The sequence below is a fragment of the Pseudomonas sp. efr-133-TYG-103a genome (genome assembly GCF_030209235.1).
Taxonomy (GTDB): Bacteria; Pseudomonadota; Gammaproteobacteria; order Pseudomonadales; family Pseudomonadaceae; genus Aquipseudomonas.
Window position 1 is genome coordinate 1 of sequence record NZ_JARVSK010000035.1, and the last position, 57,671, is coordinate 57,671.

Here is a 57,671-nt window from a genome sequence, read left to right on the forward strand (position 1 = left end):
ATTGGTTCCTCCTGAGGAAAGGTCAGAAGGTGTAAACCTTATTCAGGACGGGACATTGAACACAAAAAAGGCGCCTCGATGGGCGCCTTTTTTGTTTATGCGGTCAGTCTTCAGACCGGCATGTTGCGGCCGTAGAAAATCTCCAGCATTTCGTGCTTCACGCGGCCAGTGACCTGTTCGCGCTGCTCCGGCGAAAGGTTGCTGGTCGCATCGCCGAACAGGTAGTTATCCAGTTCGAACTGCTTGAGCAGCATCTTGGTGTGGAACAGGTTTTCCTGATACACATTCACGTCAGTCATCTGGTAGCTGTCGCGGGTGTCTTCGGAGAGGTAGTTCTGAATCGAGTTGATCTCGTGATCGATGAAGTGCTTCTTGCCTTCTACGTCACGGGTGAAGCCGCGCACGCGATAGTCGACGGTGACGATGTCGGACTCGAACTTGTGAATCAGGTAGTTCAGCGCCTTGAGCGGGGAAATCACGCCGCAGGTCGATACGTCGATGTCCACACGGAACGTCGCAATGCCGTCGACCGGGTGAATCTCGGGATAGGTGTGAACCGTGATGTGGCTCTTGTCCAGGTGCGCAAGGATAGTCTCCGGCAACGGACCTGGGGATTCTTCGATCTGGCTGTCGGTTGGCGTAACCGGTTGCTCGGAGATCAAGATCGTGACACTGGCGCCTTGTGGGTCGTAGTCCTGACGGGCGATGTTCAGGATGTTCGCGCCAATGATATCGACAACATCAGTGAGAATCCGCGTCAGGCGCTCAGCGTCGTACACGCTGTTGATGTACTCGACGTAGGCCTGCTGATCCTGCGGGGTTTCCGCATAGCAGATGTCATAGATGTTGAAGCTCAAGGTCTTAGTCAGGTTATTGAACCCGTGGAGCTTGAGTTTGCTTTTCACCGTTAAAAACTCTCTATATGGGTGCGGCCCAGGCCGCGTGATCAAGCATGCCCGTCAACTGAGCCCGGCTCAGCTGCGTAGGACGGTTAACACCTCTTCGCGTTGGCGATTTTGGTTGTCTGGTCGGAGGCGAGCCAGGAAGGTCCCGGCAGTCGCGCCCTGAAAAAGGGGCGCATTATGCAGACGTCAGAAGTCGCATGCCATAGCCTGCGCCGCTTTTATGAAAATTGGGCGTTGATCAGCCCAGCTCGATGATTTCGTAATCGTGGGTAATTTCCACGCCTGCGTTACCGAGCATGATCGACGCGGAACAGTATTTCTCGGCCGACAGTTCGATGGCCCGCTTGACCTGAGTCTCTTTCAGACCGCGGCCTTTGACGACGAAATGCAGGTGGATCTTCGTGAACACTTTCGGATCCTCGGTCGCGCGCTCGGCTTCAAGGAACGCTTCGCAGCTTTCGATCGGCTGGCGTGCTTTCTTCAGGATGCTGACCACGTCGAAGTTGCTGCAGCCACCCAGACCGATCAGCACCATCTCCATAGGGCGCACGCCCAGATTGCGACCGCCGCTTTCCGGCGGACCATCCATGACAACCACGTGACCGCTGCCGGACTCGCCAAGGAACATGGCCTCACCCGCCCATTGAATACGCGCCTTCATCGCCAGGACTCCCATGCTAGAAAAAAGGCGGCCAGCTTAGCACAGGGCCGCGATGTCGCAGCGTCGACCGGAAATGCCGATCCGCGACAGAAACGTAGGAAATTTCGGAAAAAATGGCAATTTGCCGCTGTGGAACTGTGTCAAATCGGAAATACTGCCGATACCTATAAGAATGCCTCCGGGCGCAGTTTTTTACGGGATACAGCCATGGTCGCCATGACCCCTCCGAACAAGTTGAAAATCGCCGACAAGCTTCTCCCCTACGCACAACGGAGGCGATGCCCAGCCAAAAGCAACATCATCTGTGCCGGAGAGCAGTCGGAGTCGCTGTACCTGATTATCAAGGGTTCGGTGACGATCCTGATCGAGGATAACGAAGGCCGGGAGATGATCGTTGCCTACCTCAATAGCGGCGATTTCTTCGGCGAACTGGGACTTTTCCAGCAAGCGCCGAGCGGCTCACAGCGAAGCGCATGGGTGCGCGCCAAAACGGAATGCGAAGTGGCCGAGATCAGCTACGCCAAATTCCGCGAGCTGAGTCAGCACGATCCCCAATTGATGTACGCCATAGGCGGACAAATGGCGGAGCGTTTGCGCAATACCACGCGCAAAGTGGGCGACCTGGCGTTTCTGGACGTGACCGGTCGCGTTGCGCGCAGCCTGCTGGACCTGTGCAAGCAACCGGACGCGATGACTCACCCCGACGGCATGCAAATCAAAATCACCCGTCAGGAAATCGGCCGGATCGTCGGGTGCTCGCGGGAAATGGTCGGGCGGGTGCTCAAGTCACTGGAAGAACAGAATCTGGTGCATGTGCGCGGCAAGACGATGGTGGTGTTTGGCACGCGTTGAATTCGCGAGCTGCAGAGGCAAGTTTCAGAGCTGAGCGAATATGCGTGCGTACCGGTCGCTCAAACGAGAGACGAAATCCGGCGCGGCGAACAGCTCGTGCAACGCTATATGACTGTCCGCTCGGCATCGCTGCTCCAGATCACACATCTGGTTGAAGCGGTTGACGGCATTCACCATCTCCAGCCGCTCGTTGTCGAGCAGCATTGCACCATGAGCCAAAACCACGGGCCGCTGACCGCCCTGGCTCTGGCGCCAGCGCTGAGCCGTACCGACCATTTTGCGACCGCTCAGGTTAACGTTGAATCGACCGTCGCAGAACGCACCATCTACCTCGCCGAGAGACGCCTCGCCGCCCAGTTCCGTCAACACATCGAGCATCGGCTGACACAAGCGCATGTAAGCTTTTTCAATGCGGTCGCGATCCAGGTCGGATTTGGGCTGAACGTAGACGAGCGCCACGTTTACCGTGGCCGGAGACTGCGGAACCGGTTCGCCGCCGCTTTCGCGCAGCAAAATGGGCCAGCCGATATCAGACAGGGTTTCGCTGGCTTCCGTGAAACCGCCTGATCGACTGAGGCGGCGCGGCATCACCAAGGCGTGATCGGAAGGCCGCCAGAACAACAACCCGTAATCGGCATCTCCCGCGCAGACCGAAGCCAGCAAGTCCTGCTCGGCCTTGAGCCCTTCTTCTACGCCGATGTCGATCACTTGAGCGGTCATGTTGCCTCCAACCTGAATGAGCCAATGCCTCTGCAGGAACGGGCGGGCATTCGACGAGGCCATTTCCGTCAACCTCGTCAGCACCTGAAGCTCAGGCGGGTGCCGGCACGATTTTTCCTGCAGATATAGCGGTATGGATCGTGTTCAATCCAGGGAGATGGATTTGATCGCAGTGCCTTTTTCAGGGAAGAACAGACGCTGCAACTCCACACCCGGTTTTTCAGCGCGCATGAATGCCTCGCCGACCAGGAACGAATACACCTCGTTGATTTCCATCAACTCGACATCGGCGCGGTTGAGAATCCCGCTTTCGGTGACCACCAGGCGATCGCGCGGAATACGCGGCAACAGATCGAGCGTGGTTTCCAGGCTGACCTCGAACGTGTGCAGGTTGCGGTTGTTGATGCCGACAAGCGGCGTGTCCAGGGTTTTCAGCGCACGCTCCAGCTCATCGCCATCGTGAACTTCGACCAGGACGTCGAGCTTGTTGGCTTTGGCGACCGCTGCCAGTTCGGCCATCTTCACGTCATCCAGCGCCGACACGATCAGCAGGATGCAGTCGGCGCCCAGAGCTCGAGCTTCGACGATCTGATAAGGATCGATCATGAAATCCTTGCGGATCACCGGCAGCTTGCAGGCACCGCGTGCTTCTTTCAGATAGGCATCGGCGCCCTGAAAGAAGTCGATATCCGTCAGCACCGAAAGGCAGGTTGCGCCGCCGGCTTCATAACTTCTGGCGATTTCGGCCGGCTGGAAGTTTTCCCGGATCACGCCTTTGCTCGGCGAAGCTTTTTTGATCTCGGCAATCACGGCCGGTTGCTTTCGCTTGGCCTGCTCGATCAACGCCGTGGCGAACCCCCGCGGCGCATCGGCAGTGGCGACCAGCGTCTCCAGCTCGGAAAGACTGACGCTGGCACGTCGTGCGGCCACTTCCTCGGCCTTGCGGGCGAGAATCTTTTCCAACACCGTCGGCACGCTCATCCTTCGTTCTCCTGCTTGAATACCGCGGTAAAAGCACCCAACTCTTCCAGCTTTTCGCGGGCAAGGCCCGTGTGCAGTGCGTCATGTGCAAGTGCCACGCCTTCTTTCAACGAAGAGGCATGATCTGCAGCATAGAGCGCGGCGCCTGCATTGAGCACAATCATTTCAGCGGCTTTCTGCCCGTGCTCGGTCTTGCGGCGCCCCAACGCGTCGCGGATCAGTTCCAGCGACTGCGCCGGGCTGTCGACCACCAACCCGAACAAACTCTGGCTTTTCATGCCCAGATCTTCGGGTTGCACAGAATATTCGGTCACTTCACCGTTCTTCAGTTCCGCGACGAACGTCGGCGCGGCAAGGCTGAACTCGTCCAGACCATCCTGAGAGTGCACGACCAGCACATGTTTGCTGCCCAGCCGCAGCATGACTTCGGCCAGAGGCCGGCACAGCGCCTGGCTGAACACGCCGATCACCTGATGCTTCACGCCTGCGGGGTTGGTCATCGGGCCGAGCATGTTGAACAGTGTGCGCAGGCCCAGCTCTTTGCGCGGGCCGGCGGCATGCTTCATCGCGCCGTGATGCGTCTGCGCGAACATGAAACCAATGCCCACGCTGTCGATGCAGCGCGCGACCTGTACCGGCGTCAGGTTGAGGTAGACACCGGCCGCTTCGAGCAGATCGGCACTGCCGCTCTTGCCCGATACCGCCCGGTTGCCGTGCTTGGCAACGGTGCAACCCGCCGCCGCGATGACGAACGACGCGGCTGTCGAGACGTTGAAGATGTTCGCCCCGTCGCCGCCGGTGCCGACGATGTCGACCACGCCATCCAGTGTGCCGAGCTGGACCTTGTCCGCCAGCTCGCGCATGACCGAAACCGCACCGACGATTTCATCGATGCTTTCGCTCTTCATGCGCATGCCCATCAGAAAAGCGCCGATCTGCGCCTGCGTGCACTGCCCGGTCATGATTTCGCGCATGACGTCGCGCATTTCATCGGTGCTCAGGTCCAGGTGGTTAACGACACGGCCCAGCGCCGTTTTTATATCCATAGCCATTTCGAAGTGTCCTTAACCCTGACGAGTGCCGCCGGTCTGCTTGAGGAAGTTGGCGAACAGCTCATGACCCTGCTCGGAGAGGATCGACTCGGGGTGGAACTGCACCCCCTCGACGTTCAACGTTTTGTGGCGCAAGCCCATGATTTCGTCGACCGAGCCGTCTTCCAGCTGAGTCCAGGCCGTCACTTCCAGGCAGTCGGGCAGCGTCTCGCGCTTGACCACCAGCGAGTGGTAACGCGTCACGGTCAATGGATGTTTCAGGCCCTCGAACACGCCTTTGTCTTCGTGGATCAGATCGCTGGTCTTGCCGTGTATCACCTGACGGGCGCGCACCACGTCGCCGCCAAACGCCTGGCCGATGGACTGATGCCCCAGGCAGACGCCCAGGACAGGCAATTTGCCGGCAAAATGTTTGATGACATCAAGGGAAACGCCCGCTTCATTCGGCGTGCAAGGGCCCGGCGAGACGACGATGCGCTCCGGGTTGAGGGCTTCGATTTCGGCAACGGTCAACTCGTCGTTGCGGATCACTTTAACGTCGGCACCCAGTTCACCGAGGTACTGCACGACGTTATAAGTGAAGGAGTCGTAGTTATCGATCATCAGCAGCATGGTGCTTAACCTTTTGAATTACTGACTTCTAACGTGGCCTTCGATTCTCGGTCCACGGTTGTGCACGGTGGGTCGCGGGACGTGGTCCGGCGAGGCAGTGCTGACCGAGGTTTCAGAAGGCATATCAATACAGGTCCGGCATGGCCGGCAGGGGAATAGTCAGGCGCGCCAACGCCAACGGGCGTGAGCCTTGATAACGCGCATCAAGAGTTTGCTGACAATCGACACAGGAAAGGTCTCGTTCATACGTTGCCGCACAGTAGCGTACCGACGCATAGGGCGCAATATCACCGTGCCCCGGTGGCGCGGGCCGAGCGCTATTTGGCTGGATTTGGACGTACTGTTCAAGAATCAGATCCGGGATATTGGGCAGGCGCAGAAACCGCACATGAAAAGCGGGCACACGGCCCGCTTTCACCGATCAGAACATCACGCCTCGGGCGTTTGTTCTGCCAACGCCACGGCGCGGAACATCGCGCGGCGTTTGTTCAGGGTTTCTTCCCACTCAAGCGCGGGCACCGAATCAGCGACAATACCGCCACCGGCCTGCACGTGCAGTTCGCCGTTCTTGATCACGGCAGTACGGATGGCAATCGCCGTGTCCATGTTGCCGTTCCAGGCGAAGTACCCCACCGCGCCGCCGTACACGCCACGTTTGACCGGTTCCAGCTCGTCGATGATTTCCATCGCGCGAATCTTCGGCGCGCCGGACAGCGTGCCCGCCGGCAGAATGGCGCGCAGTGCATCCATCGCCGTCAGCCCGCTTTTCAGCTGGCCGGTCACGTTGGAAACGATGTGCATGACGTTGGAATAACGCTCGATGACCATCTTCTCGGTGAGTTTCACCGAGCCGACTTCCGAGACGCGCCCGGTGTCGTTGCGGCCCAGGTCGATCAGCATCAGGTGTTCGGCGATCTCTTTATCGTCGGACAACAGGTCGACTTCCAGCGCGTGGTCGGCTTCCTCGGTCGCGCCGCGGGGACGCGTACCGGCGATCGGACGCACGGTGATCAGGTTGTCTTCGACGCGCACCAGCACTTCCGGCGAACTGCCGACGACATGGAAGTCGCCGAAGTTGAAGAAGTACATGTACGGCGTCGGGTTGAAGCAACGCAGCGCGCGGTAGAGGTCGATCGGTGCAGCCTTGAAATCGATGGACATGCGCTGGGAGGGCACGACCTGCATGCAGTCGCCCGCCAGGATGTATTCCTTGATGGTGTCGACGGCTTTTTCGTAATCCGCTTGAGTGAAGCTCGACCGGAATACCGGATCTGCCGCTTGCGGACGGGTCAGGTCCAGGCCGCGCCGCGGGGTGATGGGCTGACGGAGTTTCTCCATCAGTTGCTCAAGCCGTGCCAGACCGCTCTCATAGGCCTGCGGCTGCGCCGGATCGACCAGCACGATGGCGTGCATCTTGCCGGCCAGGTTGTCGAACACCACGACCGCATCGGACACCATCAGCAGGATATCCGGGACACCGAGTGGGTCCGGGTTCGGACATTTACCCAGGCGTGGTTCGACATAACGTACGCAGTCGTAGCCGAAGTAACCCACCAGACCGCCATTGAAACGAGGCAGGCCGGGAATGGTCGGGACGTTGTAACGGGCCTTGAAGGTTTCGACGAACGCCAGCGGGTCTTCGGTTTCGAGGGTTTCGATTTCGACGCCGTCGTGGGTGACGCTGATCCTGTGATCGTATGCGCGCATCACGGTGCGGCATGGCAGCCCGATGATCGAGTAACGGCCCCACTTCTCGCCGCCCTGCACCGACTCCAGCAGATAGGAGTTCGGCTCGTCGGCGAGTTTGAGGTAGATCGACAGCGGCGTGTCGAAGTCGGCCAGGGTTTCGTGGGCAAGCGGAATGCGGTTGTAGCCGTCAGCGGCCAAACGCAGGAATTCTTCGCGGGTCATGTCAGCCTCGTGGTCTGAGGGTAAAACGGTCAGGTGTGCAAACGCGCCGGAGGGTCCGGCCAGATTCCAGTCAGGCGCGCCAACGCCAGCGGGCCAGGGCCTTGATGACTTTCATCCAGAGTTTGCGAGTGACCACCACGATGGATTCTCTAAAGGAGGGGGGTTGAACGTCGGGCAACGTTATCTCAGCCCCAAGATCTAAGCAACCGGGAATCAGTTTGCGCAAATCGTCGATCACCAGCGCCGGTGATTCCTCGGCAATCGGGCGACCGTGGTTGTAGCCATAGCTCATTGCAACACAGGCCACACCGGCCGCTTTCGCCGCCAGAACATCGTTACGCGAGTCACCGACAAACAGCGATTGCGAGCCCGGAACACCGGCCATTTTCATGACGAAGAACAACGCGGCGGGATCGGGCTTCTGCTGTGGCAGCGTATCGCCGCCGACGATCCAGCGGAAAAAACGTCCCAGCTTCATGTCATCGAGCAGCGGCGCCACGAAGCGCTCGGGCTTATTGGTGATCAGGGCCATTTCGACGCCCTTCTTCTGCAACCACTTGAGGGTCTCGCGCACGCCGGGGTAAACCTTGGTCAAGGCATGGTTCTCGCCGTAGGCTTCCATGAAGATGGCCAGTGCCGCTTCAGTGGATGCCTCGTCGACGCCTGAGTGGTCCATGTCGTTGGCCAGCGCGCGTCGTACCAGCACGCGTACGCCGTTACCGATCCAGTTGCGAACACGTTCGATGCCCGCCGGGGCATGCCCGAGCTGAATCAGAGTCTTGTCCACGGCTGCGGCCAGATCCGGCACCGAGTCGACGAGTGTGCCGTCCAGATCGAACATGATCAGCTTGGGCAGACGACCCGGGAACAGCTGCTCGAAGCCGCTCATCAACGAGCCAGCGCCAGTTCTGCACGCATTTTCTCAATGACTTCCCGGTAGTCGGGCGCATTGAAGATGGCGGAGCCGGCAACAAACGTATCGGCGCCGGCAGCGGCGATTTCACGGATGTTGTTGACGTTGACGCCGCCGTCGATCTCAAGGCGGATGTCACGACCGGAGGCATCGATCAGCGCGCGGGCTTCGCGCAGCTTGTTGAGCGTGCCGGGAATGAATTTCTGACCGCCGAAACCCGGGTTGACGCTCATGAGCAGGATCATGTCGACCTTGTCCATGACGTATTCGAGCAGGTTCAGCGGAGTCGCCGGATTGAACACCAGGCCGGACTTGCAGCCGCCTTCGCGGATCAGTTGCAAGGAGCGGTCGATGTGCTGGGTCGCTTCCGGGTGGAAGGTGATGTAGGTGGCGCCCGCTTCGACGAAGTCGCCGATGATACGGTCAACCGGGCTGACCATCAGGTGCACGTCGATGGGCGCGGTGATGCCGTACTTGCGCAGCGCCGCACACACCATCGGGCCGATGGTCAGGTTAGGGACGTAGTGGTTGTCCATGACATCGAAGTGGACGATGTCGGCACCGGCGGCCAGGACATTGTCGACTTCCTCACCCAGACGGGCGAAATCGGCGGACAGAATCGACGGAGCAATTGCGAAGGGCTGCATGACGCACCTTTTATGAGCGAAATCACGGTGGCGCGCATTGTACTCCAAGAGTTTGAAACGTGCGTCGCGTGGCGGATGAATGCGGTGTCAGGTGCAAGCAATCCGCCCCGATACACGGAACCTGTGGGGGTGAGCTCGCTCACGAACGCTGAGCGCCAACCACTGCATCTCGGCAGCATGCACTTGCCTCTTCCCGGCTGAAGCCGGTCCAACAGACACTGCATATCTTCCGTAGGACCGGCTTCAGCCGGGAAGGCGTCGGGGATTACGCCATTGACAGGAGGGGCTTTAAAGACAGTTGGCTCACGCCTACAGTGGATCAGCGTCGAGCCATTGCTGCATGCCCGACGCCGTCACGTTATGGAATCAGTCGACCAGCGCTTCTTCCTTCATGCGCACAGGCTTGGTGGCGGGTTTAGGCTCAGCCCCTTTGAGGTCTTTGCTGAACGTCCCGTCCACCTCGCCTTTGAAGAAGTTCTTGCCGTAGATCAGCAGGCAGAGCACGACGCCAATGCCGAACGCCCAGCTCGCCCCTTTGATCGCCAGCACCGCGCCGATTACCCCGGCAATGCCCAGGTCGCGCTGGCTGCGGGCTTCGAGAATGCCCAGGCGCACGCTCACATAACCCTGAATCAGCAGGGTCAGCGACAGTGCGACACCGAGGATCGGCTGGACCAGCGTCACCACTGGCAGCAACAGCAGACCGGTATTGGTGCCCCAACGGAAAGACCCCACGCCACCGATGATCGATTGCATGGCCTTGGGGCCGCCTTTGAAACGCTCGATGACGACAACCAGCATCGCTGCCCATTTCGGGCCACACATGGCGACATCCGGCCCGAAGATGCTCATGAAGGCGTTTCGAGCACCGAAAATCAGGTGCGCGCGATCCGGGTTGTAGTCCACCACCTCATCGGTGCGAACGGTTTCTGCCTCATCGAGCAGCGATTTGGCACTCAGCACATCACCAAAAACGATGATGTAAACCGCCAGCATGGTCGGCAGTGCGGAAATGAACATCGACAGCGGCGGCATGCCCAGACCGAACACGGTGTAGTCATGCCACAGTCCGGCGAAGTCTGGCTTGCTGATGCCCCACTGAATCGTCGGCCAGGGCGCTTCGCCAAAGAGCGGCGCGATCACCACGGCCAGCAGGATGATCGGCAGAATCCCGAGCTTGGCGAAATTCCACCAGAAGCGGTTGCGCTGTTTGAGGTCGTTGAAATGCTGGGAGAAGATCAGATAGAAGGCGATGCCCACCGCGATCGAGATCGTCCAGGGCAGGACATTGAATTTGCCGCCCACCTGAAACACCGCGATCACTGCGCTCAGGCCAGCACCCACGATGATCCCGGACTTGATCGCGGACGGCACGTATTCAACCACCTTCTTCGCCATACCCGTCGCACCGAGCGCAATCGAAAAAACGCCCAGCATCAACTGAAACGCGATCAGCGCATGGACACGCTCCGGGCCCATCGGGAACTGCGCGCAGTAGGCCATCAGCAAAGGCACGGCAGGCGTGATCCATCCCGGCACCGTCGGATCGCCGAGCAAATGATGCGTGAGATAAAGCAGCCCGTTGAGCATGACCACCGCCAGCGCGACCTCGAAGGGCATGCCCAGCAGCTCGGTCATCAGCGGGATGGCCGCCAGGTCCACGGCGCACATCAGCAGGCCCTGGAGGTAGTCCGGCATCTCGAATTTGTAGTGAATGAACGGCAACCGCACCTTGAAAGGGCCGAGCGGGATGTACGGGCTTTCGCTCCGTGCCTGGGGAGTGTTGGACATATGTGCACCTGTCTTATTGGTCTTATTTGTGGGTCTTGTAGCGACGACGCCCGGACATTCGCTCGGGCATCGCAGTTCGCGTCGATCAATAGGCGGCGCGGTAGATTTTTTCGATATCGCCAGCGGTGAGCTTGCGCGGGTTATTGCGCATCAGACGGTCGATCTTGCTGGCCTCTTCGGCCATTGCAGGAATCGCGTCTTCGGGCACATTGAAGCTGCGCATGCCGGACGGAATGTCCACTGCGGCGCACAGATCGGCCATGGCTTTGACGGCCTGATCCGCTGCCTCTTTATCGCTCAGATGGGCGACGCGCACGCCCATGGCCTCAGCGATATCGCGGAATCGCTCCACGCAAGCCATCTTGTTCCACTCCATGACGTAAGGCAGCAGCAACGCGTTGCTGACGCCGTGGGCAATATTGAAACGCCCGCCCAGCGGATACGCCAACGCATGCACCGCGCCGACGCCCGCATTACCGAACGCCATGCCCGCCATCAGACTCGCGGTTGCCATGTCTTCGCGCGCCTGGAGACTGGCGGGATTGGCGTAGGCCTTGGGCAACGCCTTGGCGATCAGCTTGATAGCGCCCAGCGCGATCGCGTCAGTGATCGGCGACGCATTCACCGACAGATAGGACTCGATGGCATGCACCAGCGCATCGACACCGCTGGCGGCTGTGACGCTGCGCGGGCAAGTCAGGGTCATCACCGGGCTGACCAGCGCGACGTCGGGCAACAGATAATCGCTGACGATGCCTTTTTTCAACTGCGCCTGTTTGTCCGAGAAGATCGCCACGTTCGTGACTTCCGAACCGGTGCCCGCTGTTGTCGGAATGGCAATGAGCGGCGGGCCTTTGCGCTTGACCAGGTCGACGCCAAACAGCTCGGTCAACGGACCTTCATGGCCGGCGAAAGCGGCCACCCCTTTGGCGATGTCGATGGCGCTGCCGCCCCCAAGGCCGATCAGGCCGTCGTGAGCACCGTCTCGATACGCGCGGGTGCAGTCTTCGACGATGGAGATTTCCGGCTCGGGTTTGACCTGATCGAAAATGCCATGACGACGGCCGCCCAACTGCGCGAGGGCAAGATCGACAGTGCCGGACTTGACCAGAATGGCATCGGTCACGATCAGTGGATTATTGACATTGAGGCGAGTCAGCTCGGCGGCGAGTTGCTCGATCGCGGCAGGGCCGGTGATCAGTTTGTTGGCGATTTTGAAGGCGCTGATAGCGGAGGCAGAAATGCTCATCGGGCTCGTCCTGTGTGCGTTGTTTTATTGGAAGACGTGCGGGATGAGATAGCGAAAGCTGTGCCAATCGGCGCAAAGCCCCGTGACAGAAGGCTTGGCGCGAATCACGCGCCGTTCGAAGGGAGATTTGGGGGTCGGTTGCGATCAGTTTTCTGATCGGTTCGGGCGGGCTTGATTGAAATTCTAATCAGAACGCTCCCAGCGCTTCATCTTCTGCACCACGGTCGCCTGGCTGACACCCAGCGCCTTGGCCGCCAATCGGGTGGTCTTGTGCAACTGCAGAGCGGCACGAATGGCAGAACGCTCGGCATTTTCCAGCACTTTGCGCAGCGGCAGACGGCTGTCGTCGGTGTTTTGCGGGTCGAGATTGAGGATCTCTTCGGGCAAATCCAGCGCCTCGATGACAGGGCTCTGGCTGGTCACCACAAGGCGCTCGACGATATTGATCAGCTCGCGGATGTTGCCCGGCCAGGTGTACTCGCACATCAGGTCCAGCGCTTCGAGGCTGAACTGCACCTGCCGTTGATAGCGGCCGTTGAACGTCTCGAGGTAGTAATGCAGCAGCGGAGCAATCTCCTCGCTGCGCTCGCGTAACGCCGGAATTTGAATGGGCACGACGTTCAGCCGGTAGTACAGGTCCGCACGAAAGCGCCCTTGCGCCACCAACTGCTTGAGGTCGTGATGGGTGGCGCTGATGATGCGCACGTCCACTTCCTTGAGCTCGAGGCCGCCGACCGGAATGAAACGGTTTTCTTCAATGACCTTGAGCAGCTTGACCTGAACCGGCAGCGGCAAGTCTCCGATTTCGTCGAGAAACAAGGTGCCGTGATGTGCCAGCTCCAGAAGACCCCGCTTGCCTTTCGGCCCCGCGCCGGTAAATGCGCCCGGCGCGTAGCCGAACAGTTCGGCTTCGATCAGGTTCTCTGGCAACGCGCCGCAGTTCAGCGCCAGAAAAGGCTCGCTCGACCGTGCGCAGGTGTTGTGAATGAACTGGGCGACGAGGGTTTTGCCGACACCGGTTTCGCCTTGCAGCAGGACTTTCACGTCGCTGCTGGCCACCTGACGCGCCAGCGCAAAAACCCGGCCGGAGACTTCCTGATCCGCCATGAGCGGTGAGTGCAAGAGATTGTCGCGCTGACCGGCGTGCAGCTTGGCGGTACTGTTGCGCAATTGCTTGAGCTGCTGGAGTTCGTCGCGCTCATGCTTCATGCGCAGCAGCTCGGTCATGTCGCGGACGGTGCTGACGACGTAGGAAATCCGGTGGTCGTTGTCGAGAATCGGCGTGGCGCTGACCAGGAGTTTTTTACCTTGGCTCAGGCTCTGCATCACCGACACCGGGCGGCCTTCCTGCAAAACGCGCAATGACGCGGACTGCGAAATCACGCCCTCCTTGACCAACTCCTGCATGGGCCGTCCGATCAGAGCCGCGCCGCTCAGCCCGGTCAGGCGCTCATACGCCTGATTGACCTTGAGCGTCTTGCCGTCGCCGTCGGTGATGTAAACGCCGTCGTGCAAAGCGTTGAGCAGTTCTTCGAAACTGGCGTCGTTGACGTTCACCGACAGGGCTCCATACGTGTGTGGGAGCGGTGAAGTTTAAACGGTGTGGCGGGAGTTGTTGATTGTTCCCACGCTCCGCGTGGGAATCCATCTCGTGACGCCCTTCATGCCCACGCAGAGCGTGGGCACGATCATCGCGATACGGCGGACGCCGTTATTCCACCACCGCCGTGCGCAATTTCTCGCTGCGTCCGCGCAGCCACTCCAGCACCAGCAGCAATATGACGGAGAAGCCGATCAGCAAGGTGGCGGCCGCTGCGATAGTCGGGCTGAGGTTTTCGCGAATGCCGCTGAACATCTGCCGCGGCAGCGTTGCCTGCTCGGGCCCGGCCAGAAACAGCGTCACCACGACCTCATCGAACGACGTCGCGAAGGCAAACAGTGCGCCTGAAATAACGCCAGGCGCGATCAACGGCAGCGTCACGCAACGGAACGCCGTCACGGGCGATGCGCCGAGACTGGCGGCAGCGCGCACCAGGTTGTAATTGAAGCCTTGCAGCGTGGCCGACACCGTGATGATCACGAACGGGACACCCAATACCGCATGCACCAGAATCAGCGAGGTGTAGCTGTTGCCCAGGCCCAGCGGCGCGAAGAACAGGTAGCTTGCGACACCCACGATCACCACCGGGACCACCATCGGCGAGATCACCAGCGCCATGACCAGCGATTTGCCGGGGAAGTTGCTGCGGGTCAGGCCAATCGCCGCCAAGGTGCCGAAACCCATGGCCAGCAGCGTGGCGGCCGGCGCGACGATCAGGCTGTTCTTCAACGAGCGCATCCACTCCGCCGAGCCGAAGAAATCCTGATACCAGTGCAGCGAAAAGCCCTGCAGTGGGTAGACCAGAAAGCTGCCGGAGTTGAACGAAAGCGGCACGATTACCAGCACTGGCAGGACCAGAAACAGCAGAATCAGCCCGCACAGGATGCGCAGCGTGTAAAACCAGACCCGCTCGATGGGCGAGGAATAAGGGCTCAACATGTCAGTCTCCTCAGCTCAGACGCAGGCGGCTGGCGCCGACCAGCCAGCTATAGATCAGGTACAGCACCACGGTTGCCAGCAGCAGCAAGCCGCCCAGCGCAGTCGCCATGCCCCAGTTGATGCTGGTGTTGGTGTAGAACGCGACGAAGTAGCTGACCATCTGATCGTTCGGGCTGCCCAGCAGCGCCGGCGTGATGTAGTAGCCAATCGACAGAATGAACACCAGCAGGCATCCCGCACCCACACCGGCGTAGGTCTGCGGGAAGTACACGCGCCAGAAGCTTGCAAACGGGTTGCAACCCAGTGAAATCGCGGCCCGCATGTACGTGGGCGAAATGCCCTTCATAACGCTGTAGATCGGCAGGATCATGAACGGCAGCATGATGTGCACCATCGAGATGTAGACACCGACCCGGTTGAACACCAGCTCGAGCGGCTTGTCGATGATGCCCATCGCCATGAGCGCGCCGTTGATCAGGCCGCTGGATTGCAACAAGACGATCCAGGCCGCGACACGGACCAGAATCGACGTCCAGAACGGCAACAGCACAAGAATCATCAGCAGGTTGCTCTGGCGTGCAGGCAGGTTGGCGAGCAGATAGGCCAGTGGATACGCGAGGAACAGGCAGATCACGGTGATGACCAGGCCCATCCAGAAGGTGCGGGCGAAGACGTCGATGTAGATGGCCTGATCCGGGGTCGCGGGCGCCACTTCACCGAGGTCATCGATGCGATGGTCGACAGCGGCCAGCAAGTAATAGGGGGTGAAGCTCGAGGTATTGCGACGCACGGCCTGCCAGTACGCGGGGTCGCCCCAACGTTCATCGATGGCTTCCAGCGCCTCTTTGTAGGAAACAGGTTCTTCCTTGAAGGGCAGCGCGCGGGCGGTTTTCGCCAGCAGACTGCGATAACCGGCCAGCTCCTGGTTCAGGCGCTTGGACAGGTCACCCAATGTCTGATTCTTGCGGGCATCGGCCAGGTCCTGGCTGGCAGCCTTGTACACCGCTTCCGATGGCAGGCCCTTGCCATCCCACTTTTCGACTTCGACAACCGTGAGCGGCATGCCGCCGACCACTTCAGGGTTGCTCACGCTTTTGTAGAGCAGCGCCGCAATCGGCACCAGAAACACCAGCAGCAGGAAAATCGCCAATGGCGCGATCAACGCCTGAGCCTTCCAGCGGTTGACGCGCTCGGCACGGGCCAGGCGTTGCTTCAAGGTCGGGCTGGCGCCTTCAGTCAGGGGCACGGCGGTGGCCATAGCGAACTCCGAAATCTTTCAACGATGGTCGACACAAGGGCGACCGTATCTGACGTACAACAAACATCACTCAAACGCTGACCGTCCGTAGCCGCCCGGTCGGACGGCTACGGCTTGTTCTATTATTTGGCAGCCCAGGAGTTGAATCGCTGCTCCAGGTTTTCGCCATTGTCGGTCCAGAAGCTCACGCTCAATTGCACCTGATCCTTGATGTTCTCAGGGGTGGTCGGGATGTTTTTCTGGTTGTCGGCGGTCAGCAGGCTTACTGCCTGGGAGTTGGCCGGACCGTAAGCGATGTTCTCGGAGTACGTCTTCTGCTGTTCAGGCTTGAGGGTGTACGCCAGGAACTTCTTGGCTTCTTCGATGTTTTTCGCGCCCTTCGGAATGGCCCAGGAGTCGAAGTCGTAGACGCCGCCGGTCCAGACGATTTTCAGGTTGCTTTCTTTCTGCACCGCAGCGATACGGCCGTTGTAGGCCGAGCTCATCACAACGTCACCCGACTGCAGGAATTGCGGTGGCTGGGCACCGGCTTCCCACCACTGGATGTTCGGCTTGAGCTCATCGAGTTTCTTGAACGCGCGGTCCTGACCGTCTTTGCTGGCCAGCACTTTGTAGACGTCTTTTGGCGCAACGCCGTCAGCCATCAGCGCGAATTCCAGGGTGTACTTGGCGCCTTTGCGCAGGCCACGCTTGCCTGGGAATTTCTTGGTGTCCCAGAAATCGACCCAGCTGGTCGGTGCGGTTTTCAGCTTGTCGGCGTTGTAGGCCAGCACGGTCGACCACACGAAGAAGCCCACACCGCAGGTCTGGATCGCGCCCGGCACGTAGTCTTCTTTTTTGCCCAGAATGGCCGGGTCGATCTCTTCGAACATGTCCTCGTCGCAACCGCGAGCCAGTTCAGGGGATTCGACCTCCACCAGGTCATAAGTCACGCTCTTGGTGTCGACCATGGCTTTGACCTTGGCCATCTCACCGTTGTATTCGCCGGCAATGATCTTGCCGTTGCCTGCCTTCTCCCAGGGTGCGTAGAAGGCCTTTTCCTGAGCAGCCTTGTTCGCGCCGCCGAAGGAAATCACAGTCAGATCGGCGGCCATGGCTTGCGCCGCACACATCATGCCGACCGATAAAGCGGTGAGCTTCAATGTCTTGAGCATTTGTTTTTCTCTCCACGAACAATGTTGGTTAAGCAATGGGGGGCGATGGGTTCGCCTCTGGGTGCATCGGGTTACGCGTGCTGCGATGAATCAATGCGCATCCTGCAGAGGGTCCAGCGCGCGAGCGTGCTCGACCTGCCATCCAATGGGCACAACGTCGCCAACGCTTAACGCCGGATCGAGCTCGGCGATGGGCTGTTTGACGAAGAAATCGGTTTTGCCGGCCACTTCCAGGCGCACGCGCACGTGATCGCCCAGGTAAATGAACTCGGCCACACGGCCCGAGAAGCGGTTGACGCAACTCTCGCTGCGGCCGTTGAGGTTCACGCGCTCCGGGCGAATCGACAGGGTGACGGCGCTGCCGGTCGCGCCCACGTTGACGGCAAGCGCTTCGACCTTTTCGCCACGCGCCAGGCCGACCACGCAGCGGTCGCCCGTCTGGCTGAGCAACGTGCCGTTGATGCGGTTGTTTTCACCGATGAAGTTGGCGACGAACGTGTTTTTCGGTTCTTCATACAGCGCGCGAGGTGGCGCGATCTGCTGGATTTCGCCTTGATGGAAGACGGCAACGCGGTCGGACATGGTCAGCGCTTCGCCCTGATCGTGGGTCACGTAGACCACCGTGACGCCCAGACGCTGATGCAGGTGCTTGATTTCCATCTGCATGTGTTCGCGCAGTTGCTTATCCAGCGCCCCAAGAGGTTCGTCCATCAGCACCAGTTGCGGCTCGAACACCAGCGCACGCGCCAGCGCCACGCGCTGCTGCTGGCCACCGGACAACTGCGCCGGGTAACGATGGGCAAAGGTGCCGAGTTGAACCATGTCCAAGGCGCGTTTGACCTTTTCGGCAACGTCCGTCTTGCTCATGCCCCGCACCGACAGCGGAAACGCGAGGTTTTCGGCCACGGTCATGTGCGGAAACAAGGCGTAGTTCTGAAACACCATGCCGATGTCGCGCTTGTGCGGCGGCACGTTGTTGATCGAACGACCGCCCAGCAGGATCTCGCCGGCAGTCGGCGTCTCGAAACCGGCGAGCATCATCAGGCTGGTGGTTTTGCCGGAGCCCGACGGGCCGAGCAAAGTGAGGAACTCGCCCTTGCGAATGTCCAGGTTGAGGTCTTTGACGATCAGGGCTTCGCCGTCGTAGCTCTTTTGCACACCACGAAAGCTGACCAGAACATCATTTGCCCCAGCGCTTGAATCGACGTTGCTCATTACCCACACCTTTGTTTAATCAACCGTGGCAACAAGCCTAGATGAGGCTGCAGGCCGCGCAAATCGGGGCGTAGGAGAGATTGGCCTAGGTGCGATGGAAGGTTTGGGGTAGGGATTGCCCTACACGGATGGCGGGGATAGGTATGCGGTTTCGAAGGAATTTATCGCCTGTGCCGACGCATTCGCGAGCAAGCTCACTCCTACAAGGGATCGCGGTCAACTGTAGGAGTGAGCTTGCTCGCGATGGCTATTTAGCAGGATCTGCAAAAGGGTCGGTTTTAGGCATGGCCGAAAGTCAGACCAGCTTGTGCTCCATCGCATACTTCACCAGCTCGGCAAGGGAGGTGATGTTGAGCTTTTGCATCAACCGCGCTTTGTGCGTGCTGATGGTCTTGCTGCTCAACGCCAGTTGTTGAGCGATGTCATTGACGTTGGCGCCTTGCGCCAGTCGCTCGAACACCGAGAATTCGCGCTCGGACAACAGCGAGTGCAGCGGTCGGCTGTCGGTGAGCCCGACTTCGAACACCATGCGGTCGGCAAGATCGGGGTCGATATAGCGACCGCCCGCGGCCACCCGGCGAATGGCCGTCAGCAGCAATGCAGGGTCGCTGTCTTTGGTGGCATAACCCGCGGCCCCGACTTTCAATGCACGCGCCGCCATCTGGGCTTCATCGTGCATCGACAGCACGAGGATCGCGGGCGGATTGCTCATTGCGCGGATGCGTGGAATGGCTTCCAGCCCGTTCACGCCGGGCATGGAAATATCGAGCAGCACGACTTCGCACTCGATGTGGCGCAAGGCTTCCAGCAGCTGTTCGCCATTACTGGCCTCGCCTGCCACTTGCAGGTCTTTGGCCAGACCGATCAGTTGCTTGATGCCCTCGCGGACGATGGTGTGGTCTTCGGCGACCAATACGCGGATCACTGCACTTGCTCCTGCGGAACCTGTTCGAGCGGAATCTGGATACGCAAGGTTGTGCCTTCTCCCAGCGTGCTGTCCAGATGCAACCGTCCGCCCATGATCAAAACCCGCTCCCGCATTCCCACCAGGCCGAACGAGGCCGGCCGCTCGGCGGTCTGATCGAAGCCTCTGCCGTCGTCAGCGATCGTCATGCACAGCACGCCGTCGCTCAGGCTCAGCGTCAGCTCGACGGTGTGCGCCTGGGCATGGCGCATGACGTTGGTGAGCGACTCCTGAAGGATGCGAAACAGCCCGATCGCCGTCGAATCCGGCAGCACCGGCAGATTGTCCGGTACCTCCACCAGACAGGGAATCTGGGTGCGCGCCTCGAAGCGTCTGGCCTGCCATTCAATGGCCGAGGCGATGCCCGCGTCGAGAATCGGCGGGCGCAGCGCAGTCGCGACATCACGGACCAGCTGAAACAATTGGGCGATCAGGCGCTTCATGCTGTTCAACCGATCACGCAAGCCAGGATCGAGATCGGCGTAGGCCAGTTCGCACATGGACGTTTCCAGCTTGAGCACCGTCAGCATCTGACCCAGCTCGTCGTGGACTTCCCTGGCAATGCGCGCCTTTTCCTCTTCACGCACGGTCTCAAGGTGAGCCGACAATTCCCGCAGTTGCTCGGCCAAGACCTGCAACCGGGCCTCACTCTCTTGCAGCGCGGCCAACGAACGGCGCCGCTCGGTGACGTCGGTGATAAACACCACCAGATACTCGGCTTCACGAAAGCGCAAAAAACTCAGAGAGACATCGGCGGGCAACACGCTACCGTCGGCACGCAGGCAATTGCTTTCGAAGTTCTGCGGCCCTTCTTCGCTGGATCGGGCGTTCTTCCACAGGTTGAGCCAGCGATCCATATTCAGACCAGGCTCGAAATCGATCAGGGGTCTGTCGACCACACCGCCCGGCGCGTAACCCAGCATGTTTTCAGCGGCCTGATTCGCGTACCGCACGTGGCTGTCCCAATTGACCCAGAGAATGCCGACCGTACTCTGGTCGATCGAAAACTGCGCCAGCCTCAGGGCTTCCTCACCTGCGCGGCGCCGGGTGATGTCTTCGCGAGCAGCGAGAAGGTCGCCTTCAAGCACCTGTTGCTGACGGCGCTGCCAGAAAATGATCGCTGCGCAGGCCAGAAACAGCACCAGGAACAGCAGCGCGATGTTCTGCCACAGCCCCGGTGACTCGCTCACGCGCGGGTATTTGGGCTGCAACCATTGGGCATGCAATTGCTCAAGGTCCTTGGGCGCAATGGCGTTCAGCGCCTGGCTGATGATGTCGGCGAGCTCCGGCGTGTCGCGCCGGGAGGCCACGCGCAACAGCTGCGGGAACCCGATATCGCCGACCACTGCCAGCCCGGCGAACTCGGCCTCGCGCGACAGTCGACCCAATTGCGCCTCATCGATGACCGCGTAGCGTGCCTGCTGGGTGAGGAGTAATTGCAACGCCTGCCGCTCCAGCGGCACGCCCTGCAGATTGAGATGGCTGTAGTTGGCGCGCAGATAATCGGCGGTCACGCTGGGCATGCGCACGGCAATCCGCACCTGGCTGTCGAGCTTCTCGAGATCCACCACGCCCGAGCCGTCACGCTCCCCCACCACCAATTGCGGCACGCGCATGTAGGGATCGGAGTAGAACCACATGCGCAAACCCGTCGGGGTCTGCGTCAGCCCGGGCGCGAAGTCGACCTGACCCTCGGCGAAGGCTTTTTCGAGCTCGGCCTGATCGGCGTAATTGCGCCACAACAGATCGACCTGCAGCGTCCTGGCCATCAGATTGACCAGATCGACGTTCGCGCCGGACAACTGCTGCGCACGGCGATCAAGCTGGGCATACGGCGCTTGCAACACCAGTCCGACGCGCAGTTGCCCGCGCTTGACCAGCCAGTCGCGCTGGGCACCGGTCAGCGGATCGACCGGCGTAGCGGCGCCATCGGCTTGAACCCAGGCAGGCGCGGCGATCAGCATCAATGCCATCAAGAGCACCCTGCCACAGCCGATAACCAAGAGGCGCGGCCTGCGGATGCTCAAATTGTTGTCCCCATTTCACTGATTCCCTTGCCGGTCATGCTGTGAGCGTGGCGCTCGAAGACGAGGCCGTATGGCGGCCTGACAAACAGCCGTCAACCCATTAGTCTGCCGGAATTGTTTCCGGCCTTTGGAATATTCGATGTCCTACACCATTCGCGCAATGTTTCCCGCGCTTTGTCTGACGCTGATACTACCTTGCTCGCCGTTTGCGATGGCGGCTGACCCGGCCCCGGACAAAGACGCCAAACCGGCAGAGACGCCTGTGGAGCGTGCGGCCCTGCCCTCGCGCAGTCAGGAAGACACGCTGGCGCTCGAGCGTCGCGTGCCGCAGGCCGAACAGCAGCAGCTGCAGGCGGGTGAAGAGTCGTTTCTGGCACTCTGGAAACCGGCCAACACCGATGACCCCAAAGGTGCAGTGGTGATCGTGCCCGGCGCCGATGAGTCGGCCGACTGGCCGAATGCAGTAGGACCTTTGCGCCGCAAGCTGCCAGACACTGGATGGTCGAGCCTCAGTCTGAGCATGCCGGACGCGTTCAACGACGGTGTTTTCGCACGCAGCCCTGACGCACCGCCCGCCGGTGATGCCGCCGCCGACAAGGACAAAGCCAAGGACGCAACGAAGGCGCCAGACCCCGCCGCCGCTGCTGAAGCCGACGCAACGGCCGCCGCCGAACAGGCCGCTGCGCAGGCAGAAGCGGCCAAGGCCAACGCTGAGAAGATATTCGCGCGGATCGACAGCGCAGTGGCGTTCGCTCAGCAGAACAAGTCCCGCTCCATCGTCCTGTTGGGTCACGGCACAGGCGCCTACTGGGCCGCGCGCTACATGAGCGAACGTCCCTCGCCGGCCGTGCAGCGCCTGGTCATGGTCACTGCAGTGGACACTGGCAAAGACACGCCCGCATTGCTGGACGTGCTGCCGACGCTGAAAGTCGCCACGGCGGACTTCGTCAACAAAGATCGTCCGATCCCGCGCCAACAAGCGCAGGATCGTCTGGATGCCAGCAAGCGCGTGAAGAACGCGCGGTTCACCCAAGTGACGCTCAATGCGATTCCGGGCAACTCGGCGATGGAGCAGGATCAGCTGTTCCGACGGGTGCGCGGCTGGCTTGATGGCCAGTAGGCAGCGTCGGCACCTTAGCGGAACCCGCGCCGGTCTTTGATCACTGCATAGGCATTGTGCAGTTCGCGGGTCCTTTCCGTGGCGTCGCGCACTTGCATCTGGCTGGCGCCGGTACCCGCCACTTTGTCAGGATGGTGCCGGCTTAACAGTCGGCGGTAGGCACGTTTGATCTGCGCCGGTTCAGCGTCAGCCTTGACGCCCAACAGGCGCAACGCTTCCTGGTACTCGCCGCCGCTGCTGGCGGGTGCGCGTTCTCTCTGCTCGTCTTCGGTGGACGATAACGCCTGAACCTTCTCGGCCGTCCAGCCGAGCCATTTGCCCCACTGCACAATCAGTTCACGCTCAGCGCGCGAAGCCTTGCCATCGGCCCAAGCCATACGCCAGCAAGCGCGCAGCAGCCCTTCGGCGGCATGAGGCTGGGTCTTGAGCCGCGTCAGGTGAACGCGCAGGTTGTCACGACCGTCCTTGCCGCGATTGAACGCCTGGATCGCGCGGCGCTTGGCCGGTTCGCTCAGGTCCAGCCGACGCATTTCCACGCGGGCCTGTTGAATGTGCCCATCGACGACCCGCCCGTCACTCTTGGCCAGGCGCCCCAGCAGAATGAAAATCAGCTCATCGTCACGCGGCACGGCGCGGCCGCTGACACGCTCCCGTAATTCGGCCCAGCTCTGAAAATGCAGGCGTCGATCCAGCGCCTGCCCCAGCAGCGCCCCCAGCATCGCGCCGGGAATGCTTGCAATCGCGTACCCGGCGCCGCCGCCGATCACTGTGAATGGCCAGAGCATCTAGGGTTGCACCGCAAGGATCTGTTCGACTTCCGCCAGCCGTTCGTGAGTGCCGACATCCACCCAGCGACCGGTGAAGTGCTCACCGGTCACCTGCCCGTTCGCCATGGCCTCGCGCAGCAGCGGCGCCAGTTTGAAGGCCCCGTGCGCGCAGCCTGCGAACAGCCGAGGATGCAACACCGCGATGCCGCTGTAGGTCAGACGCGGCAGCGTGGCGTCGTCACGCACCTCGCCGCCCACCAGCGCGAAGTCGCCGTCGGGGTGGTGCAGCGGGTTGTCCACCAGCACCAGATGCGCCAGCCCGTTGATCGGCGCGCCGTTGAGTGAAGCATTCAACGCGGTGAAATCGCAGTCCGTCCAGATGTCGCCGTTAACCACCAGAAAAGGCTCGTCGCCCAGCAATGGCAGCGCGCGGAATATCCCGCCCCCGGTTTCAAGAGGTTCACCTTCGGGCGAATACTGGATGTTCAGCCCCAGGCGCTGGCCGTCGCCCAGATAATCCTCGATCTGCTGCCCCAGCCAGGCGTGGTTGATGACCACCTCGCGAAAGCCGGCCATCTTCAGAGCACGCAGGTGATACTCAATCAGCGGGACGCCGCCGGCTCGCACCAGTGGCTTGGGCGTGTGCAACGTCAGCGGGCGCAGGCGTTCGCCCTTGCCTGCCGCCAGAATCATCGCTTTCATGCATCCCTCTTCCAAACAGTCCTGACCTTTGTCACGGCGCTACCTTCATGATGTGGCGTCTTGTTTTGGCTGACTCAGACTCGTCAGCAAGTTGCTCAATTCGATCAGTTCGGGGCGACGCGCCAGAACCGCTTCTATATAAGAGAAGAAGCGCGGTACATCGGCGACATATCGCGGCTTGCCATCGCGATGACAGATGCGCGCGAAAATCCCGATGACCTTGAGGTGGCGCTGCACGCCCATCAGATCGCTGGCGCGACAAAATTCATTGAAATCGTCCTGCACCGCAATGCCCAGCGCCGACGCCTTTTCCCAATACTGCTTCAGCCAGCCTGCCACCCGCGCCTCCGGCCAGCTCAGGAACGCATCCTTGAACAGACAGGTGATGTCGTAAGTGATCGGGCCGTACACCGCATCCTGAAAATCCAGCACGCCGGGGTTTGGCTCGCTGAGCATCAGGTTGCGCGGCATATAGTCGCGATGCACCAGCACTTTCGGCTGCGCCAGCGCGCTCTCGATCAGCAGATCGCTGACCCGCTGCCAGCTCGCCTGCTGCGCCTGGTCGAACTCGATGCCCAGATGGCGCTTCACGTACCACTCCGGGAACAGCTCCAGCTCGCGCCGCAGCAGCGCCACATCATAGCTGGGCAGCGGCGCGTCCATCGGCAATTGCTGATACGCCAGCAACGCCTCGATCGCATCGGCGAAAAGCTGATCGGCATTTTGCTCGTCGATGACGTCGAGATAGGTTTTGCGACCCAGATCGTTCAGCAGAAGAAAGCCTTGATGGAGGTCTTCGGCATAAATTTTCGGAACATTAATTCCCGACTCGCTCAACAAATGGGCGATATCGACGAAGGGTTTGCAGTTTTCCTGAGGGGGCGGCGCGTCCATCACGATAAAAGTGCGGCCCTCTCCCTCCCAACGAAAATAACGGCGAAAACTGGCGTCACTGCTGGCCGCAGTCAACGTGGCCGGGGGTATCGCGCCCCAGCCTTGAGCCGCGAACAACTTCGGCAGCTGCTCATCGAGCCAAACTTTCAGGTGTTGCAGGCGTACATCTTGATCTGGCATTGCAAGGGTCTCCGACGGCGCTAGCCGTCAAGCGGGTCATGCTTTATTATCCGACATCTTTTTCAGCCCATCGAGAGGCGTGCGGCCCCCCCGCGGGCAGATGGCGCGCAGGAAGCCCGGACTAATAAGATGGCATTGAAATCCCCCGCGTTTCGTAAAAAATTTCCGTTGCTCGTAACCGGCAGTTTGCTGGCGATGCAACCTCTGGCCACCCAGTACGTGGTTGCAGCTGAACAGTATGACTGTTCGGTGTCGGCAACAGGTTCCTGGGATTGCTCTCCGAAAACCACTGCAGCCCAGTTGCCTCCGCGCCCTGTGCACGACGCCAACAGCGTGTCGTCTAACAGCAGCACGGCGACCGAATCGACGATCACCACCGCAAGCGGTGAAGTCGTGCCCAAAACGATGCTGGTCACCGAGGCCAAGGGCCGTGGCCTGAAATCGCGTAGCGAAGACTACAGCCATCTCGACTGGGTTCCCCGCGAGAAGCTGACCGCTGCCCAACTGGCAGAGACAGGTCCTTACTGCTCCGGTGCGTACATCGAGCCGATTCGCCCGGGCATGGACGACAAGACGCCGAAAAGCGACGCGCCGACCTTCATCGGCGCCAAGGCTTCGCGTTATCAGCAGGACGAACAAATCGCGACCCTGGCCGGTGACGTCGTCATGCGCCAGGGCAGCATGCAGGTTCAGGCCGACGAGGCCAGCCTGCATCAGGCAGAAAACCGTGGCGAGCTGAACGGCGATGTCCGTCTGCGCGACAACGGCGCCCTGATCGTGGGTGACCATGCCGAAGTGCAGCTGGACACCGGCGAGGCGAAAGTCGACAACGCCGAATACGTGCTCCACAAATCCAACGTGCGTGGTAACGCGCTGTACGCCCGCCGTGCAGAAAACGCGATCATCCGCCTCAAGGACGGTACGTACACCACGTGCGAACCGAACAGCAACGCCTGGACGGTGAAGGGCAACAACATCACCCTGAACCCGGCCACCGGCTTCGGTACGGCGACCAACGCCACGCTGCGTGTGAAGGACATCCCGATCCTCTATACGCCGTACATCTATTTCCCGATCGACGACCGTCGTCAGTCCGGCTTCCTGCCACCGACCATCGGTGCCAGCAGCGACACTGGCTTCTCGTTGCTCACGCCTTACTACTTCAACCTGGCGCCGAACTACGACGCCACGTTGTACCCGACGTACATGGCCAAACGGGGTCTGTTGCTCGAAGGTGAGTTCCGCTACCTGACCAAAAGCAGCGAAGGTCAGTTCGGTGCTGCGTACCTGAACGACGACAACGATGATCGCAAGCAGGAGACCGATTACAAGGACACCCGCTGGATGATCAACTGGCAGAACCGCAGCGGTCTGGATGATCGTCTGCTGGCGACCGTCGATTACACCAAGGTCAGCGACCCTTACTACTTCAAGGACCTGAAAAGCGGACAGGAAGGCGTCAACACCAACGATTACCTGAACCAGCAGGGCATGCTGACCTATCGTGGCGATAGCTACACCGGTCGCCTGAACGTCCAGCAGTACCAGCTGACCAGCGTTTCGCGCATCACGCCTTACGGCCGACTGCCGCAGCTGAAACTGGACGGCACCCTGCCGTTCCGTCCGGAAGGTCTGAAGTTCGACTACAGCACCGAGCTGGTCCGTTTCGATCGTGATCTGCACGACGGCAACTTCAGCGATGAAGACGGCAACGTCGAGCCTCGTCTGGATAACAACGTTGCAGGTCTGGCGCGCGCCAATGGCGACCGCCTGAACCTGGCGCCGTCCATCAGCCTGCCGCTGACGTCCTCGTACGGCTTCCTGACGCCCAAGCTGAAATACGTCTACACCCAGTATGATCTGGACCTGGACGGCCGGGGCAAACAGGACCTGCTGACCAACCGTAACAATGCCTCGGCTCTGGGCGAGAGCTACGACAGCAACGTCAATCGCAGCGTGCCGATCTTCAGCGTCGACAGCGGCCTGTACTTCGACCGCAATACCCAGTGGTTCGGCAAAGACTACCGTCAGACTCTCGAACCGCGCCTGTTCTATCTGTATGTGCCTTACAAGGATCAGAAGGACATCCCGGTATTCGACACTGCCGAGACCACCTTCAACTACAGCTCTCTGTTCCGCGACAACCGCTTCAGGGGCTCGGACCGTATCGGCGACGAGAACAAACTCTCGCTGGGTCTGACCAACCGCTGGATCGAAGACAACGGTTTCGAGCGTCAGCGCATCAGCGTGGGCCAGGCCCTTTACTTCAAGGATCGCAAGGTCCAGATGCCGGGCATCGCCTACCAGGATCGCAACGACGCGCAGGCCGATGTGTCTCCGTACGCGCTGGAATACGAATACCGCTTCAACCGCGACTGGCGTGCAACCTCGGATTTCAACTGGGATCCGGACAGCCACAGCACCCGTTCCGGCAGCGCGATGGTTCACTACCAGCCTGAAGACAACCCCGGCAAGATCATCAACGCCGGCTACCGCTACCGCAACGACCTGGTCCGTTACGACCAGAGCACCGGTCGCTGGCAAGTGGGCGGCGGCGATTACGGCACACCGGGTACTCCTGGCTACATCAAGGACTACTACAAGATCGAGCAGCACGACTTCTCGGTCATCTGGCCTGTCGTGCCGCAGTGGAGCGCGATCGGTCGCTGGCAGTATGACTACAACCGCAACCGTACCCTCGAAGCCTTTGGTGGTTTTGAATATGACAACTGCTGCTGGAAGCTGCGTCTGATCAACCGGTACTGGGTCGACTATGACGAGTCCACCCAAGAGATACCGCAGAACGAAAAAGGCGACCGCGGCATTTTCCTACAAATCGTGTTGAAGGGACTTGGCGGCGTAGTTGGCCAAAAAGTTGAAGGCTTCCTCGACAAAGGCATCCAAGGTTATCGTGAACGTGAAGAGCAAGCTTTCTGATTGTCTGCGCCCGCTGATGCTGGGCGCGTTACTCATCGGTTCCGTAGCGCACGCTGAAGTGCGCTCCATCGACAAGGTAGTTGCCATCGTCGACAACGACGTGGTCATGCAAAGCCAGCTCGACCAGCGCACCCGTGAAGTACAGCAAACCATCGCCAAGCGCGGCCAGGGCGTTCCGCCTGCCAGCGCGCTCGAGTCTCAGGTACTGGATCGTCTGATCCTTGAAAACCTGCAGCTTCAGATCGGTGAACGCTCCGGCATTCGCATTACCGATGAAGAGCTCAACCAGGCGGTGGGCACCATTGCCCAGCGCAACAATATGAGCATCGAGCAGTTCAAGGCAGCGCTGGCGCACGACGGTCTGTCGTACAACAGCGCACGTGAGCAGATTCGCCGGGAAATGATCATCAGCCGGGTGCGTCAGCGCCGGGTTGCCGAGCGCATCCAGGTTTCGGAGCAGGAAGTGAAGAACTTCCTCGCGTCGGACCTTGGCAAAGCGCAGTTTTCCGAAGAATTCCACTTGGCGAACATCCTGATTCCTACACCTGACAGCGCGACTTCGGATCAAATCCAGGCCGCTGCCGTCAAGGCCAAGGACGTGTACGGCAAGCTGCAGCAAGGTGCGAACTTCGAGCAACTCGCCATTTCCACCTCGGCAAGCGAAAGCGCGCTGGACGGCGGAGATATGGGCTGGCGCAAGGCGGCACAGCTGCCTCCACCCTTCGGCGACATGCTGTCTTCGATGCGCCCGGGCGAAGTGACACCTCCTGCGCGCACGCCGGGCGGCTTCATCATCCTCAAGTTGCTGGAAAAACGCGGCGGTGAAAATCAGACTCAGATGCGCGATGAAGTCCACGTGCGTCACATCCTGATCAAGCCAAGCGAAATCCGCAGCGAGGCGGAAACCAAGTTGCTGGCACAGCGCATCTACGATCGCATCCAGAACGGCGAAGACTTCGGCGAACTGGCGAAGAGCTTCTCTGAAGATCCGGGCTCTGCGCTCAACGGTGGCGACATGAACTGGGTCGACCCGCGCTCGCTGGTTCCCGAGTTCCGTGACGTGATGAACGAGACCGCGCAGGGCGTGGTGTCCAAGCCGTTCCAGACTCAGTTTGGCTGGCACGTACTGGAAGTCCTGGGCCGTCGTTCCACCGACAGCACCAACCAGGCGCGTGAGCAACAGGCGATGACGGTGTTGCGTAACCGTAAGTACGATGAAGAGCTGCAAACCTGGCTGCGTCAGATTCGCGACGAAGCCTACGTTGAAATCAAGCTTCCTGGCGCCGACCAGGCTGCCAAGTGAAACCCAAGCGTTTCGCCCTGACACCCGGCGAGCCTGCCGGCATCGGTCCTGACCTTTGCCTGCTGCTCGCCGCGCAGTCCCAGCCTTACCCCCTGATTGCCATCACCAGTTGCGACCTGCTCAATGAGCGGGCCGCGCAGCTGGGTGTGGCTGTCAGCCTGATTCCTGTCACGCCGGACACCTGGCCTGACACCGCCGCGCCTGCGGGCAGCCTCTATGTGTGGGACACCCCGCTCCAGGCTCCCGTCATTACCGGGCAATTGAACAAAGCCAACGGCGGCTTCGTCCTCGAAACGCTGACGCGTGCGGGCAATGGCTGCATGGCCGGGCACTTCGCAGGCATGATCACGGCGCCGGTTCACAAAGGCGTGATCAACGAAAGCGGCATCGCGTTTTCGGGCCACACCGAGTTTCTCGCCGAGCTTACCCAGACCGAACAAGTCGTGATGATGCTTGCCACCGGCGATCTGCGCGTGGCACTGGTGACCACTCACCTGCCCTTGCGCGACATCGCGGACGCCATCACCGAGGAACGTCTGGAGCGCGTCACCCGCATTCTGCATGCCGATCTGGTCAACAAGTTTGGCATTGCCCGCCCGCGTATTCTGGTCTGCGGACTCAATCCCCACGCGGGCGAAAGCGGTCATCTTGGCCGCGAAGAAATCGACATCATCGAACCTACTCTGGAGCGTCTGCGCAGCGAAGGCCTGGACTTGCGTGGCCCGCTGCCCGCCGACACTCTTTTCACCCCCAAATATCTGGAGCACTGCGATGCAGTGCTGGCGATGTACCACGACCAGGGTCTGCCCGTGCTGAAGTACAAAGGCTTCGGCGCCGCTGTCAATGTCACACTCGGCCTGCCGATCATCCGCACCTCTGTGGATCACGGCACTGCGCTGGATCTGGCAGGCACCGGCAAGATCGACACCGGCAGCCTCAAGGTCGCACTGGAAACCGCCTATCAGATGGCCGAGACCCGTAAATGACTGAGCAATACCAACACAAGGCGCGCAAGCGCTTCGGCCAGAACTTCCTGCACGACGCCGGCGTGATCGACAAAATCCTGCGCTCCATTCGCGCCAAGGCAGAGGACCGCATGCTGGAAATCGGCCCGGGCCAGGGCGCCTTGACCGAAGGCCTGCTGAGCAGCGGTGCACAGCTGGACGTCGTTGAGCTGGACAAAGACCTGGTGCCGATTCTCATGCAGCAGTTCAGTGCCAAGCCGAATTTCAACCTTCATCAGGGCGACGCACTGAAGTTCGACTTCACCAGCCTCAATGCTGCGCCGAACAGTCTGCGGGTGGTGGGCAACCTGCCTTACAACATCTCCACTCCGCTGATTTTTCACCTGCTGCAGAATGCTCACCTGATCCGCGACATGCATTTCATGCTGCAGAAGGAAGTGGTCGAGCGTCTGGCCGCAGGCCCTGGCGGCGGTGACTGGGGTCGCCTGTCGATCATGGTTCAGTACCATTGCCGCGTTGAGCACCTGTTCAACGTCGGGCCCGGGGCGTTCAATCCGCCGCCGAAAGTCGACTCGGCGATCGTGCGCCTGGTGCCCCATGAGTCCCTGCCACACCCGGCCAAGGATCATCGCGTACTTGAACGCCTCGTCCGCGAAGCGTTCAACCAGCGCCGCAAAACCTTGCGCAATACCTTGAAGGCGCTGCTCACCAGTGAAGAAATCGCCGAAGCAGGCGTCGATGGCAGCTTGCGTCCCGAGCAGCTGGATCTCGCGGCGTTCGTGCGTCTGGCCGACAAACTGACCGACAAGCCTGTCGTCGGCTGATCGCGCAGGGCATGTACGGGCGGAGCACCAATTGGTTTTTTACCCGTCACATGTCCTAGACTGATTGTCTACCGGGCTCCTTCCGGCTTTTTCCGCTTTCGCTTTTAAGGCCTCTTGCATGTCTGATCCCCGTTATCAGGTCGACGTCAGCGTCGTCACCCGCTTCCTTGCCGAACAATCGCAGCCTGAGCAAAACCGCTTCGCTTTCGCCTATACCGTCACTGTGCACAATAGCGGCGAGATCGCGGCCAAGTTGCTGTCGCGTCACTGGGTCATCACCGACGGTGACGGCCATGTCGAAGAAGTTCGCGGCGAGGGCGTGGTCGGTCAACAGCCGCTGATTCAGGCCGGACAGAGCCATACCTACAGCAGCGGAACCGTCATGACCACGCAAGTGGGCAACATGCAGGGCAGCTACCAGATGCTGGCCGAAGACGGTAAACGCTTCGATGCCATCATCGCCCCGTTCCGGCTGGCGGTGCCGGGGGCCCTCCACTGATGGCGGTGTACGCTGTTGGCGACTTGCAGGGTTGCCTGGATCCTCTGAAATGCCTGCTTGAGCAAGTAAAGTTCGATCCGGCCAAAGACAAACTCTGGCTGGTGGGCGATCTGGTCAACCGCGGCCCGCAGTCGCTGGAAACCCTGCGCTTTCTCTACGCCATGCGTCAGTCGATCGTCTGCGTGCTGGGTAATCATGACCTGCACTTGCTGGCTGCTGGGCGCAACATCGAGCGACTCAAGAAAGCCGACACCCTGCGTGAGATCCTCGAGGCCCCGGATGCCAGCGAACTGCTCGACTGGCTGCGTCAGCAGAAGCTCATGCACTACGACGCCGAACGGGATATCGCCTTGGTCCACGCGGGCATTCCGCCGCAGTGGACGTTGAAAAAAGCGCTGCGCTGCGCCGAAGAAGTCGAAGAGGCCCTGCGCGACGACAATCTCTTCGAACCCTTTCTCGACGGCATGTACGGCAACGAGCCGGCCAAGTGGGACAAAGACCTGCACGGCGTCACGCGGCTGCGCGTCATCACCAACTACTTCACGCGGATGCGCTTCTGCACCAGCGACGGCAAGCTCGACCTCAAGAGCAAGGAAGGCCTGGACAGTGCGCCGACGGGTTACGCGCCATGGTTCAGTCACAAGGATCGCAAAACCAAGGGCTTGAATATCATTTTCGGTCACTGGGCCGCGCTTGAAGGGCGATGTGACGAGCCGGGCGTTTACGCGTTGGACACCGGATGCGTATGGGGCGGTGCGATGACCCTGCTCAATGTCGACACCCGGACACTGATTCGCTGCGAATGCGACGACAGCGGTCATGTCGAGAAGCCATCGACCAGAGCGCCGTCCAGTGGCGACGAACAGCCAGCGCGGCAGTAGAATTCCCTTTTCGTTCTCAACCGGTTGAGAACCCGACGGCCCAGGAGCCCATGCCATGACCGACTTCAAACGCATTCCGCCGGAGCAGGCCAAGGCCCTGCGCGAACAAGGCGCCGTACTGGTCGATGTGCGCGACGCGCAGACATTCGCCAGTAATCACATCCCTGATTCGCATCATCTGGACAACCACTCGATCGCGGACTTCATCCGCGCCGCCGACCTGGACAAACCGTTGGTCGTCGTCTGTTACCACGGCAACTCCAGCCAGAGCGCAGCGGCCTATCTTGTAGGTCAAGGCTTCTCCGAGGTCTACAGCATGGATGGCGGTTTCGAGCTGTGGAAAAACACTTTTCCGACTGAAACCGCGCAAGGCTGATCGAAAAATATTTTTTCCAGGCGCTATCCCGCGTCCTACGCGGGCTCGCGCCCCCATCTGACGAACGGTCCGCCTCTGTTCACACGCATTCCTTCTTTCTGTGTGCGAATCCGAACTATCCTTAGCCTCAGGCCATCCGAATCAGGGGAGAGCCGGTACACCGGCGCGTGGGTCATCGGTAGCTACTTTTATGGTGTTTGGGGGGTAAATGGCCGCTGAGTAATCAGTTGCCAGCCAGCATCGACTGACGATCCGCCGCCGGCTCCACGTATCGAGCGAGGTGACGTCATGAGTATTTTTAGCCACTTCCAACAACGCTTTGAATCGACACGCCAGGAAGAGCTCTCGCTACAGGAGTACTTGGAGCTCTGCAAAACCGATCGCAGTGCATACGCCTCAGCCGCAGAACGTCTTCTGATGGCCATCGGCGAGCCTGAGTTGTTCGACACATCGACCAACTCCAGGCTGTCCAGAATCTTCTCCAACAAGGTCATTCGGCGCTATCCGGCGTTCGAGGATTTCCACGGCATGGAGGACTGCATCGAGCAAATCGTCTCGTACTTCCGCCACGCTGCCCAAGGCTTGGAAGAGAAGAAACAGATCCTTTACCTGCTCGGCCCTGTAGGCGGCGGCAAGTCGTCCCTGGCTGAAAAACTCAAACAGCTTGTTGAAAAAATACCTTTCTACGCCATCAAGGGCTCCCCGGTTTTCGAATCGCCCTTGGGCCTGTTCAAACCCACCGAAGACGGGACGATCCTCGAAGAGGACTACGGCATCCCGCGCAGATACCTCAACACCATCATGTCGCCATGGGCGACCAAACGTCTGGCCGAGTTCGGGGGCGACATCAGCCAGTTCAAAGTGGTGAAACTCTATCCATCGATCCTCAATCAGATCGCCGTTGCCAAGACCGAGCCGGGCGACGAGAACAACCAGGACATCTCTGCACTGGTCGGTAAAGTCGACATCCGCAAACTCGAGGAATACCCACAGAACGACGCCGACGCTTACAGCTACTCTGGCGCGCTGTGCCGGGCCAACCAGGGCCTGATGGAATTCGTGGAGATGTTCAAGGCGCCGATCAAAGTCTTGCACCCTCTGCTCACCGCTACTCAGGAAGGTAACTACAACAGTACCGAAGGCCTGGGCGCGATACCTTTCACCGGCATTTTGCTGGCCCACTCCAACGAATCGGAATGGCACAGCTTCCGCAACAACAAGAACAATGAAGCCTTCATCGACCGTATCTACATCGTGAAGGTGCCTTACTGCCTGCGGGTCAGCGACGAGATCAAGATTTACGACAAGTTGCTGTTCAACAGCTCTCTGGCCAAAGCGCATTGCGCGCCCGACACGTTGAAAATGCTGGCGCAGTTCACCGTATTGTCACGACTCAAAGAGCCCGAAAACTCGAATATCTATTCGAAGATGAGGGTCTACGACGGCGAAAACCTGAAGGACACCGATCCGAAAGCCAAGTCTATTCAGGAGTACCGCGACAGCGCGGGTGTCGACGAAGGCATGAATGGCCTGTCGACGCGTTTCGCTTTCAAGATTCTGTCGAAGGTCTTCAACTTCGATCCGCATGAAGTTGCCGCGAACCCGGTCCATCTGCTTTATGTGCTGGAACAGCAGATCGAGCAGGAACAATTCCAGGCTGAAACCCGTGAGCGCTACCTGCGGTTCATCAAGGAATACCTCGCGCCGCGTTACATCGAGTTCATCGGCAAAGAGATTCAGACCGCTTACCTTGAGTCGTATAGCGAATACGGTCAGAACATCTTCGATCGCTATGTGCTGTACGCGGATTTCTGGATTCAGGATCAGGAATACCGGGATCCCGAAACGGGCGAAATCCTCAACCGCGTTGCCCTCAACGAGGAGCTGGAGAAGATCGAGAAACCGGCTGGCATCAGCAATCCGAAAGATTTCCGAAACGAGATCGTCAACTTCGTGTTGCGTGCCCGCGCCAATAACAACGGCAAGAATCCGACCTGGCTCAGCTACGAGAAGCTGCGCGTGGTGATCGAGAAGAAAATGTTCTCCAACACCGAGGACCTGCTGCCGGTTATCAGTTTCAACGCCAAAGCCAGTAAAGAGGACCAACAGAAACACAACGACTTTGTTACCCGCATGGTCGAGCGCGGTTACACCGACAAACAGGTACGACTGCTGTCCGAGTGGTATCTGCGTGTCCGGAAGTCCCAGTAACGCAGCGGTAAGCTACAAGCTTCAAGCGGCAAGCTGAACGGGGCAGCCCTCGAGTTCGACCCGTTTAGCTTGCGGCTTGCAGCTGTTTTCTACTTGCAGCTGCCCGGAGGGCTCCAGATGAGCTATGTGATCGACCGACGTCTCAATGGCAAGAACAAGAGCACGGTAAATCGGCAGCGCTTTCTGCGTCGTTACCGTGACCACATCAAAAAAGCAGTCGAAGAAGCAGTCAGCCGCCGCTCGATAACCGATATGGAGCATGGCGAGCAGATCAGTATTCCGGGGCGCGATATCGACGAACCGGTGCTTCATCATGGCCGCGGCGGCAAGCAGACCGTCGTCCATCCCGGCAACAAGGAATTCACCACCGGCGAACACATCGCCCGGCCGCAAGGCGGTGGCGGTGGCAAAGGGCCTGGCAAGGCGAGCAATTCCGGCGAAGGCATGGATGAGTTCGTGTTTCAGATCACCCAGGAAGAATTTCTCGAGTTCATGTTCGAAGACCTCGAACTTCCCAATCTGGTCAAACGCAACCTGACCGGGACCGACACGTTCAAAACGGTGCGTGCCGGCATCAGCAACGAGGGCAATCCCTCTCGTATCAACATCATTCGTACCTTGCGTTCGGCTCATGCCCGTCGCATCGCGCTGTCAGGCAGCAGCCGCGCCAAGCTTCGGGAAGTACTGGCCGAACTCGAGCGCCTCAAGCGCGAAGAACCGGACAACTTCGGTGACATTCAAGAACTGGAAGTCGAAGCCCAACGCTTGCAGGCGCGTATCAAGCGTGTGCCTTATCTGGACACCTTCGACCTCAAATACAACCTGCTGGTCAAGCAGCCCAACCCGAGTTCCAAGGCGGTCATGTTTTGCCTGATGGACGTCTCGGGGTCGATGACTCAAGCCACCAAAGACATCGCCAAGCGTTTTTTCATCCTGCTGTACCTCTTTCTCAAACGTAATTACGACAAGATCGAAGTGGTGTTCATCCGCCATCACACCAGCGCCCGCGAGGTCGACGAAGAGGAATTTTTCTACTCACGCGAAACCGGCGGCACCATCGTGTCCAGCGCATTGAAGTTGATGCAGGAGATCATGGCCGAGCGCTACCCCACCAACGAATGGAACATCTACGCCGCCCAGGCTTCTGACGGAGACAACTGGAACGACGACTCCCCCATCTGCCGCGACATTCTGATCAAGCAGATCATGCCATTCGTGCAGTACTACACTTACGTCGAAATTACCCCGCGCGAGCATCAGGCGCTGTGGTTCGAATACGAGCGCATCGGCGAAGCGTTTGCCGACACGTTCGCCCAGCAGCAGCTGGTCTCTGCCGGTGATATCTATCCGGTATTCCGTGAACTCTTCCAGCGCAGGTTAGTGACATGACCGCTAGAGAGCAGAAGCGCCAACCCCTTTCCACGGGTTCCGAGTGGACATTCGAACTGATCCAGGCGTACGACCGGGAAATCAGCCGCATCGCCGAGCGTTACGCCCTGGATACCTATCCCAACCAGATCGAGGTGATCACCGCCGAGCAAATGATGGACGCCTATGCGTCGGTCGGCATGCCGCTGGGCTATCACCATTGGTCCTACGGCAAACACTTCCTGAGCACAGAGAAATCCTACTCGCGCGGCCAGATGGGTCTGGCGTACGAGATCGTCATCAACTCCGATCCTTGCATTGCTTATCTGATGGAAGAAAACACCATCTGCATGCAGGCATTGGTCGTCGCGCACGCATGCTACGGCCATAACAGCTTCTTCAAGGGCAACTACCTGTTCCGGACCTGGACAGATGCCAGCTCGATCATCGATTACCTGGTGTTCGCCAAGCAGTACATCATGCAATGCGAGGAGCGCCACGGTATCGATGCCGTGGAGGATCTGCTCGACTCCTGTCACGCCCTGATGAACTACGGCGTCGATCGCTACAAGCGCCCGTATCCGATTTCGGCTGAAGAGGAACGTCGCCGACAAAAAGACCGCGAAGAGCACCTGCAAAAGCAGATCAATGATCTGTGGCGCACCATTCCCAAGAGCGCCAGCAAGAACGACAAGGAAGACAATGCGCGCTTCCCTGCAGAACCCCAGGAAAACATCCTTTACTTCATCGAAAAACATGCGCCACTGCTGGAGCCATGGCAGCGTGAAGTTGTGCGAATCGTGCGCAAGATCGCCCAGTATTTTTACCCGCAGCGTCAGACTCAAGTGATGAACGAAGGCTGGGCGACGTTCTGGCACTACACCTTGATGAATGATCTGTACGACGAAGGCCTGGTGACTGACGGATTCATGCTCGAGTTTCTGCAGTCCCACACCAGCGTCGTGTTTCAGCCAGGATTCGACAGCCCGTACTACAGCGGCATAAACCCCTACACCCTCGGGTTTGCCATGTATCAGGACATCAGGCGGATGTGCGAGCACCCTACCGAGGAAGACCGCCGCTGGTTCCCGGAGCTCGCGGGCACCGACTGGCTGACTGCGGTGAAGTTTGCGATGAGCAGCTTCAAGGATGAGAGCTTCATCCTGCAATACCTGTCGCCCAAGGTGATTCGGGATTTGAAACTGTTCAGCATTCTGGACGACGACCAGAAGGATGATCTGCTTGTACCGGCCATTCACGATGAAACCGGCTACCGAATCATTCGAGAGACCCTGGCCGCCCAGTACAACCTGGGCAACCGCGAACCCAACGTGCAGATCTACAGCATCGACCGTCGCGGCGATCGCTCACTGACCCTGCGCCATCAGCAACATGACCGTAAACCGCTGGGCGACTCAACCGACGAAGTGCTCAAGCATCTGCATCGCTTGTGGGGCTTTGATATTCATCTGGAAACGCTGCAGGGCGATCAGATCATGAAGACCCACCACGTACCGCCGAGAAGCGAACACGCTGACGGTGAATATCCCAGGCTCGACCTGGCCGTCGTACACCTTTAGGCGATAACGCTTTTTCCACCTCCGCAGGCGCAACTTAAGGTTTATCCTGTCGCGCTTACGGAGGTTTTTTTTATGCAGATCTATAAAGTCGGCGGCGCGGTTCGTGATCGCCTGCTTGGTAAACCGGTTGCCGACACCGATTGGGTAGTGGTGGGCGCGACCGCAGATGAAATGCTGATCAAGGGCTATCGCCCGATCGGTACGGACTTTCCAGTATTTTTGCACCCGCTGACCGGCGAGGAATACGCACTGGCCCGCACCGAGCGCAAGACCGGGCGCGGCTATGGCGGCTTTGTGTTTCATGCCGATCCCGAGGTCACGCTCGAAGAAGACCTCATCCGCCGCGACCTCACCATCAACGCCATCGCCGAAGACAAAGAGGGTCATCTCACCGACCCTTATCACGGCCAGCGGGACCTTGAAGCGCGGATATTGCGCCACGTATCGCCGGCGTTCGCCGAAGATCCCCTCCGAGTGCTTCGTGTGGCGCGTTTTGCTGCCCGCTATGCTCCCGATGGCTTCACCATTGCGCCGGAAACCCTTGAATTGATGCGCCAGCTCAGCGCATCCGGAGAGCTTGAGGCCCTGACACCCGAGCGCAGCTGGAAGGAAATTTCCCGGGCGCTGATGGAGCGTGAGCCGCAGGTGTTCATCGAGGTGCTGCGTGAATGCGGCGCATTGAAAGTGCTGATGCCAGAGGTCGATGCGCTGTTTGGCGTGCCTCAGCCGGAAGCTCATCACCCCGAAGTCGACACAGGGTTGCATGTGCTCAGCGTGCTGCATCAGGCATCGCTGCATCACCAGCCGCTCAGTGTGCGCTGGGCTTGCCTGCTCCATGACTTGGGCAAAGCCCTGACGCCGGAGGAAGAATGGCCTCGGCACATCGCCCATGAACAGAAAGGCTTGAAGTCGATCAAGGCCGTGAATCTGCGCTTCAAGGTGCCGAAGGAGTGTCAGGAACTAGCTTTGCTGGTCGGCCAATATCACACCCACGGACACCGCGCGATGGAGCTCAAACCCTCGACCTTGCTGGATCTGTTGCAGAGCTTCGACGTGTATCGCCGGCCTCAGCGCTTTGAAGAGTTCGTCGTGGTCTGCGAGATGGACGCACGCGGTCGCAAAGGCTTTGAGGATCGCAGTTATCCACAGGCCGAATATTTGCGCGGAGCTGCCGAAGCCGCACGGCAGGTGGCGGTCCAGCCGTTGTTGGACAAGGGATACCAAGGGCAGGAACTGGGCGAGGCGCTCAAGCGCGAGCGGCTGGATACGCTGAAGGTGTACAAGGCGTCGTATCAGGCTTGAAGCGAATGCAATTCCTGTAGGAGCCATCCGAGTTTGCGAGGGTCGCGATGCGGTGTATCAGTCAAACCGCAATCGCGAGCACGCTTACTTCTACAGGTCGTCAGTCCGCAAAAGAGAATCCGGCGTCAGCTGCTGACCCCGCCACTCAAAGCCCACCGGCCAGAGCTTCTGATCAATCTGCGCGTCCTGCCAGAGTTGAGCAAACGCGATTCCAACCCCAGGGTGCAGACGCTCAGGGGCGATCAGCGAAAGAGGCCATAGCACGAACGCATTCTTCAGAATTTCGGCACGGGGCAAGACCAGACCATCGAAATTGCCAACGTGTTCGTGATAGAGCAGCACATCGATGTCCAGCGGCAGTCCTTTACGATCCGGGGCATAACGGCCGTTATCGGCTTCGATGAATTTCAGCCGACGATCCAGCTCGATCAAGGGCAGATCGGTCAGCGCCGATACCACAAGATTGAAAAAAGGGCCGCTCTTGATGCCGACCGGATGGCTTTCGAACACTGGCGAGCAGGTCATATCGGTCAGAAATCCCGCAAGCGCATCAAGCCCTGCGCACAGATGTTTCTCGCGGTCGATATTGCTGCCCAGGCCCAGGAAAATCCGTGTCAGCGACATCCGCGCTCGATCTCCACACCCACGCCTTTGGCCGCTGGCACGGCTCCCGGCTTGGTCAGTTTGAGGTGCAACCAGGGAATATTGAACTCGCCCATCAACACCTCGGCCAGGCGTTCGGCAAAGGTTTCGACCAGCTCAAAGCTGGATGCTTCGGCGAAGGCCTGGATGCGTGCGGACACGCTGGCGTAGTCGAGCGCTTTGCTCAGGTCATCGTCCGCCGCAGCAGGCCGATTGTCCCAGGCAAAACTCAGGTCCAGACGCAGGACCTGGCGAATGCCACGTTCCCAATCGTAGGCGCCGATCACCGTATCGACCTCCAGACCCTCAATGAAAACTCTGTCCAAGCCTCTCTCTCCGTTGCACGACAAGGGCGCGATGCGCCGTTAGAATCAAGGCATCCCCGCCCGGAATGGTTAGCATGTTTTGGTCATTGGCGATCCTCGCCTACCTGCTCGGCTCACTGTCCTTTGCCATCCTGCTTAGCCGCATGACCGGCAAGCCGGACCCGCGTGCCAGCGGCTCGGGCAACGCCGGCGCGACCAACATGCTGCGCCTGGCAGGCAAGAAGCTCGCTATCCTGACCCTGATCGGCGACGTCTGCAAAGGACTGATTCCGGTGCTGATCGCCAATTGGGCAGGGCTCGACCCTCGCCTGCAGGCCTGGGTCGGCGTGTGCGCGGTGCTGGGCCACCTGTTCCCGCTCTATTTCCGCTTCCGGGGAGGCAAAGGCGTTGCCACTGCCGCCGGGATGTTGCTCGGCCTGTATCCGCCCGCTGCGCTGCTGGCAATCGCCGCTTGGCTGCTGACGTTCTACCTGACTCGCACCAGCTCCCTCGCATCGCTCATCGCAACGCCCCTGACCTTGCCGCTTCTGGCCTGGCAGGAACCGCACGCGCTGGTACCGATGAGCGTTCTGACGCTGTTGATCGTCTGGCGCCACCGGGGCAATTTACGCGACCTGTTTGCCGGGCGCGAACGGCATTTCTGAATCCCCAACATAAAAGAGGCTCATGCGAGCCTCTTTGTCGACCAGGATTACCGTATTACAGCCCCGGCAATTGCTCCATCGGCCACCGCGCCTGCACGCTGATCGCCAGGCCTTCCTTCTGCCCGGCTTGCAAACGCTGGCAACCTGCGAACGCGATCATCGCGCCATTATCGGTACAGAACTCAGGCCGTGCGTAGTAAACGTTGCCGCCCAAACCGCTCAACATCTGCTCCAGCGAATGCCGCAGCGCCTTGTTGGCACTCACGCCACCGGCGATCACCAGACGCTTGAGGCCGGTCTGTTTCAACGCGCGTTTGCACTTGATCGTCAAAGTCTCCACCACCGCCTGCTGGAAGGCCAGCGAGATGTCGCAACGGGTTTGTTCGCCGTCGTCTCCAGCGCTCTGGCACTGCTGCCAGGTATTGAGCGCGAAGGTTTTCAGGCCGCTGAAGCTGAAATCCAGGCCCGGACGATCGGTCATCGGGCGTGGAAAAACGAAGCGACCTTCGACGCCGCTTTGAGCCAGCCGGGAGATTTCAGGCCCGCCGGGATAATTGAGCCCCATCATTTTGGCGGTCTTGTCGAACGCCTCGCCGGCAGCATCGTCCAGGGTTTCGCCGAGCAGCTCGTAAAGACCGATCCCGTCGACACGCACCAGCTGCGTATGCCCGCCGGAAACCAACAAGGCGACGAACGGAAACTCGGGCGGATGTTCTTCCAGCATCGGCGCCAGCAGATGGCCTTCCATGTGGTGCACGCCCAGCGCCGGAATGTCCCAGGCGAACGCCAGCGCCTGGGCACAGGAAGCCCCGACCAGCAGCGCGCCGACGAGCCCTGGGCCTGCCGTGTAGGCAATGGCATCGATCTCGGTCACGGCGCAGTCGGCCTGCGCCAGCACCTGACGAATCAAGGGCAGCATGCGTTTGACGTGGTCGCGAGAAGCAAGCTCCGGCACTACGCCGCCATAGACGCGGTGCAGGTCGATCTGACTGAACAGTGCATCGGCGAGAAGCCCGCGCTCGCTGTCGTACAGCGCCACGCCGGTTTCATCGCAGGAGGTTTCCAATCCCAGTACTAACATGGGGTACGCCTTGTGGAGGCCAAATTCGAAGGCGCGCATAATAGTCGCCGCTCATGCCTGCGACCAGTGGTTTTCGATCAGAGGCTTTGCATTCCGCGCGGCGAGGGGTTAACATCCGCAACCCTTAAAAACCGACGTACTTAGTGCAAGCGTTGCACGAGGCGTTGACCCCGGTAATGAATGAAGGTAGCTCTGGATGCCAGCCGTCAAAGTTAAAGAGAACGAACCCTTCGACGTAGCTCTGCGTCGTTTCAAGCGCTCCTGCGAAAAAGCCGGTGTTCTGGCTGAAGTTCGTAGCCGCGAATTTTACGAGAAGCCGACTTCCGAGCGTAAGCGTAAAGCAGCTGCTGCTGTTAAGCGTCACGCCAAGAAAGTTCAGCGCGAACAGCGCCGCGCCGTTCGTCTGTATTAATACAGACGTCCGTCGCAAGCTTCTGCCTCGCCCGGCCCCAAAGCCGGGCTGCCGGCAGTTGCAGTTTTAGCCTCACGCTGTACAGACAGAGGCTGTCGAAGCCGCAGATGCGACCCAGACAAACCCCGTCGAACTCTTCCAGCCTGAACCAGGCCGCGTTGACCCGTCTACACTGACCACGCAACCGTCGTTACGCTTTGGATTCGCCACGATCTTTCTGGCGGGGCGCCTGATGATGAGAACGCCATGGCCGGACTGATTCCCCAAGGTTTTATTGACGACCTCCTGAACCGCACCGACATTGTCGATGTTGTCAGCTCGCGCGTTCAATTAAAGAAGACCGGCAAGAATTTCAGTGCCTGCTGTCCTTTCCACAAGGAAAAGACACCGTCGTTCAGTGTCAGCCCTGACAAACAGTTCTACTACTGCTTTGGCTGCGGCGCGGGCGGCAATGCCCTCGGCTTCATCATGGACCACGACAACCTGGATTTCCCTCAGGCGGTCGAGGATCTGGCGAAAGCCGCAGGCATGGAAGTGCCTCGCGAACAGGGCGTCAAAGGGCAAAAGCCCAGACAACCTACCGATTCGCCGCTGTACCCATTACTCACAGCCGCAGCCGAGTTTTACCGGGCTGCACTGAAAAGCCACCCGACGCGCAAGTCGGCGGTGGACTACCTGAAAGGCCGCGGCCTGTCAGGCGAGATTGCCCGCGATTTCGGCCTGGGTTTCGCACCGCCGGGCTGGGACAACCTCTACAAGCACCTGAGCAGCGACACCCTTCAGCAGAAGGCGATGATCGATGCCGGACTGCTGATCGAAAACGCCGAAACCGGCAAACGGTATGACCGCTTCCGCGATCGGGTGATGTTCCCTATTCGCGATAGCCGTGGTCGCGTCATTGCCTTTGGCGGACGCGTGCTCGGCGACGACAAGCCAAAATACCTGAACTCTCCCGAAACACCGGTGTTTCATAAGGGACAGGAACTGTACGGCCTGTTCGAAGCCCGTAAACATAATCGGAATCTGGACGAGATCATCGTCGTCGAAGGCTACATGGACGTCATTGCCCTGGCCCAACAAGGCCTGCGCAATGCCGTGGCAACGCTGGGTACGGCGACCAGTGAAGAACATTTGAAGCGCCTGTTTCGTGTCGTGCCGAGTGTGCTGTTCTGCTTCGACGGCGACCAGGCCGGCCGCAATGCTGCATGGCGCGCGCTGGAAGCAACGTTGTCCAGCCTGCAAGACGGACGCCGGGCCCGATTTCTGTTTCTGCCGGAAGGCGAAGACCCGGACACACTGGTGCGGTCAGAAGGCACCGATGCGTTCAAGGCCAGGATCAACCAGCACGCTCAACCACTGGCCGATTACTTTTTCGAGCAACTGACCAAGGAAGCCGACCCGCGCTCCCTGGAAGGCAAGGCGCACATGGTGACACTGGCCGCGCCACTGATCGAAAAAGTGCCGGGCGCCAATCTGCGCGAACTGATGCGCCGTCGCCTGAAAGAAATTACAGGCCTGGACACTGCGGCCGTTAATCAGTTGGTGCAGAACGCACCGGCAGAAGCGCCGCCGGCGTACGACCCGGGTTTCGATTACGACTCGGTTCCCGATTACAGCGATTACCAGCCGCACGATGCGTACGAGCCACAACAGCAGGAATGGACGCCCAAAGCACCGGGCGGCCAGCAGAAAAAATGGGACAAGAAGCCGTGGGAGAAAGGCAAGAAGTGGGACAAGAACGGCAAGCGTCCCGATTTCGAGCCCCGCACCCCGCGCACGCCCGCAACCGTTGAGCCGCCGACGCTGACAGCGCTCCGGACACTGCTTCATCACCCGGAACTGTCGGCCCAGGTGGCAAACGCAAGTAATTTTGCCGACGAAGAGAATGTGTACTCGCAGCTTCTGGTCGCTCTGATCGATGCGACACAGAAAAATCCGAAGCTGCGGTCCATGCAATTGATCGCGCGCTGGCATGGCACCGATCAAGGGCGATTATTACGACAACTGGCGGAAAAGGAATGGTTGATCTCGGCCGATAACCTTGAACAACAGTTTTTCGACACTATAACTAGTTTGTCCGCACGCCAACGCGAGCGACACCTGGACCAATTGATCAGAAAGGAACGGCAGTCAGGGCTCAGTGCTGAAGAAAAAGTTCAGCTGCTCAACCTGTTAAATCGCAATATTCCTGCACAAACCCCGACCTCAACTGGCGCGTGAGGTCCTAGCTCGGGTATAATCCTCGGCTTGTTTTTTGCCCGCCAAGACCTTCAGTGGATAGGGTGTTATGTCCGGAAAAGCGCAACAGCAGTCTCGCCTCAAAGAGTTGATCAGCCGCGGTCGTGAGCAGGGTTACCTGACTTACGCGGAGGTCAACGACCACCTGCCGGAGGATATTTCAGATCCGGAACAGGTGGAAGACATCATCCGCATGATTAACGACATGGGGATCAACGTATTCGAGAGTGCTCCGGATGCGGACGCCCTTCTGTTGGCCGAAGCCGACACCGACGAAGCGGCCGCTGAAGAAGCAGCCGCAGCGTTGGCGGCAGTCGAAACCGACATCGGTCGCACAACCGACCCGGTGCGCATGTACATGCGTGAAATGGGTACGGTCGAGCTTCTGACGCGTGAAGGCGAAATCGAAATCGCCAAGCGTATCGAGGAAGGCATCCGTGAAGTGATGGGCGCGATCGCGCACTTCCCTGGCACGGTCGAGCACATTCTCTCTGAATACACTCGCGTCACCACCGAAGGTGGCCGCCTGTCTGACGTCCTGAGCGGTTACATCGACCCGGACGACGGCATTGCGCCGCCTGCCGAAGTGCCGCCGCCGCTCGACCAGAAAGCCGACAAGGCTGCCGACGTCGCGGACGACGATGAAGAAGAATCTGATGGTGACGACGAGGAAGAGGCCGAAAGCGGTCCCGATCCAGTCGTTGCAGCGCAGCGCTTCGGTGCCGTGTCGGATCAGATGGCGATCACGCTCAAGGCTCTGAAAAAGCATGGTCGTGGCAGCAAGCAGGCCAATGAAGAACTGTTGGCCCTCGCCGACCTGTTCATGCCGATCAAACTGGTTCCCAAACAGTTTGAAGGTCTGGTCGAGCGTGTCCGCAGCGCCCTGGAGCGTCTGCGTGCACAGGAACGCGCCATCATGCAGCTGTGTGTGCGTGATGCACGCATGCCACGCGCCGACTTCCTTCGCCAGTTCCCGGGCAATGAAGTCGACCAGAGCTGGACCGACGCACTGGCCAAGGGCAAGAGCAAATATGCCGAAGCCATCGGTCGCCTGCAGGCCGACATTCAGCGTTGCCAGCAGAAGCTGACCGCGCTGGAAGAAGAAACCGGCCTGACCGTCCTCGAAATCAAGGACATCAACCGTCGCATGTCGATCGGCGAGGCCAAGGCCCGTCGTGCGAAGAAAGAGATGGTTGAGGCAAACCTGCGTCTGGTGATCTCGATCGCCAAAAAGTACACCAACCGCGGTCTGCAGTTCCTCGATCTGATCCAGGAAGGCAACATCGGCCTGATGAAGGCGGTGGACAAGTTCGAATACCGTCGTGGTTACAAGTTCTCGACTTATGCCACCTGGTGGATCCGTCAGGCGATCACTCGCTCGATCGCCGACCAGGCCCGCACCATCCGTATTCCGGTGCACATGATCGAGACGATCAACAAGCTCAACCGCATTTCCCGCCAGATGCTGCAGGAAATGGGTCGTGAACCGACGCCGGAAGAGCTGGGCGAACGCATGGAAATGCCTGAGGACAAGATCCGCAAGGTATTGAAGATCGCGAAAGAGCCGATCTCCATGGAAACCCCGATCGGCGACGACGAAGACTCGCATCTGGGTGACTTCATCGAAGACTCGACCATGCAGTCGCCTATCGATGTCGCCACGGTTGAGAGCCTCAAGGAAGCCACTCGCGAAGTATTGTCGGGCCTTACCGCCCGCGAAGCGAAGGTCCTGCGCATGCGTTTCGGCATCGACATGAATACTGACCACACCCTTGAGGAAGTCGGTAAGCAGTTCGATGTAACCCGTGAGCGTATTCGTCAGATCGAAGCGAAAGCGCTGCGCAAGCTGCGTCACCCGACCCGAAGCGAACACCTGCGTTCGTTCCTGGACGAGTAAGCCTCGCGTCATAACAAAACCCCCGGCACTGTCGGGGGTTTTGCGTTTTAAGGAATAACATTCCGGCAGTGTGCCACCTTCGTTAGGCGCAGCTACACTCGTCCCATTCTCAACGGGATTACTGAGGCTGCCATGTTTTGGATGCCGGCCATTGTTTTCGTGTGTTTGGTGGGGACCACGCCAGCTGATGCCCAAGCTCTTTCCACAGAGCAGGGTGCCTGGCAAGACACACGGGAAGCGCCAGGAAGGGCGGTAGAAGTCACGTCGCCAGCTTTTGAACATGTCTTGAGTGATGGAGCACTGCAGGAGCCGGCAATCGGTCATCTCTTTGCGGTAGAAGACGGTGCGCGCCTGGACGCCACGGGCTTGCAGCAGACCGACGCAACTGCATTGACGCCACCCTCCCCCTCGGAGCCCGCCGAGCTTTGGCGTGAATTCCTCCTGTTCGGTCTACCGGGGTTACTGCTGTTATCGACGGTGCTGGCCGTGGTCGTGCGCATCAACCGGCGCCTCAGTTCGGAAATTTCCAGACGCATTGCGCTCGAGCAAGAGCTCCGCAGCAGCGAGTATCACTACCGCGGCATGATCGAAAGTCTTTCAGCTATCGCGTGGGAGGCCAACACTCACGACTATTCCTACAACTACGTTTCGCCACACGCCGAGAATTTGCTGGGCTACCCACTGCATCAGTGGCTCAAGCCCGGTTTCTGGCGCAGCATCGTGCATCCTGATGACATCGACTACGCCCAGGCCTACTGCGAGCGCGCGATCACTCAGGGGAATGATCACAGCATCGATTACCGCGTCATGAGCGCCGAGGGCCGTGTGGTCTGGGTTCGTGACATCGTCAGCATGATCGCTTACGGCCGCGAGCCGGTGATGCGCGGGTTGATGATCGACATCAGTGAAGCCAAACAGACCGAAGAAGCGTTACGCCTGTCTGAAGGAAAATTCGCATCGGTGTTCGCGCAGTGCCCGGACATTCTGGTCATCGCACGTCTGTCCGACGGTTGCTTCCTTGAAGCCAACCGGGCATTCGTCGAGCAAATGGGGCTGTCGCCCGACCAGGTCGTCGGGCGCACACCGTCGGAGCTGGATATCTGGGGCATTCCCGACATCGGTCCGAGCCTGTTGCAGCGCTTGCAGAAAGGTAGCATTCGCAACCTGGAGATGCCCTTTCGTCGTCACGATGGCCGAACCTTCACGGGGCTGTTGTCCGCCGAACCGTTCGATCTGGATTCCACGCCTGCCGTGGTCCTCGTGGTGCGTGACATCACGCCGCTCAAGGAGGCGCAGCAACAGCTGCAGATGTCCGAGGAGAAATTTGCCAAGGCCTTCCATTCCTCGCCGGATGGCCTGCTGATCTCCCGGCAGAGTGATGGCCTGCTGGTGGAAATCAACGACGGCTTCAGTCGCATCACCGGGTATCACAGCTCCCTCTCGCTCGACCGCACCACGCTGGACCTCGGCATCTGGGTCGATCTCAACGAGCGCCAGCAATTGCTGGAACAGATCAATCGCGATGGTTTCGTGAAGGATTTCACCAGCCACATCCGGCGCAGGGACGGTCAGATTCGGCTGTGCGAAATATCCTCACGACCGCTGCCCATTGGTGGCGAAGACTGCATGCTGACCATTGCGCGGGACATCACCGAGCGCCATCAGATGCAGGAAAAACTGCAACTGGCGGCCACTGTGTTCGAAAGCACGGCCGAAGGCGTTCTGATCACTGATACGCGCCAGCGCATCAACGCAGTGAACCGGGCTTTCAGCGAAATCACAGGTTACAGCGAGGGTGAAGCCATTGGCGAAACGCCGCGCTTGCTGGCTTCCGGCCTGCATGACAGCGCGTTCTACGCGGCCATGTGGTATCAGCTTACGGCCGAAGGCCATTGGCAGGGCGAGATCAGCAACCGCCGCAAGAACGGTGAAATCTATCCGAGCTGGCTGACCATCAGCGCCGTGCGCAATCGCGACAAATTCATCACGCACTTCGTCGCGGTGTTCGCCGATATCTCCAGCCTCAAACAAGCTCAGGCGCGCCTGGACTATCAGGCGCATCACGACCCGTTGACCGGCCTGCCCAACCGCACGCTGTTCGAAAGCCGCCTGCACGCGGCGCTCACTCACTGCAAGGAAGCCAGCAGCCTTGGCGCCGTATTGTTTCTCGACCTTGACCGGTTCAAGCACATCAACGACAGCCTCGGACACCCGGTCGGCGACTTGCTCCTCAAAGGGATTGCGCAACGCCTGAAGGAAAACCTGCGCGACATCGACACCGTGGCGCGTCTGGGTGGCGACGAATTCATCATCCTGCTGCCAGGCTTGCAAGCCGCCAGCGACGCCGAGGCCATCGCGACGAAACTGCTGAACAGCTTCTCCGCGCCTTTCCAGGCAGGCGAACATGAGTTTTTCATCAGCACCAGTATCGGTACGGCGATGTTCCCGAGCGACGGCGCCGACGTCCCCACGCTGATCAAAAATGCTGACGCGGCGATGTACCGCTCGAAAGCCAAAGGGCGAAACCGTGTCGAGAGCTATACTCGCGACCTGACGGCACAGGCCAGTGAGCGCATCGCGCTGGAGCACGAGCTGCGCCGCGCCATCGAACGCGACGAGCTGACCTTGTCCTACCAGCCGAAAATCAGCCTTCTTACACAGCGGCTGGTCGGCGCAGAAGCGTTGATCCGCTGGAGCCACCCGACATTCGGAGAAGTCCCACCGGAGCGATTCATTCCTCTGGCAGAGGAAAACGGCATGATCCTGCAGATCGGCGAGTGGGTGCTGGAAAAAGCCTGTCAGCAGATGCATCAGTGGAATCAGCTGTACGACGTGTTCGGTCCGCTGTCGGTGAACCTCGCTGGCGCCCAGTTGCGTCAGCCTAATCTGGTCAACCGCATCGAGCAGTTGCTGACCGAATACAGCCTGCAGCCAGGCTGCCTGCAATTGGAGATCACCGAAAACTTCATCATGACCCAGACCGAGGAGGCGCTGTCCGTGCTGCATCGCCTGAAAAAACTCGGCGTTCAGCTGGCCATCGATGACTTCGGGACAGGCTACTCGTCGCTCAGTTACCTCAAACGGCTGCCGCTGGACATCCTCAAAATCGACCAGTCGTTCGTTCGCGGGCTACCTGACGATCAACACGATGCCGCCATCGTGCGGGCCATCATCGCGCTGGGCCGCAGCATGCAACTGACGGTCATCGCCGAGGGCGTGGAGAACCTCGAACAACAGCAATTCCTCGCAGACGAAGGCTGCGAACAGATTCAGGGCTACATCGTCAGCCTGCCACTGCGCCCCGAGGAATTTTGCGCGACGTTTCTTCGTATGACAGTTTCGGACTTTTCGGATAGCACAGCACGGAAACCGTCGTTATAATCCGCCGCCTGACTGAGGGCCTATAGCTCAGTTGGTTAGAGCAGAGGACTCATAATCCTTTGGTCCACGGTTCGAGTCCGTGTGGGCCCACCACCTTCAAAAGCCGCGCTTTGCGCGGCTTTTTTATTGCCGAGGAAGCCATCGACCCTGATCACTCGCAGGATGCGGAAATACCGAATTTTCAAAAGGAAGAGGGACGACATGACGGTTTTAGAAGCGATAAAGAAAGCATCACGCATGAAGTGGTCGGGGCTGGCGGTGATGCTGGTCGGTGTGATTCAACTGGCGATGTTCCTGGTGCTGTTCATCTACGATTTTGGTGAACAACTCAAGGCCAGCTTCCTCTCCAGACTCGGCTACGCGCTTCAGGATATTTGCCTGATCGCCTACGAAAACACGCGTTTTCTGCAGCTGCTCTGGGACGCGACGCCCCGCGTGAATGTCTATCAGCCGTTCAGCGTGGACATGCTGATGTTCTTCGGAATCATGGTGATCGTGGCGACTGGCAGCTACATCCGCAGGTGTGGGAAACAGCTGTCGGCAGACATTGCGGCCATCCGAAAAAAAGCCCGGGACGAGCTGTGGTTGCGCTCCATGCTCCCGCAGGATCAGGCGACCACGGTCATCAATGAGCCGGCCAGTGTTACAGTGCTGACGCTGCAAATGCCGCCCGGCGAAGTGAAGAACTGGTGGGAGCGTCCCGCCGGCATGCTCCTGATGGGGTTGGCGACGACCTACCTGGCGGCCTATCTGACCAAAGTTTCCGGGCTGACCTGAGGATATATTCGCAAGGCGGATGGTCTGTAACCCCATGAATACACCTTCCCTTCCCGCCTGGCTGCGCCGTCTCCTGCGTCCACTGCTGGACCCGTACCGCCGTTACCGGCACGCGCGATACATTCACGCGGGCCGTATCGTGGTGGGTCTGCTGGTGTCGATCTTGCTGACAACGGGAATTCACCTGCCTCACGGCGAGTGGGCGTCGGTGACGATGTTGATCGTGATCGGTGGCCTGCAGCACCACGGCAATATCGGCAAGAAATCGGTCGAGCGGGCTTACGGCACGCTGATCGGCGCAGCGCTCGGGCTGGCGGTGGTGGCGCAGGAAAGTTATCTGGGCATGCCGCTGCTCACTTACGTGCTGATGTCGCTGATTTGCGGGTTCTTCGCCTATCACGCCATCGGCAAAGGTGGGTATACGGCGCTGCTGTCGGCGATCACGCTGTTCATTGTTGCAGGCCACGGGGACAACCCGATCACCGACGGGCTGTGGCGCACGGTGGATATCCTGATCGGCATCGCGCTCGCGCTGGCATTCTCCTTCGCGCTGCCGTTGTACGCGGTGTACTCCTGGCGATACAACCTGGCGAGTGGACTGCGCGGCTGTGCCAAGGCCTATGACCGGATCGCCAGCGGGCAGTCGATTGCGGCCGACGATCACGTGAAACTGACGGCGCGCCTGAACGCAACGATGCTGCAACTGCGTTCGCTCATGCCGTCGGTTTCCAAGGAAGTGAAGATATCGATGGTGGAGCTGGACGCCATTCAGGGGCATTTCCGCATGTGCCTGAGCACACTGGAGATTCTCTCGAACCTTCGTCCGGCCGATATTGGCAGTGCCGGCCTGTCCGCTGAACACCGCAGGATCAGGCGTCTGTTGATCGGGATGGCTCGCGCGCTGCAGACCGGCGCGACCGAGCGTCTGGAGCGGCCAACCGAAACCCTGGCCGTCGGTCCGGACATCCCGACCGCATCCCCCGATGTGCTGGGTTATCAATTGATGACACGGCAGTTCACGCTCAACCTCGAAGCCCTGCAGCAACGGCTGGCGAAAACCGCGAAGGCCTGGAAGATCTGACCTTCGCCTGCCGCTGCTTCAATAAACCGAGGGCACGACCATTTCACGCGGCACAGGTGCGCGTAAATAGTTGGCGTTGTATTCACGCTCCGGCAGGACCACTTGCGGCGACTCCACATCGCCGCGCGGGATCTGTTGCAGCAAGTGATGAATGCAGTTCAGTCGCGCGCGCTTCTTGTCGTCGGCTTCCACGATCCACCAAGGCGCGACGTCGGTGTGCGAACGGGTGAGCATCTCTTCCTTGGCGCGTGTGTAATCCTCCCAGCGACGGCGTGACTCCAGGTCCATCGGCGAGAGCTTCCACTGTTTCAGCGGGTCGTGGATGCGCATCAGAAAGCGACGATATTGTTCGTCGTCCGTAATGGAAAACCAGTACTTGATGAGGATGATGCCCGAGCGCACCAGCATCTTTTCGAACTCGGGAACGGTGCGGAAGAACTCTTCGTATTCCTCGTTGTTGCAAAAACCCATGACCCGCTCGACACCGGCGCGGTTGTACCAGCTGCGATCGAACAGGACCATTTCACCCGCCGCCGGCAGATGCGACACATAGCGCTGAAAGTACCATTGCGTGCGTTCGCGCTCGCTTGGCGCAGTCAACGCAGCGACACGGCAGACCCGTGGATTGAGGCGTTGCGTGATGCGCTTGATGGCACCACCCTTTCCGGCCGCATCGCGCCCCTCGAACAGCACCACCACCTTGAGCTTCTGGCTGACGACCCAGTCCTGCAGCTTGACCAGCTCGCCCTGCAGCCGCAGCAATTCGCGAAAATACACCCGCCGATCGATGCCCTTCGGCACCTCTTCCCCCAGATCGGAAAGCAGGCCGTCCAGACGAGCGTCGTCGTATTCCATCTCCAGTTCTTCGTCGAAACTGTCGAGAATGTCGGCGTGGATGTAGCGGGCGGTTTCGGATAAATCCAGAGTCATGGCAGGCTCCCGGCGTGGATTCAGAGGGTCAGGGGCCGATTTAGACATGCCGGGGGTGACAGCTGAATGACAGGGCGATGACAGCAGGGAAAAGTCCTACGAGCTTGAGCTACGCACTCACACGATGGACGGCATGTTGACGCGCATGCCTCAGTAAGTCGGCGGCGTGATGACCCAAAGCACCACTGCATCGGTCTCGCCTGGATTTCCATAGCGATGCGGCTCGTGACTGGCAAAGCGAAAGCTGTCGCCCTCACCGAGCAGGAAATGCCGCTCGCCCACCCACAGCTCGAAGGTCCCCGTCAGGACATAGCCGACTTCCTCACCTTCATGGGTGTAACTGGTGCGGTTGTAGGCACCGGGCGGAAAGCGCGAGTGAACCATCTCGATCTGACCGCTCGGACTGGGCGTGAGCAATTGATCATGGATGCCGTCATCGTAGTGGATGTTCTGCCGGCTTTCCCTGCGCACGACATAACCGGCATCGGCCTCGCTGACGTCGGATTTGGTCGAAAAAAACCACTGTATGTTGACGCCCAGACAACGGCCGATTTTCAGCAGCGTATCCACCGAGGGGCGGGACAGGTCCCGCTCGAGCTGGCTGATATAACCCACCGACAACTGGCTGCGCTGCGCCAGCTCTGCGAGGGTCAGGCCCTGACGCTTGCGCAATCCGCGAATTCGCTCGCCCAGAAAACTCTCGCCAGCAGGTGCATCGTCCGCGGGCATGCTCGCCTTCCTGGCGCTGTCGCGGGTGACTCCTTTACTCATCATCTACCTCGGTAACGGTCTGCTGGATGCACGTGACAGCGTGAAGTGTAAGCGGCTGGCTGGAAAAAGAATCAACGCATGGCACGTGTTTTTAACCAGCAGTGAAATTTTGTCCACTTTTTTCACAAAATAGTCATTCCTGTCTTCTTTTTTCACCAGCGCTGGATTAGTCTCTGGGCAAGCCCGCACGTCATGCCGAGGCGACAACAATAAAGAACACCGCCATCGCACGCCGAAGAACGCGTCATGGCAACCAGCTCCAGCTTCCCCGTATTTCAACTCATTGCCTGTTTCTATCCGTTTACCCCTGTGCAGCCAAGGGCGTGCCTGCGTGCCCCCTTGGCTCTCGAAAAAGAGCCCGACGGCCAAAGGAAAATGTTGATGAACAGTAAGAACCTGAAGATTGCATGCGCGTTGTTGATGCTTACACCTCTGTCAGCCATGGCGGCGCAGAACCTGGTCATCGTCGGCTTCGGCGGTGCGGCGCAGAAAATCCAGAATTCGACGATCTTCGAGCCTTTCTCGAAAAAGGCTGGCGTCGGCGTGGTGCAGACCGAATACAACGGGGAAATGGCCAAGATCAAAGTGATGGCCGAAACCGGGCATGCCGACTGGGACGTCGTGCAGGTCGAGGCCCCGGATCTTGAGCGCGGTTGCGCGGAAGGCCTTTTCGAAAAACTCGAATGGCCCGCGCTTGCAGCCGGCCAGCAACTGATCGAAGGTTCGCAACAGGAGTGCGGTTCGGCTGCGCTGGTGTGGGGCATGCCGCTGGTCTATGCCACCGACAAGGTCAAAACCGTACCGGGCAGTTGGGCGGATTTCTGGGATACCGACAAATACCCCGGCAAACGCGGCCTGCGCAAAGGCGCGATGTACACGCTCGAATACGCCCTGCTGGCGGACGGCGTTCCGGCTGCGGACATTTATAAAGTGCTGAACACGCCGGCAGGTGTCGATCGTGCGTTCGCCAAGCTGGACAAACTCAAGCCGTACATTCAGTGGTGGGAAGCCGGATCGCAGCCGATGCAGTGGCTTGCCTCGGGCGACGTGGTCATGACGACGACCTTCAGCGGTCGCGGCGCCGTTGCCGCGAGCGAGGGCCTGAAAGTCGCGCCTATCTGGAAAGGCTCGCTGTACAGCATGGATTACTGGACCATCGTCAAAGGCTCGAAAAACAAGGCCGCGGCCAACGCGTTCATCACTTACGCCAACGGGCAAGCGCCGCAGCAGGCGTTCTCCCAGGCCATCGCGTATGGCGTGACGAACAAGGCGCTCAGCGACAAGCTAGACCCGGCCAAAGCGCCGTGGATTCCAACGTCGCCGCAGAACATGGCCGTCGCAGTGCCGCTGAATATCGAGTTCTGGGTCGATCACGGCGAAGAGCTGGAAGAACGCCTGAACGCCTGGCTGGCCCGCTGAAACGGCCGCCTGAATAATCTTTCGGAGGAACAATGACTCACCCGTACAGCCCGCAGGAATGGCAGCTCAGGCAAGAACTGGCTGCCTGCTATCGACTGGTTGCTCACTACAAAATGACCGACCTGATATCGACGCACATTTCTCTGCGCATTCCAGGCCCCGAACATCACTTCCTGATCAACCCGTATGGGCTGTTCTTCGAGGAGATCACCGCGTCGAACCTGGTGAAGATCGACCTGGACGGCAACAAGGTGCAAGCCTCGGAATTCCCGGTCAACCCGGCCGGGTTCGTTATCCACAGCGCTATCCATCGGGCGCGTGACGATGCGCAGTGCGTGTTGCATACGCACACCAAGGCGGGGTGCGCGGTGGCGGCGCAGGAAGGCGGGCTGTTGCCGGTCAATCAGATCTCGCTGGAGTTCTACGGGCGCGTCGGGTACCACGATTACGAAGGCATCGCGCTGGATTTCAGCGAGCAGCAGCGCCTTGTCGCCGATCTTGGCGACAGCTCGGTCATGATCCTGCGCAATCACGGCTTGCTCACAGTCGGCGACAGCGTCAAGCAAGCGTTTCTGCGCATGTATTACCTGGAGAAGGCGTGCGAAATCCAGATCGCCGCACAAGCGGGCGGTGCTTTGCGCTATCCGCCCGATGAAGTGTGTCGGCGCACCGAACGGCAATTCAACGAACCCGGGCAGGATGTCGCGCAGGGCGAGTTGAGCGATCCGGACGCGGTCAACTTTGCCTGGGCGGCATTGCTGCGATTACTTGATCGCGTCGCTCCGGACTACAAAAACTGAGGCGGGAAGCGGGTAAGATTGCCCGCTTACCTACGGAGACTCGCCCCTTGCCCGACACTCGCCCTCCCGCGCTGGATGAAATCGACCGCCAACTGATCGCTGCGCTGCAGATCAACGCCCGCGAGCCAGTCGCCAATCTGGCCCGTCAATTAGGGATCGCGCGCACGACAGTAACGTCTCGTCTCGCGCGTCTGGAAAAGAGCAAAATCATCACCGGTTACGGCGTGCGTCTGAGTCAGCGCGTGGTTGATGGCGGGCTGCAGGCGTATGTCGGGATCACCGTGCAACCGCGGTCGGGCAAGGAGGTGCTGCGACGGTTGACCGCTCTGGCTCAGGTGCAGCAACTATGTGCGGTCAGTGGCGAATTCGATTACGTGGCATGGCTGCGCACCGATTCGCCGGAGCAACTGGACCAATTGCTGGATCTGATCGGCAGCGTGGACGGTGTGGAGAAGACCACGACATCGATCATTCTCAGCAGCAAGATCGATCGGGGACAGCCGGTTTGATCATCCCACTGCAAAGTGATGCACGACCTCGTCATATCGACGTAAATCTCTACACAACGACAACACTCTGCGTCTTATTAACGTCTCAACTGTTATCTAGACTTTCCCCTTTCGCGCCATAGTCGAACAAGGTCAGTCATGAAGAACAATCGCCATCCCGCCGACGGAAAGAAGCCGATCACGATTTTCGGCCCCGACTTCCCCTTTGCCTTCGATGACTGGATCGAGCACCCGGCCGGGCTGGGCAGCATTCCAACAGAAAATCTCGGCAAGGAAGTCGCCATCGTCGGCGCCGGGATTGCCGGTCTCGTGGCGGCGTATGAGCTGATGAAGCTGGGCCTCAAGCCCGTCGTCTACGAGGCGTCGAAAATGGGTGGCCGCTTGCGCTCGCAGCAGTTCGAGGGCGCCGAAGGCATCATTGCCGAACTGGGCGGCATGCGCTTCCCGGTCTCATCCACGGCTTTTTATCACTATGTCGACAAGCTTGGCCTTGAGTCCAAACCCTTCCCCAACCCGTTGACGGGTGCATCCGGCAGCACCGTAATCGATCTGGAAGGCACCACGTATTACGCACAAAAGCCGTCGGACTTGCCCGCACTGTTTCACGAAGTGGCTGACGCGTGGGCGGACGCCCTGGAAGACGGCGCGCAATTCGCCGACATCCAGCAAGCCATTCGCGACCGCGACGTCCCCCGCCTCAAAACGTTGTGGAACAAGCTGGTGCCGCTGTGGGACGACCGCACGTTCTACGATTTCGTCGCCACCTCCAAGGCGTTCGCCAAACTGTCGTTCTACCATCGCGAAGTGTTTGGTCAGGTCGGGTTTGGCACCGGCGGCTGGGATTCTGACTTTCCGAACTCGATGCTGGAAATCTTCCGCGTGGTCATGACCAACTGCGACGATCATCAACATTTGATCGTCGGCGGCGTAGAGCAGGTGCCGCTGGGGATCTGGCGTCACGTGCCTGAGCGTTGCGTTCACTGGCCGGAAGGCACCAGCCTGTCGTCGCTGCATCGCGGCGCACCGCGTACAGGCGTGAAGCGTATCGCGCGCGCCCCCGATGGCCAGTTCGCGGTCACCGACAACTGGGGCGATACCCGACACTACGACGCCGTTCTGGCCACCTGCCAGAGTTGGCTGCTGACCACTCAGATCGAGTGCGAAGAGTCGCTGTTCTCGCAGAAAATGTGGATGGCGCTGGACCGCACGCGCTATATGCAGTCGTCCAAAACCTTCGTCATGGTCGATCGCCCGTTCTGGAAGGACAAGGATCCGGAAACGGGCCGCGATGTGATGAGCATGACGCTCACCGATCGCCTGACCCGCGGCACTTACCTGTTCGAAAACGGCACCTATTCCAACGGTGTCGACAAACCGGGCGTGATTTGTCTGTCGTACTCGTG

The 57,671-nt window shown here is 59.7% G+C and carries 49 protein-coding genes, 1 tRNA gene and 1 pseudogene (1 of these 51 running past the window's edge); 25 read left to right on the forward strand and 26 right to left on the reverse strand.

Annotated features, from left to right (window positions below; genetic code table 11):
* Positions 1–110: 110 nt before the first annotated feature.
* Positions 111–905 (reverse strand): adenosylmethionine decarboxylase, encoded by a 795-nt coding sequence (speD, locus tag QRN36_RS24105; RefSeq protein ID WP_285426342.1) that lies wholly within the window; start codon positions 903–905, stop codon positions 111–113.
* 238 nt (positions 906–1,143) lie between these two features.
* Positions 1,144–1,566, reverse strand: a complete 423-nt coding sequence (locus QRN36_RS24110; protein ID WP_093468752.1) for an OsmC family protein — start codon at positions 1,564–1,566, stop codon at positions 1,144–1,146.
* 207 nt (positions 1,567–1,773) lie between these two features.
* Between QRN36_RS24110 and crp the strand changes: the two genes are divergently transcribed.
* Positions 1,774–2,418 carry a cAMP-activated global transcriptional regulator CRP gene (crp, locus tag QRN36_RS24115; RefSeq protein WP_285426445.1) on the forward strand — a complete coding sequence of 215 codons (645 nt, stop codon included), beginning with the start codon at positions 1,774–1,776 and terminating at the stop codon, positions 2,416–2,418.
* A 24-nt stretch (positions 2,419–2,442) separates the two neighbouring features.
* Here crp and QRN36_RS24120 read toward each other — a convergent pair whose 3' ends face one another.
* The 16 genes from QRN36_RS24120 to QRN36_RS24195 form a co-directional block, all read right to left on the reverse strand.
* Positions 2,443–3,138, reverse strand: coding sequence for a lipoate--protein ligase family protein (locus QRN36_RS24120; RefSeq protein ID WP_285426343.1), 696 nt, complete (start codon positions 3,136–3,138; stop codon positions 2,443–2,445).
* A 144-nt stretch (positions 3,139–3,282) separates the two neighbouring features.
* Positions 3,283–4,119, reverse strand: coding sequence for an indole-3-glycerol phosphate synthase TrpC (gene trpC / locus QRN36_RS24125; protein WP_285426344.1), 837 nt, complete (start codon positions 4,117–4,119; stop codon positions 3,283–3,285).
* Positions 4,116–5,165 (reverse strand): anthranilate phosphoribosyltransferase, encoded by a 1,050-nt coding sequence (trpD, locus tag QRN36_RS24130; RefSeq protein WP_285426446.1) that lies wholly within the window; start codon positions 5,163–5,165, stop codon positions 4,116–4,118. The genes trpC and trpD overlap by 4 nt, the downstream gene beginning before the upstream one ends.
* Positions 5,166–5,183: 18 nt before the next feature.
* Positions 5,184–5,783, reverse strand: a complete 600-nt coding sequence (locus tag QRN36_RS24135) for an aminodeoxychorismate/anthranilate synthase component II (RefSeq protein WP_285426345.1) — start codon at positions 5,781–5,783, stop codon at positions 5,184–5,186.
* 429 nt (positions 5,784–6,212) lie between these two features.
* On the reverse strand, positions 6,213–7,694 hold the full coding sequence (gene trpE, locus QRN36_RS24140) for an anthranilate synthase component I (RefSeq protein WP_285426346.1): 1,482 nt from the start codon (positions 7,692–7,694) through the stop codon (positions 6,213–6,215).
* A 70-nt stretch (positions 7,695–7,764) separates the two neighbouring features.
* Positions 7,765–8,583, reverse strand: a complete 819-nt coding sequence (locus QRN36_RS24145) for a phosphoglycolate phosphatase (RefSeq protein WP_285426347.1) — start codon at positions 8,581–8,583, stop codon at positions 7,765–7,767.
* On the reverse strand, positions 8,583–9,254 hold the full coding sequence (rpe, locus tag QRN36_RS24150) for a ribulose-phosphate 3-epimerase (RefSeq protein WP_285426348.1): 672 nt from the start codon (positions 9,252–9,254) through the stop codon (positions 8,583–8,585). The genes QRN36_RS24145 and rpe overlap by 1 nt, the downstream gene beginning before the upstream one ends.
* A gap of 366 nt (positions 9,255–9,620) precedes the next feature.
* Positions 9,621–11,045 carry a hypothetical protein gene (locus QRN36_RS24155; protein WP_285426349.1) on the reverse strand — a complete coding sequence of 475 codons (1,425 nt, stop codon included), beginning with the start codon at positions 11,043–11,045 and terminating at the stop codon, positions 9,621–9,623.
* Between the two features lie 85 nt (positions 11,046–11,130).
* Positions 11,131–12,294 carry an iron-containing alcohol dehydrogenase gene (locus tag QRN36_RS24160; protein ID WP_285426350.1) on the reverse strand — a complete coding sequence of 388 codons (1,164 nt, stop codon included), beginning with the start codon at positions 12,292–12,294 and terminating at the stop codon, positions 11,131–11,133.
* Positions 12,295–12,477: 183 nt separating this feature from the next.
* A complete protein-coding gene (locus QRN36_RS24165; RefSeq protein WP_285426351.1) occupies positions 12,478–13,851 on the reverse strand; it encodes a sigma 54-interacting transcriptional regulator in 1,374 nt (457 codons plus the stop codon).
* Positions 13,852–14,005: 154 nt separating this feature from the next.
* Complete coding sequence (locus QRN36_RS24170; RefSeq protein ID WP_285426352.1) at positions 14,006–14,833, reverse strand: ABC transporter permease; 828 nt, start codon at positions 14,831–14,833, stop codon at positions 14,006–14,008.
* Between the two features lie 10 nt (positions 14,834–14,843).
* Positions 14,844–16,091 (reverse strand): ABC transporter permease, encoded by a 1,248-nt coding sequence (locus QRN36_RS24175; RefSeq protein WP_285426353.1) that lies wholly within the window; start codon positions 16,089–16,091, stop codon positions 14,844–14,846.
* Between the two features lie 122 nt (positions 16,092–16,213).
* Positions 16,214–17,245, reverse strand: a complete 1,032-nt coding sequence (locus tag QRN36_RS24180) for a polyamine ABC transporter substrate-binding protein (RefSeq protein WP_285426354.1) — start codon at positions 17,243–17,245, stop codon at positions 16,214–16,216.
* Positions 17,246–17,335: 90 nt separating this feature from the next.
* Complete coding sequence (locus QRN36_RS24185) at positions 17,336–18,460, reverse strand: ABC transporter ATP-binding protein (protein ID WP_285426355.1); 1,125 nt, start codon at positions 18,458–18,460, stop codon at positions 17,336–17,338.
* A 295-nt stretch (positions 18,461–18,755) separates the two neighbouring features.
* The gene (locus QRN36_RS24190; RefSeq protein ID WP_285426356.1) at positions 18,756–19,385 is read right to left on the reverse strand and encodes a response regulator transcription factor; all 630 of its coding nucleotides are present in this window, start codon (positions 19,383–19,385) and stop codon (positions 18,756–18,758) included.
* Positions 19,382–21,397 carry a histidine kinase gene (locus tag QRN36_RS24195; protein WP_285426357.1) on the reverse strand — a complete coding sequence of 672 codons (2,016 nt, stop codon included), beginning with the start codon at positions 21,395–21,397 and terminating at the stop codon, positions 19,382–19,384. The genes QRN36_RS24190 and QRN36_RS24195 overlap by 4 nt, the downstream gene beginning before the upstream one ends.
* A gap of 193 nt (positions 21,398–21,590) precedes the next feature.
* On the opposite strand from QRN36_RS24195, the gene QRN36_RS24200 reads away from it, so the two are divergent.
* Positions 21,591–22,571 carry an alpha/beta hydrolase family protein gene (locus tag QRN36_RS24200; RefSeq protein WP_285426358.1) on the forward strand — a complete coding sequence of 327 codons (981 nt, stop codon included), beginning with the start codon at positions 21,591–21,593 and terminating at the stop codon, positions 22,569–22,571.
* Positions 22,572–22,585: 14 nt separating this feature from the next.
* Here the strand turns inward: QRN36_RS24200 and QRN36_RS24205 are convergent, their stop codons facing one another.
* Genes QRN36_RS24205 through QRN36_RS24215 form a run of 3 tightly spaced genes read right to left on the reverse strand, consistent with a single transcriptional unit; the run spans position 22,586 to position 25,114 of the window.
* Positions 22,586–23,356, reverse strand: a complete 771-nt coding sequence (locus QRN36_RS24205; RefSeq protein WP_093468698.1) for a DnaJ domain-containing protein — start codon at positions 23,354–23,356, stop codon at positions 22,586–22,588.
* Positions 23,357–24,040 carry an N-acetylmuramate alpha-1-phosphate uridylyltransferase MurU gene (gene murU / locus QRN36_RS24210; protein ID WP_285426359.1) on the reverse strand — a complete coding sequence of 228 codons (684 nt, stop codon included), beginning with the start codon at positions 24,038–24,040 and terminating at the stop codon, positions 23,357–23,359.
* A gap of 45 nt (positions 24,041–24,085) precedes the next feature.
* Complete coding sequence (locus QRN36_RS24215; RefSeq protein ID WP_285426360.1) at positions 24,086–25,114, reverse strand: aminoglycoside phosphotransferase family protein; 1,029 nt, start codon at positions 25,112–25,114, stop codon at positions 24,086–24,088.
* Positions 25,115–25,243: 129 nt separating this feature from the next.
* Between QRN36_RS24215 and QRN36_RS24220 the strand changes: the two genes are divergently transcribed.
* From QRN36_RS24220 to QRN36_RS24270, 11 genes are all read left to right on the forward strand, one after another.
* Entirely contained in the window at positions 25,244–28,051 is a 2,808-nt protein-coding gene (locus QRN36_RS24220; protein WP_285426361.1) for an LPS-assembly protein LptD, read from the forward strand.
* Positions 28,032–29,354 (forward strand): peptidylprolyl isomerase, encoded by a 1,323-nt coding sequence (locus QRN36_RS24225; protein WP_177182218.1) that lies wholly within the window; start codon positions 28,032–28,034, stop codon positions 29,352–29,354. Before QRN36_RS24220 ends, QRN36_RS24225 begins: the two co-directional genes overlap by 20 nt.
* Positions 29,351–30,340 (forward strand): 4-hydroxythreonine-4-phosphate dehydrogenase PdxA, encoded by a 990-nt coding sequence (pdxA, locus tag QRN36_RS24230; protein WP_285426362.1) that lies wholly within the window; start codon positions 29,351–29,353, stop codon positions 30,338–30,340. The genes QRN36_RS24225 and pdxA overlap by 4 nt, the downstream gene beginning before the upstream one ends.
* On the forward strand, positions 30,337–31,143 hold the full coding sequence (rsmA, locus tag QRN36_RS24235) for a 16S rRNA (adenine(1518)-N(6)/adenine(1519)-N(6))-dimethyltransferase RsmA (RefSeq protein WP_093468683.1): 807 nt from the start codon (positions 30,337–30,339) through the stop codon (positions 31,141–31,143). The genes pdxA and rsmA overlap by 4 nt, the downstream gene beginning before the upstream one ends.
* Positions 31,144–31,261: 118 nt before the next feature.
* A complete protein-coding gene (gene apaG, locus QRN36_RS24240) occupies positions 31,262–31,642 on the forward strand; it encodes a Co2+/Mg2+ efflux protein ApaG (protein WP_093468680.1) in 381 nt (126 codons plus the stop codon).
* On the forward strand, positions 31,642–32,523 hold the full coding sequence (locus QRN36_RS24245) for a symmetrical bis(5'-nucleosyl)-tetraphosphatase (RefSeq protein ID WP_285426363.1): 882 nt from the start codon (positions 31,642–31,644) through the stop codon (positions 32,521–32,523). The genes apaG and QRN36_RS24245 overlap by 1 nt, the downstream gene beginning before the upstream one ends.
* A gap of 55 nt (positions 32,524–32,578) precedes the next feature.
* Positions 32,579–32,899 (forward strand): thiosulfate sulfurtransferase GlpE, encoded by a 321-nt coding sequence (gene glpE / locus QRN36_RS24250; protein WP_285426364.1) that lies wholly within the window; start codon positions 32,579–32,581, stop codon positions 32,897–32,899.
* Between the two features lie 288 nt (positions 32,900–33,187).
* Entirely contained in the window at positions 33,188–35,110 is a 1,923-nt protein-coding gene (locus tag QRN36_RS24255) for a PrkA family serine protein kinase (protein WP_062385212.1), read from the forward strand.
* A gap of 117 nt (positions 35,111–35,227) precedes the next feature.
* Positions 35,228–36,499: a YeaH/YhbH family protein gene (locus tag QRN36_RS24260; protein ID WP_093468671.1), complete on the forward strand. Its 1,272-nt coding sequence runs from the start codon at positions 35,228–35,230 to the stop codon at positions 36,497–36,499.
* On the forward strand, positions 36,496–38,058 hold the full coding sequence (locus tag QRN36_RS24265) for a SpoVR family protein (RefSeq protein WP_093468669.1): 1,563 nt from the start codon (positions 36,496–36,498) through the stop codon (positions 38,056–38,058). Before QRN36_RS24260 ends, QRN36_RS24265 begins: the two co-directional genes overlap by 4 nt.
* A gap of 72 nt (positions 38,059–38,130) precedes the next feature.
* On the forward strand, positions 38,131–39,360 hold the full coding sequence (locus QRN36_RS24270) for a multifunctional CCA addition/repair protein (protein ID WP_285426365.1): 1,230 nt from the start codon (positions 38,131–38,133) through the stop codon (positions 39,358–39,360).
* 90 nt (positions 39,361–39,450) lie between these two features.
* Here QRN36_RS24270 and folK read toward each other — a convergent pair whose 3' ends face one another.
* Both folK and folB read right to left on the reverse strand, forming a co-directional pair.
* Positions 39,451–39,984 (reverse strand): 2-amino-4-hydroxy-6-hydroxymethyldihydropteridine diphosphokinase, encoded by a 534-nt coding sequence (gene folK / locus QRN36_RS24275; protein ID WP_285426366.1) that lies wholly within the window; start codon positions 39,982–39,984, stop codon positions 39,451–39,453.
* Positions 39,975–40,328: a dihydroneopterin aldolase gene (gene folB / locus QRN36_RS24280; protein WP_093468661.1), complete on the reverse strand. Its 354-nt coding sequence runs from the start codon at positions 40,326–40,328 to the stop codon at positions 39,975–39,977. The genes folK and folB overlap by 10 nt, the downstream gene beginning before the upstream one ends.
* A gap of 74 nt (positions 40,329–40,402) precedes the next feature.
* Here folB and plsY point away from each other — a divergent pair, with 74 nt between their 5' ends.
* The gene (plsY, locus tag QRN36_RS24285; RefSeq protein WP_285426367.1) at positions 40,403–40,972 is read left to right on the forward strand and encodes a glycerol-3-phosphate 1-O-acyltransferase PlsY; all 570 of its coding nucleotides are present in this window, start codon (positions 40,403–40,405) and stop codon (positions 40,970–40,972) included.
* Between the two features lie 55 nt (positions 40,973–41,027).
* On the opposite strand, the gene tsaD is transcribed toward plsY, so the two are convergent.
* Positions 41,028–42,053, reverse strand: a complete 1,026-nt coding sequence (gene tsaD, locus QRN36_RS24290; protein ID WP_285426368.1) for a tRNA (adenosine(37)-N6)-threonylcarbamoyltransferase complex transferase subunit TsaD — start codon at positions 42,051–42,053, stop codon at positions 41,028–41,030.
* Positions 42,054–42,249: 196 nt separating this feature from the next.
* Between tsaD and rpsU the strand changes: the two genes are divergently transcribed.
* The 7 genes and pseudogenes from rpsU to QRN36_RS24325 all read left to right on the forward strand — a co-directional run bounded on the left by rpsU (position 42,250) and on the right by QRN36_RS24325 (position 51,839).
* The gene (gene rpsU, locus QRN36_RS24295; protein ID WP_002551877.1) at positions 42,250–42,465 is read left to right on the forward strand and encodes a 30S ribosomal protein S21; all 216 of its coding nucleotides are present in this window, start codon (positions 42,250–42,252) and stop codon (positions 42,463–42,465) included.
* A 246-nt stretch (positions 42,466–42,711) separates the two neighbouring features.
* On the forward strand, positions 42,712–44,685 hold the full coding sequence (gene dnaG / locus QRN36_RS24300; protein ID WP_285426369.1) for a DNA primase: 1,974 nt from the start codon (positions 42,712–42,714) through the stop codon (positions 44,683–44,685).
* Positions 44,686–44,752: 67 nt separating this feature from the next.
* Positions 44,753–46,600, forward strand: a complete 1,848-nt coding sequence (gene rpoD / locus QRN36_RS24305) for an RNA polymerase sigma factor RpoD (protein ID WP_093468653.1) — start codon at positions 44,753–44,755, stop codon at positions 46,598–46,600.
* Between the two features lie 438 nt (positions 46,601–47,038).
* Positions 47,039–49,981, forward strand: a pseudogene (locus QRN36_RS24310) (EAL domain-containing protein); the annotation flags it as partial.
* A gap of 16 nt (positions 49,982–49,997) precedes the next feature.
* A tRNA-Ile gene (locus tag QRN36_RS24315) sits at positions 49,998–50,074 on the forward strand.
* Complete coding sequence (locus tag QRN36_RS24320; RefSeq protein ID WP_285426371.1) at positions 50,063–50,758, forward strand: YniB family protein; 696 nt, start codon at positions 50,063–50,065, stop codon at positions 50,756–50,758. Before QRN36_RS24315 ends, QRN36_RS24320 begins: the two co-directional genes overlap by 12 nt.
* A gap of 34 nt (positions 50,759–50,792) precedes the next feature.
* A complete protein-coding gene (locus QRN36_RS24325) occupies positions 50,793–51,839 on the forward strand; it encodes an FUSC family protein (RefSeq protein WP_285426372.1) in 1,047 nt (348 codons plus the stop codon).
* Positions 51,840–51,857: 18 nt separating this feature from the next.
* Here the strand turns inward: QRN36_RS24325 and ppk2 are convergent, their stop codons facing one another.
* The gene (gene ppk2, locus QRN36_RS24330) at positions 51,858–52,769 is read right to left on the reverse strand and encodes a polyphosphate kinase 2 (protein ID WP_093468642.1); all 912 of its coding nucleotides are present in this window, start codon (positions 52,767–52,769) and stop codon (positions 51,858–51,860) included.
* 150 nt (positions 52,770–52,919) lie between these two features.
* Positions 52,920–53,498, reverse strand: coding sequence for a helix-turn-helix domain-containing protein (locus tag QRN36_RS24335; protein ID WP_285426373.1), 579 nt, complete (start codon positions 53,496–53,498; stop codon positions 52,920–52,922).
* Between the two features lie 417 nt (positions 53,499–53,915).
* Between QRN36_RS24335 and QRN36_RS24340 the strand changes: the two genes are divergently transcribed.
* The 4 genes from QRN36_RS24340 to QRN36_RS24355 form a co-directional block, all read left to right on the forward strand.
* Positions 53,916–54,959, forward strand: coding sequence for an ABC transporter substrate-binding protein (locus tag QRN36_RS24340; protein WP_373568798.1), 1,044 nt, complete (start codon positions 53,916–53,918; stop codon positions 54,957–54,959).
* Between the two features lie 32 nt (positions 54,960–54,991).
* Positions 54,992–55,759 (forward strand): class II aldolase/adducin family protein, encoded by a 768-nt coding sequence (locus QRN36_RS24345; RefSeq protein ID WP_285426375.1) that lies wholly within the window; start codon positions 54,992–54,994, stop codon positions 55,757–55,759.
* Positions 55,760–55,806: 47 nt separating this feature from the next.
* A complete protein-coding gene (locus QRN36_RS24350; RefSeq protein ID WP_093468630.1) occupies positions 55,807–56,268 on the forward strand; it encodes an Lrp/AsnC family transcriptional regulator in 462 nt (153 codons plus the stop codon).
* A gap of 138 nt (positions 56,269–56,406) precedes the next feature.
* On the forward strand, positions 56,407–57,671 hold the 5' portion of the coding sequence (locus QRN36_RS24355; RefSeq protein WP_093468628.1) for an NAD(P)/FAD-dependent oxidoreductase. 430 nt of this gene lie beyond the right edge of the window; 1,265 of the gene's 1,695 nt are visible here — the first part of the coding sequence; its start codon is at positions 56,407–56,409; its stop codon lies beyond the right edge, outside the window.

What these genes read in the sequence shown, in the direction of transcription:
- rpoD (WP_093468653.1), top strand. Translation starts at nt 44,753, where the DNA reads ATGTCCGGAAAAGCGCAACAGCAGTCTCGCCTCAAAGAGTTGATCAGC.
- folK (WP_285426366.1), bottom strand. Translation starts at nt 39,984, where the DNA reads ATGTCGCTGACACGGATTTTCCTGGGCCTGGGCAGCAATATCGACCGC.
- dnaG (WP_285426369.1), top strand. Translation starts at nt 42,712, where the DNA reads ATGGCCGGACTGATTCCCCAAGGTTTTATTGACGACCTCCTGAACCGC.
- trpE (WP_285426346.1), bottom strand. Translation starts at nt 7,694, where the DNA reads ATGACCCGCGAAGAATTCCTGCGTTTGGCCGCTGACGGCTACAACCGC.
- QRN36_RS24175 (WP_285426353.1), bottom strand. Translation starts at nt 16,091, where the DNA reads ATGGCCACCGCCGTGCCCCTGACTGAAGGCGCCAGCCCGACCTTGAAG.
- rpsU (WP_002551877.1), top strand. Translation starts at nt 42,250, where the DNA reads ATGCCAGCCGTCAAAGTTAAAGAGAACGAACCCTTCGACGTAGCTCTG.
- plsY (WP_285426367.1), top strand. Translation starts at nt 40,403, where the DNA reads ATGTTTTGGTCATTGGCGATCCTCGCCTACCTGCTCGGCTCACTGTCC.
- QRN36_RS24325 (WP_285426372.1), top strand. Translation starts at nt 50,793, where the DNA reads ATGAATACACCTTCCCTTCCCGCCTGGCTGCGCCGTCTCCTGCGTCCA.
- QRN36_RS24155 (WP_285426349.1), bottom strand. Translation starts at nt 11,045, where the DNA reads ATGTCCAACACTCCCCAGGCACGGAGCGAAAGCCCGTACATCCCGCTC.
- ppk2 (WP_093468642.1), bottom strand. Translation starts at nt 52,769, where the DNA reads ATGACTCTGGATTTATCCGAAACCGCCCGCTACATCCACGCCGACATT.
- QRN36_RS24120 (WP_285426343.1), bottom strand. Translation starts at nt 3,138, where the DNA reads ATGACCGCTCAAGTGATCGACATCGGCGTAGAAGAAGGGCTCAAGGCC.
- trpC (WP_285426344.1), bottom strand. Translation starts at nt 4,119, where the DNA reads ATGAGCGTGCCGACGGTGTTGGAAAAGATTCTCGCCCGCAAGGCCGAG.
- QRN36_RS24145 (WP_285426347.1), bottom strand. Translation starts at nt 8,583, where the DNA reads ATGAGCGGCTTCGAGCAGCTGTTCCCGGGTCGTCTGCCCAAGCTGATC.
- QRN36_RS24135 (WP_285426345.1), bottom strand. Translation starts at nt 5,783, where the DNA reads ATGCTGCTGATGATCGATAACTACGACTCCTTCACTTATAACGTCGTG.
- rsmA (WP_093468683.1), top strand. Translation starts at nt 30,337, where the DNA reads ATGACTGAGCAATACCAACACAAGGCGCGCAAGCGCTTCGGCCAGAAC.
- QRN36_RS24255 (WP_062385212.1), top strand. Translation starts at nt 33,188, where the DNA reads ATGAGTATTTTTAGCCACTTCCAACAACGCTTTGAATCGACACGCCAG.
- QRN36_RS24160 (WP_285426350.1), bottom strand. Translation starts at nt 12,294, where the DNA reads ATGAGCATTTCTGCCTCCGCTATCAGCGCCTTCAAAATCGCCAACAAA.
- QRN36_RS24170 (WP_285426352.1), bottom strand. Translation starts at nt 14,833, where the DNA reads ATGTTGAGCCCTTATTCCTCGCCCATCGAGCGGGTCTGGTTTTACACG.
- tsaD (WP_285426368.1), bottom strand. Translation starts at nt 42,053, where the DNA reads ATGTTAGTACTGGGATTGGAAACCTCCTGCGATGAAACCGGCGTGGCG.
- QRN36_RS24180 (WP_285426354.1), bottom strand. Translation starts at nt 17,245, where the DNA reads ATGCTCAAGACATTGAAGCTCACCGCTTTATCGGTCGGCATGATGTGT.
- QRN36_RS24220 (WP_285426361.1), top strand. Translation starts at nt 25,244, where the DNA reads ATGGCATTGAAATCCCCCGCGTTTCGTAAAAAATTTCCGTTGCTCGTA.
- QRN36_RS24195 (WP_285426357.1), bottom strand. Translation starts at nt 21,397, where the DNA reads ATGGCATTGATGCTGATCGCCGCGCCTGCCTGGGTTCAAGCCGATGGC.
- QRN36_RS24185 (WP_285426355.1), bottom strand. Translation starts at nt 18,460, where the DNA reads ATGAGCAACGTCGATTCAAGCGCTGGGGCAAATGATGTTCTGGTCAGC.
- QRN36_RS24260 (WP_093468671.1), top strand. Translation starts at nt 35,228, where the DNA reads ATGAGCTATGTGATCGACCGACGTCTCAATGGCAAGAACAAGAGCACG.
- QRN36_RS24215 (WP_285426360.1), bottom strand. Translation starts at nt 25,114, where the DNA reads ATGCCAGATCAAGATGTACGCCTGCAACACCTGAAAGTTTGGCTCGAT.
- QRN36_RS24205 (WP_093468698.1), bottom strand. Translation starts at nt 23,356, where the DNA reads ATGCTCTGGCCATTCACAGTGATCGGCGGCGGCGCCGGGTACGCGATT.
- QRN36_RS24270 (WP_285426365.1), top strand. Translation starts at nt 38,131, where the DNA reads ATGCAGATCTATAAAGTCGGCGGCGCGGTTCGTGATCGCCTGCTTGGT.
- QRN36_RS24200 (WP_285426358.1), top strand. Translation starts at nt 21,591, where the DNA reads ATGTCCTACACCATTCGCGCAATGTTTCCCGCGCTTTGTCTGACGCTG.
- glpE (WP_285426364.1), top strand. Translation starts at nt 32,579, where the DNA reads ATGACCGACTTCAAACGCATTCCGCCGGAGCAGGCCAAGGCCCTGCGC.
- crp (WP_285426445.1), top strand. Translation starts at nt 1,774, where the DNA reads ATGGTCGCCATGACCCCTCCGAACAAGTTGAAAATCGCCGACAAGCTT.
- QRN36_RS24265 (WP_093468669.1), top strand. Translation starts at nt 36,496, where the DNA reads ATGACCGCTAGAGAGCAGAAGCGCCAACCCCTTTCCACGGGTTCCGAG.
- rpe (WP_285426348.1), bottom strand. Translation starts at nt 9,254, where the DNA reads ATGCAGCCCTTCGCAATTGCTCCGTCGATTCTGTCCGCCGATTTCGCC.
- QRN36_RS24110 (WP_093468752.1), bottom strand. Translation starts at nt 1,566, where the DNA reads ATGAAGGCGCGTATTCAATGGGCGGGTGAGGCCATGTTCCTTGGCGAG.
- QRN36_RS24245 (WP_285426363.1), top strand. Translation starts at nt 31,642, where the DNA reads ATGGCGGTGTACGCTGTTGGCGACTTGCAGGGTTGCCTGGATCCTCTG.
- apaG (WP_093468680.1), top strand. Translation starts at nt 31,262, where the DNA reads ATGTCTGATCCCCGTTATCAGGTCGACGTCAGCGTCGTCACCCGCTTC.
- trpD (WP_285426446.1), bottom strand. Translation starts at nt 5,165, where the DNA reads ATGGATATAAAAACGGCGCTGGGCCGTGTCGTTAACCACCTGGACCTG.
- QRN36_RS24340 (WP_373568798.1), top strand. Translation starts at nt 53,916, where the DNA reads ATGTTGATGAACAGTAAGAACCTGAAGATTGCATGCGCGTTGTTGATG.
- QRN36_RS24335 (WP_285426373.1), bottom strand. Translation starts at nt 53,498, where the DNA reads ATGCCCGCGGACGATGCACCTGCTGGCGAGAGTTTTCTGGGCGAGCGA.
- murU (WP_285426359.1), bottom strand. Translation starts at nt 24,040, where the DNA reads ATGAAAGCGATGATTCTGGCGGCAGGCAAGGGCGAACGCCTGCGCCCG.
- QRN36_RS24345 (WP_285426375.1), top strand. Translation starts at nt 54,992, where the DNA reads ATGACTCACCCGTACAGCCCGCAGGAATGGCAGCTCAGGCAAGAACTG.